General features: G+C 30.8%; 52 protein-coding genes and 1 pseudogene (2 of these 53 only partly in view). 26 read left to right on the top strand and 27 right to left on the bottom strand.

Annotated elements, in window-relative coordinates:
- From BEE63_RS12065 to BEE63_RS12055, 3 genes are all read left to right on the top strand, one after another.
- Positions 1-960, top strand: partial view of a glutamate-5-semialdehyde dehydrogenase gene (locus tag BEE63_RS12065; RefSeq protein ID WP_066021629.1) — the 3' portion only. The gene continues 297 nt to the left of window position 1, outside the view; only the last 960 of its 1,257 coding nucleotides appear in the window; the start codon falls outside the window, past its left edge; its stop codon occupies positions 958-960.
- A 64-nt stretch (positions 961-1,024) separates the two neighbouring features.
- Positions 1,025-1,276: a hypothetical protein gene (locus BEE63_RS12060; RefSeq protein WP_066021628.1), complete on the top strand. Its 252-nt coding sequence runs from the start codon at positions 1,025-1,027 to the stop codon at positions 1,274-1,276.
- A gap of 115 nt (positions 1,277-1,391) precedes the next feature.
- Entirely contained in the window at positions 1,392-1,817 is a 426-nt protein-coding gene (locus BEE63_RS12055; protein WP_066021627.1) for a GNAT family N-acetyltransferase, read from the top strand.
- Between the two features lie 260 nt (positions 1,818-2,077).
- Here the strand turns inward: BEE63_RS12055 and BEE63_RS22570 are convergent, their stop codons facing one another.
- The 3 genes from BEE63_RS22570 to BEE63_RS12040 form a co-directional block, all read right to left on the bottom strand.
- The gene (locus BEE63_RS22570) at positions 2,078-2,461 is read right to left on the bottom strand and encodes a hypothetical protein (protein ID WP_066021626.1); all 384 of its coding nucleotides are present in this window, start codon (positions 2,459-2,461) and stop codon (positions 2,078-2,080) included.
- Positions 2,462-2,688: 227 nt separating this feature from the next.
- On the bottom strand, positions 2,689-4,080 hold the full coding sequence (gene asnS / locus BEE63_RS12045) for an asparagine--tRNA ligase (RefSeq protein ID WP_066021625.1): 1,392 nt from the start codon (positions 4,078-4,080) through the stop codon (positions 2,689-2,691).
- Between the two features lie 576 nt (positions 4,081-4,656).
- A complete protein-coding gene (locus tag BEE63_RS12040; protein ID WP_066021624.1) occupies positions 4,657-5,118 on the bottom strand; it encodes a methylated-DNA--[protein]-cysteine S-methyltransferase in 462 nt (153 codons plus the stop codon).
- A 262-nt stretch (positions 5,119-5,380) separates the two neighbouring features.
- Here BEE63_RS12040 and BEE63_RS12035 point away from each other — a divergent pair, with 262 nt between their 5' ends.
- The gene (locus BEE63_RS12035) at positions 5,381-6,670 is read left to right on the top strand and encodes an ATP-binding protein (RefSeq protein WP_066021623.1); all 1,290 of its coding nucleotides are present in this window, start codon (positions 5,381-5,383) and stop codon (positions 6,668-6,670) included.
- A gap of 124 nt (positions 6,671-6,794) precedes the next feature.
- Positions 6,795-7,214 carry a hypothetical protein gene (locus BEE63_RS12030; RefSeq protein WP_066021622.1) on the top strand — a complete coding sequence of 140 codons (420 nt, stop codon included), beginning with the start codon at positions 6,795-6,797 and terminating at the stop codon, positions 7,212-7,214.
- A gap of 52 nt (positions 7,215-7,266) precedes the next feature.
- Here BEE63_RS12030 and BEE63_RS12025 read toward each other — a convergent pair whose 3' ends face one another.
- From BEE63_RS12025 to BEE63_RS11990, 8 genes are all read right to left on the bottom strand, one after another.
- Positions 7,267-7,665, bottom strand: a complete 399-nt coding sequence (locus BEE63_RS12025; protein WP_066021621.1) for a GerW family sporulation protein — start codon at positions 7,663-7,665, stop codon at positions 7,267-7,269.
- Positions 7,666-7,742: 77 nt separating this feature from the next.
- A complete protein-coding gene (locus BEE63_RS12020) occupies positions 7,743-8,354 on the bottom strand; it encodes a DUF2953 domain-containing protein (RefSeq protein ID WP_066021620.1) in 612 nt (203 codons plus the stop codon).
- 2 nt (positions 8,355-8,356) lie between these two features.
- On the bottom strand, positions 8,357-8,815 hold the full coding sequence (locus tag BEE63_RS12015; protein ID WP_066021619.1) for an anti-sigma factor family protein: 459 nt from the start codon (positions 8,813-8,815) through the stop codon (positions 8,357-8,359).
- Positions 8,812-9,390, bottom strand: coding sequence for an RNA polymerase sigma factor (locus tag BEE63_RS12010; RefSeq protein WP_242874795.1), 579 nt, complete (start codon positions 9,388-9,390; stop codon positions 8,812-8,814). Before BEE63_RS12010 ends, BEE63_RS12015 begins: the two co-directional genes overlap by 4 nt.
- Before the next feature lie 84 nt (positions 9,391-9,474).
- A complete protein-coding gene (locus BEE63_RS12005; RefSeq protein ID WP_066021617.1) occupies positions 9,475-10,611 on the bottom strand; it encodes an ABC transporter permease in 1,137 nt (378 codons plus the stop codon).
- A gap of 1 nt (position 10,612) precedes the next feature.
- Positions 10,613-11,395: an ABC transporter ATP-binding protein gene (locus BEE63_RS12000; protein WP_066021616.1), complete on the bottom strand. Its 783-nt coding sequence runs from the start codon at positions 11,393-11,395 to the stop codon at positions 10,613-10,615.
- An 11-nt stretch (positions 11,396-11,406) separates the two neighbouring features.
- The gene (locus BEE63_RS11995; protein ID WP_066021615.1) at positions 11,407-12,150 is read right to left on the bottom strand and encodes an HlyD family secretion protein; all 744 of its coding nucleotides are present in this window, start codon (positions 12,148-12,150) and stop codon (positions 11,407-11,409) included.
- A 793-nt stretch (positions 12,151-12,943) separates the two neighbouring features.
- Positions 12,944-13,558, bottom strand: a complete 615-nt coding sequence (locus tag BEE63_RS11990) for a TetR/AcrR family transcriptional regulator (protein WP_066021614.1) — start codon at positions 13,556-13,558, stop codon at positions 12,944-12,946.
- Positions 13,559-13,810: 252 nt separating this feature from the next.
- On the opposite strand from BEE63_RS11990, the gene BEE63_RS11985 reads away from it, so the two are divergent.
- Positions 13,811-16,336: a leucine-rich repeat domain-containing protein gene (locus BEE63_RS11985; RefSeq protein ID WP_066021613.1), complete on the top strand. Its 2,526-nt coding sequence runs from the start codon at positions 13,811-13,813 to the stop codon at positions 16,334-16,336.
- A 344-nt stretch (positions 16,337-16,680) separates the two neighbouring features.
- Positions 16,681-19,191: a leucine-rich repeat domain-containing protein gene (locus BEE63_RS11980; RefSeq protein WP_066021612.1), complete on the top strand. Its 2,511-nt coding sequence runs from the start codon at positions 16,681-16,683 to the stop codon at positions 19,189-19,191.
- A 91-nt stretch (positions 19,192-19,282) separates the two neighbouring features.
- Here BEE63_RS11980 and BEE63_RS11975 read toward each other — a convergent pair whose 3' ends face one another.
- The 4 genes from BEE63_RS11975 to BEE63_RS11960 all read right to left on the bottom strand — a co-directional run bounded on the left by BEE63_RS11975 (position 19,283) and on the right by BEE63_RS11960 (position 24,812).
- The gene (locus BEE63_RS11975) at positions 19,283-21,379 is read right to left on the bottom strand and encodes an ABC transporter ATP-binding protein (RefSeq protein ID WP_066021611.1); all 2,097 of its coding nucleotides are present in this window, start codon (positions 21,377-21,379) and stop codon (positions 19,283-19,285) included.
- Entirely contained in the window at positions 21,376-23,130 is a 1,755-nt protein-coding gene (locus BEE63_RS11970; RefSeq protein WP_066021610.1) for an ABC transporter ATP-binding protein, read from the bottom strand. The genes BEE63_RS11975 and BEE63_RS11970 overlap by 4 nt, the downstream gene beginning before the upstream one ends.
- A 106-nt stretch (positions 23,131-23,236) precedes the next feature.
- Positions 23,237-23,695 carry a MarR family winged helix-turn-helix transcriptional regulator gene (locus tag BEE63_RS11965; RefSeq protein ID WP_066021609.1) on the bottom strand — a complete coding sequence of 153 codons (459 nt, stop codon included), beginning with the start codon at positions 23,693-23,695 and terminating at the stop codon, positions 23,237-23,239.
- A gap of 259 nt (positions 23,696-23,954) precedes the next feature.
- Positions 23,955-24,812, bottom strand: coding sequence for a DegV family protein (locus tag BEE63_RS11960; RefSeq protein WP_066021608.1), 858 nt, complete (start codon positions 24,810-24,812; stop codon positions 23,955-23,957).
- A gap of 224 nt (positions 24,813-25,036) precedes the next feature.
- Here BEE63_RS11960 and BEE63_RS11955 point away from each other — a divergent pair, with 224 nt between their 5' ends.
- Complete coding sequence (locus BEE63_RS11955) at positions 25,037-25,411, top strand: hypothetical protein (protein ID WP_066021607.1); 375 nt, start codon at positions 25,037-25,039, stop codon at positions 25,409-25,411.
- A gap of 85 nt (positions 25,412-25,496) precedes the next feature.
- A complete protein-coding gene (locus BEE63_RS11950; protein ID WP_066021606.1) occupies positions 25,497-26,324 on the top strand; it encodes an MBL fold metallo-hydrolase in 828 nt (275 codons plus the stop codon).
- Between the two features lie 190 nt (positions 26,325-26,514).
- Here BEE63_RS11950 and BEE63_RS22565 read toward each other — a convergent pair.
- Positions 26,515-26,610: pseudogene (locus tag BEE63_RS22565) on the bottom strand (putative holin-like toxin); the annotation flags it as partial.
- Between the two features lie 189 nt (positions 26,611-26,799).
- Between BEE63_RS22565 and BEE63_RS11945 the strand changes: the two are divergent.
- The gene (locus BEE63_RS11945) at positions 26,800-27,243 is read left to right on the top strand and encodes a GNAT family N-acetyltransferase (RefSeq protein ID WP_066021605.1); all 444 of its coding nucleotides are present in this window, start codon (positions 26,800-26,802) and stop codon (positions 27,241-27,243) included.
- 542 nt (positions 27,244-27,785) lie between these two features.
- Here BEE63_RS11945 and BEE63_RS11940 read toward each other — a convergent pair.
- Both BEE63_RS11940 and BEE63_RS11935 read right to left on the bottom strand, forming a co-directional pair.
- Positions 27,786-29,183 (bottom strand): APC family permease, encoded by a 1,398-nt coding sequence (locus BEE63_RS11940; RefSeq protein ID WP_066021604.1) that lies wholly within the window; start codon positions 29,181-29,183, stop codon positions 27,786-27,788.
- A 192-nt stretch (positions 29,184-29,375) separates the two neighbouring features.
- Positions 29,376-30,779 (bottom strand): APC family permease, encoded by a 1,404-nt coding sequence (locus BEE63_RS11935; RefSeq protein ID WP_066021603.1) that lies wholly within the window; start codon positions 30,777-30,779, stop codon positions 29,376-29,378.
- A 529-nt stretch (positions 30,780-31,308) separates the two neighbouring features.
- Here BEE63_RS11935 and BEE63_RS11930 point away from each other — a divergent pair.
- Both BEE63_RS11930 and BEE63_RS11925 read left to right on the top strand, forming a co-directional pair.
- Positions 31,309-32,436, top strand: a complete 1,128-nt coding sequence (locus BEE63_RS11930) for a sensor histidine kinase (RefSeq protein ID WP_207646933.1) — start codon at positions 31,309-31,311, stop codon at positions 32,434-32,436.
- A gap of 6 nt (positions 32,437-32,442) precedes the next feature.
- The gene (locus BEE63_RS11925) at positions 32,443-33,360 is read left to right on the top strand and encodes a response regulator (RefSeq protein ID WP_066021602.1); all 918 of its coding nucleotides are present in this window, start codon (positions 32,443-32,445) and stop codon (positions 33,358-33,360) included.
- A gap of 422 nt (positions 33,361-33,782) precedes the next feature.
- On the opposite strand, the gene BEE63_RS11920 is transcribed toward BEE63_RS11925, so the two are convergent.
- Complete coding sequence (locus BEE63_RS11920) at positions 33,783-34,580, bottom strand: YhfC family intramembrane metalloprotease (protein WP_066021601.1); 798 nt, start codon at positions 34,578-34,580, stop codon at positions 33,783-33,785.
- Between the two features lie 12 nt (positions 34,581-34,592).
- Positions 34,593-36,656 carry a putative ABC transporter permease subunit gene (locus BEE63_RS11915; RefSeq protein ID WP_066021600.1) on the bottom strand — a complete coding sequence of 688 codons (2,064 nt, stop codon included), beginning with the start codon at positions 36,654-36,656 and terminating at the stop codon, positions 34,593-34,595.
- 158 nt (positions 36,657-36,814) lie between these two features.
- Between BEE63_RS11915 and BEE63_RS11910 the strand changes: the two genes are divergently transcribed.
- A complete protein-coding gene (locus BEE63_RS11910; protein ID WP_081312534.1) occupies positions 36,815-37,153 on the top strand; it encodes an SdpI family protein in 339 nt (112 codons plus the stop codon).
- A 238-nt stretch (positions 37,154-37,391) separates the two neighbouring features.
- On the opposite strand, the gene BEE63_RS11905 is transcribed toward BEE63_RS11910, so the two are convergent.
- The 3 genes from BEE63_RS11905 to BEE63_RS11895 all read right to left on the bottom strand — a co-directional run bounded on the left by BEE63_RS11905 (position 37,392) and on the right by BEE63_RS11895 (position 40,524).
- Positions 37,392-38,693, bottom strand: coding sequence for a helix-turn-helix domain-containing protein (locus BEE63_RS11905; protein ID WP_066021599.1), 1,302 nt, complete (start codon positions 38,691-38,693; stop codon positions 37,392-37,394).
- A gap of 155 nt (positions 38,694-38,848) precedes the next feature.
- A complete protein-coding gene (locus tag BEE63_RS11900) occupies positions 38,849-39,151 on the bottom strand; it encodes a hypothetical protein (protein ID WP_066021598.1) in 303 nt (100 codons plus the stop codon).
- 122 nt (positions 39,152-39,273) lie between these two features.
- A complete protein-coding gene (locus BEE63_RS11895) occupies positions 39,274-40,524 on the bottom strand; it encodes a glycosyltransferase family 39 protein (RefSeq protein WP_066023222.1) in 1,251 nt (416 codons plus the stop codon).
- A 1,029-nt stretch (positions 40,525-41,553) separates the two neighbouring features.
- Here BEE63_RS11895 and sufC point away from each other — a divergent pair.
- From sufC to BEE63_RS11855, 8 genes are all read left to right on the top strand, one after another.
- Entirely contained in the window at positions 41,554-42,300 is a 747-nt protein-coding gene (gene sufC, locus BEE63_RS11890) for a Fe-S cluster assembly ATPase SufC (protein ID WP_066021597.1), read from the top strand.
- Positions 42,301-42,312: 12 nt separating this feature from the next.
- Positions 42,313-43,716: a Fe-S cluster assembly protein SufB gene (gene sufB, locus BEE63_RS11885; RefSeq protein WP_066021596.1), complete on the top strand. Its 1,404-nt coding sequence runs from the start codon at positions 42,313-42,315 to the stop codon at positions 43,714-43,716.
- A gap of 13 nt (positions 43,717-43,729) precedes the next feature.
- Positions 43,730-44,827 carry a Fe-S cluster assembly protein SufD gene (gene sufD, locus BEE63_RS11880; protein WP_066021595.1) on the top strand — a complete coding sequence of 366 codons (1,098 nt, stop codon included), beginning with the start codon at positions 43,730-43,732 and terminating at the stop codon, positions 44,825-44,827.
- Complete coding sequence (locus BEE63_RS11875; protein ID WP_066021594.1) at positions 44,820-46,046, top strand: cysteine desulfurase; 1,227 nt, start codon at positions 44,820-44,822, stop codon at positions 46,044-46,046. Before sufD ends, BEE63_RS11875 begins: the two co-directional genes overlap by 8 nt.
- The gene (gene sufU, locus BEE63_RS11870) at positions 46,036-46,473 is read left to right on the top strand and encodes a Fe-S cluster assembly sulfur transfer protein SufU (protein ID WP_066021593.1); all 438 of its coding nucleotides are present in this window, start codon (positions 46,036-46,038) and stop codon (positions 46,471-46,473) included. Before BEE63_RS11875 ends, sufU begins: the two co-directional genes overlap by 11 nt.
- A gap of 255 nt (positions 46,474-46,728) precedes the next feature.
- On the top strand, positions 46,729-47,661 hold the full coding sequence (locus tag BEE63_RS11865; RefSeq protein WP_066021592.1) for a DUF1861 family protein: 933 nt from the start codon (positions 46,729-46,731) through the stop codon (positions 47,659-47,661).
- A 143-nt stretch (positions 47,662-47,804) separates the two neighbouring features.
- Positions 47,805-48,182 (top strand): BlaI/MecI/CopY family transcriptional regulator, encoded by a 378-nt coding sequence (locus BEE63_RS11860; RefSeq protein ID WP_081312532.1) that lies wholly within the window; start codon positions 47,805-47,807, stop codon positions 48,180-48,182.
- A gap of 15 nt (positions 48,183-48,197) precedes the next feature.
- Entirely contained in the window at positions 48,198-49,808 is a 1,611-nt protein-coding gene (locus BEE63_RS11855; RefSeq protein ID WP_066021591.1) for a M56 family metallopeptidase, read from the top strand.
- 143 nt (positions 49,809-49,951) lie between these two features.
- On the opposite strand, the gene BEE63_RS11850 is transcribed toward BEE63_RS11855, so the two are convergent.
- From BEE63_RS11850 to BEE63_RS11835, 4 genes are all read right to left on the bottom strand, one after another.
- Complete coding sequence (locus BEE63_RS11850) at positions 49,952-50,155, bottom strand: hypothetical protein (RefSeq protein ID WP_066021590.1); 204 nt, start codon at positions 50,153-50,155, stop codon at positions 49,952-49,954.
- Between the two features lie 268 nt (positions 50,156-50,423).
- A complete protein-coding gene (locus BEE63_RS11845) occupies positions 50,424-51,059 on the bottom strand; it encodes an ABC-2 transporter permease (protein WP_066021589.1) in 636 nt (211 codons plus the stop codon).
- Positions 51,052-51,918, bottom strand: coding sequence for an ABC transporter ATP-binding protein (locus BEE63_RS11840; RefSeq protein WP_066021588.1), 867 nt, complete (start codon positions 51,916-51,918; stop codon positions 51,052-51,054). The genes BEE63_RS11845 and BEE63_RS11840 overlap by 8 nt, the downstream gene beginning before the upstream one ends.
- Positions 51,919-51,930: 12 nt before the next feature.
- A complete protein-coding gene (locus BEE63_RS11835; RefSeq protein WP_066021587.1) occupies positions 51,931-52,305 on the bottom strand; it encodes a GntR family transcriptional regulator in 375 nt (124 codons plus the stop codon).
- Between the two features lie 144 nt (positions 52,306-52,449).
- Here BEE63_RS11835 and BEE63_RS11830 point away from each other — a divergent pair, with 144 nt between their 5' ends.
- From BEE63_RS11830 to BEE63_RS11810, 5 genes are all read left to right on the top strand, one after another.
- Positions 52,450-53,667 (top strand): sensor histidine kinase, encoded by a 1,218-nt coding sequence (locus BEE63_RS11830; protein WP_066021586.1) that lies wholly within the window; start codon positions 52,450-52,452, stop codon positions 53,665-53,667.
- Positions 53,660-54,310 carry a response regulator gene (locus BEE63_RS11825; RefSeq protein ID WP_066021585.1) on the top strand — a complete coding sequence of 217 codons (651 nt, stop codon included), beginning with the start codon at positions 53,660-53,662 and terminating at the stop codon, positions 54,308-54,310. Before BEE63_RS11830 ends, BEE63_RS11825 begins: the two co-directional genes overlap by 8 nt.
- Positions 54,311-54,415: 105 nt before the next feature.
- Positions 54,416-55,351 carry an ABC transporter ATP-binding protein gene (locus BEE63_RS11820; RefSeq protein WP_066021584.1) on the top strand — a complete coding sequence of 312 codons (936 nt, stop codon included), beginning with the start codon at positions 54,416-54,418 and terminating at the stop codon, positions 55,349-55,351.
- A gap of 18 nt (positions 55,352-55,369) precedes the next feature.
- Positions 55,370-56,554: an ABC transporter permease gene (locus tag BEE63_RS11815; RefSeq protein WP_066021583.1), complete on the top strand. Its 1,185-nt coding sequence runs from the start codon at positions 55,370-55,372 to the stop codon at positions 56,552-56,554.
- Between the two features lie 13 nt (positions 56,555-56,567).
- Positions 56,568-57,671 carry the 5' portion of an ABC transporter permease gene (locus BEE63_RS11810; protein WP_066021582.1) on the top strand. The gene runs 99 nt beyond the window's last position, so only the first 1,104 of its 1,203 coding nucleotides appear in the window; the start codon lies at positions 56,568-56,570; its stop codon lies beyond the right edge, outside the window.

Raw genomic sequence — 57,671 nt, 5'->3', positions numbered from 1 at the left:
AAAATGTGGAAAACACCAGATGAACTTGAAATAGGTCAAATGCGTGTACCTCTAGGAGTAATTGGAATAATATATGAAGCAAGACCTAATGTTACAGTTGATGCTGCTGCACTATGCATTAAATCAGGAAATTCTGTTATTTTGCGAGGCGGCAAAGAGGCTATAAATTCAAATATAGCTATTTCAAATATAATAAAAGAAGCTGTTTCAAAAAGCGGTCTTCCTGAAGGGACAATAGAATTTATTGATATAACTGATAGAGAAACGGTTAATGTTATGATGAAACTTAATGGAATAATTGATGTACTTATCCCAAGAGGGGGAGCTGGACTCATCCGAAACGTAGTCCAAAATTCTATAGTACCAGTAATAGAAACTGGAACCGGAAACTGTCACGTTTATGTTGATAAATACGCTGATTTTGACAAAGCTGAAAAGATTATAATAAATGCTAAACTTCAGCGTCCAGCTGTATGTAATGCCATGGAAAGTCTTCTAGTACATGCTGATGCAGCGCAGACATTTTTACCACGTCTATGCAAGAAACTAAAAGCTTTAAAAGTTCAAATAAGAGGCTGTGCAGTTACACAAAGCATTGTAAAAGATATAATTCCTGCTACAGAAGAGGATTATGGTAAAGAATTTTTAGACTTAATATTATCAGTAAAGGTTGTAAATTCACTTGATGAAGCTATTGACCATATATATAAATACGGTACAAAACATTCTGAAGCTATAATAACAGAAAATTACACTAATGCTCAAAGATTTCTAAAAGAAGTTGATGCTGCTGCCGTATATGTAAATGCCTCAACAAGATTTACAGATGGAGAGCAATTTGGCTTTGGAGGGGAAATAGGAATAAGCACTCAAAAGCTTCATGCAAGAGGTCCTATGGGACTTGAACAACTTACTACAACAAAATATATTATTTATGGCAACGGACAGGTAAGAAAATAGAAAAACATCCGAAAATATAATTATAGAATTTACATAATGAAATAAATGATGGGGAGGATTTTCTATGAAGGTTTCTATAGGTCAGGTAATTGAATTCAAAACAGATCATTATATAAATTTAGATTTAGGCGGTAAAATTCTTGTTAAAAAAGGCGATAAAGCAAGGGTTACTAAAAAGGTTAACAATATAACAGGGGAAATAGTATACATTACAGGTTCAGCCGCAGGGAAATGTCAGCAGCTTATGCTTGAAGTAGATGACAATATTGATGCTGATGCTATAGCAAAAAAAATTCTTAGGGAACTTCATGAATAATAATTCCATAATATATTAATGGTTGGTATAGGAAACTTTTAAACGACAAGTGATAAGTAGTTCTACCACTTGCCTATTTTTTATTATCTTTGTTTATAATTGGGGCGTGATGTAAATGTTTAAAGTAGAAAAGAATAGCTTAACACCTGAAATATTTGATATTCTTGCAAGCGCTGTTGGTTGGGGACATCCTTCTGTAGATGAAGTAACAGAAGCATTAAAAAATTCACTTTATACCGTATGCATAGTAGATAATGGCAAGTATATTGCAATGGGGAGAATTGCATACGGTTCTAATAAATGCTTTTTTATAAAAGATGTTGCTGTCCTTCCTGAATATCAAGGAATAGGTGTTGGTAAGCTTTTAATAGAAGATATATTAAAATTTATAAAAAGTAAAATACCTTATGGCTGGAAAACCTGTGTTGAACTCATGAGTGCTCATGGTAAAGAAGGCTTTTATGAGCAGTTTGGGTTTGAAAGAAAAATAACACAAAAAGACTGGTGTGCTATGAGACTGCGCCTAAGAAACGTAGTTTAAAAATAAAATTTCGGAACATTAAATAAAGGTCATAAATCTAAAGTTCTAATTTTGAAAACACTAAGTAATTTCAATAACTCGCTTACAGCTCAGACAAATTGAAATTTCTAAGTTTTTTTAAAATTAAAACTAAGATTTATTGACCTTTATTTAAATCGTTCCAAAATTTTATTTTTAAACTAGAGATAAATGCAATGTAATTTTTTCTCCGTTACACTACGAAAAAATCTTAAACTTAAAAAACACCGGCATCTATCATATTATTCTGTATAATCATCTACTTCAAAAGATGATATTTCATCAAAAAAAACATAGTCAGGTTTTACAATATTAGGATTTGAGCTTTCAACTACATCAAACTTATAAAATTGATTTCCCTTCCCTGCCGATCTTAATTTATACCAAGATATAAAATTATTTACTATATTCATAGTTACATTATACTGCTTAACTTGTCCGTTAGTTTTAGTTATTATCAATACAGCCTTATCCGAGTTATCGATTTGATTGTTCTGGACATTGGCACTTATATTAGTAGTTCCACTTACTGCTCCATCATTAATAGTATCTGCAAAAACACTTGTAAAACACCCTAAAATAACAATTAAAAATACTAAGAAAGATACTTTAAATTTGCTTTTCATTCATATCACTCCTAAATTATTATATTTTTAAATACCATATTATTATCGTTATACTATATTTTTTTATTAATTATATTTTTTGTAACTTATATATAAATCCAAATATAAAAAACCGCTTTTATTTGCTCCATATGATAAAAATGAGCAAATAAAAGCGATTTTGTTATTCTTAGTAATTATAAAGTTTACACGTTCTATAAAATCATTAATACTTCAACTTTATATCTTTAAAACTCGGCACTACCTGTAGTTCTAGGGAATGGTATTACGTCTCTTATATTTGACATGCCTGTTAAATACATAATCATTCTTTCAAAACCAAGTCCGTAACCTGAGTGTTTAGTTTCACCGTATTTTCTGAGTTCAAGGTACCACCAGTAGCTTTCTTTATCTAAGTTGAGTTCATTCATTCTAGCTTCAAGAACTTTAAGTCTCTCTTCTCTCTGGCTTCCTCCTATTATTTCTCCTATGCCTGGAACAAGTAAATCTGCTGCTGCTACGGTTTTTTTATCATCATTAAGTCTCATATAAAATGCTTTTATATCTTTTGGATAATCAGTTACAAAAACTGGTTTTTCGAATACTTTTTCAGTTAAATATCTTTCATGCTCTGTTTGAAGGTCTATTCCCCATTTAACTGGATATTCAAATTTTGCTCCTGACTTCTCAAGTATATCAACAGCTTCAGTATAAGTTATTCTTGCAAAATCACTATTTACAACATTATTTAATCTATCAAATAAGCCTTTGTCTATTCTTTTATTAAAGAATTCCATTTCTTCTGGTGCATTTTCCATTACATAACTTATTATATATTTTACCATTTCTTCTGCAGTATCAAGGTAATCACTTAGTTCTGCAAAAGCCATTTCAGGTTCTATCATCCAGAATTCAGCTGCATGTCTTGCTGTATTTGAATCCTCTGCTCTAAAAGTTGGTCCAAAAGTATAAACATTTCTAAAAGCAAGAGCAAAAGTCTCTGCTGATAACTGTCCACTAACTGTAAGATTTGTCTTTTTACCAAAGAAGTCCTTTGAATAATCTACGTTTCCTTCATCATTTTTAGGAGCATTTTTTAAATCAAGAGTTGTTACCTGGAACATTTCTCCTGCTCCCTCAGCATCACTTGTTGTTATTAAAGGCGTATTTACATATACAAAATCTCTTTCTTGAAAAAATTTGTGTACAGCATAGGCTGCTAATGAACGTACTCTAAATACTGCTGAAAAGGTATTACTTCTAGGTCTTAAATGAGCAATACTTCTTAAATACTCAAAAGTATGTCTTTTCTTTTGAAGTGGATAATCATTGTCTGAATTACCATCTAATTTAATGCTTTCAGCATGTATTTCAAATGGCTGCTTTGCATTAGGAGTTATTACAAACTCTCCTTCAACGGTTACTGTAGAACTTATTATAAACTTAGAAACTTCTTTAAAATTATCAAGTTTATCATCAAATACGACCTGAATATTTTTAAAGAAACTTCCATCATTGATTTCCATAAATCCAAAAGCTTTAGATGCTCTTATAGTTCTTACCCAACCTGATAATCTTACTTTTTTTCCACCAAATTCGCCGGATAATCTGTAAAGTTGTTTTACAAGTATGTTTTCCATAGTTTATTCCTCCTGATTTCATTTGTATAGAAAATAGTTATAATTTTTCACATAAATTTACTCTACTATATCGTATACACATCCAATTTATTATAATATCATAATAATATTGTATGTCAAACAAATACTTCTTTTACTACGGAATTTCAGACATAAATTACAGAGATTAAATTAGTAAATCTCTATTTAGACAAGTAAACTTTCAATAATTCTACGAAGCTTGTGAAATTTAAATAACTGATTTAGTTTAATGGCTATATTATTTTTCGTAGAGAAGCGGAGAAAAATTCACCTTGCCCTTCCCTGTGAGAAGTAACAATATTTTAGAAACGATTTAAATAAAATTGTATAAATCTTAGTGTCAAATTGTTAAAAAATTTAGATATTCTAATTGTCTGAGCTTACTTGCGAGTTATTAGGATATCTTAAGTTTTTATGATTTTGAATTAACAAATCAAAGTTGTTAGCCGTAAACATTAAGATAGCCTATATTTTATACAGAAGGATAATGGGTCTATGACCCAAACCCCAGTTATGATAAGATTTGTTAATTCTATTTAACGTTTTAAAATATTGTTACTTCTCATGATCTATAAGCCACTGCTTCCTCCAAATTCCACCTGCGTATCCCACTAACTTTCCACTTTTTCCTATAACTCTATGACACGGTATTATTATCGGAATTTTATTTTTATTATTAGCATTTCCTACGGCTCTTGAAGCATTTTTATTTCCTATAGCTTCTGCAATTTCTCCATAACTTACAGTACTGCCATAAGGAATTTTCATAAGTTCTCCCCAAACTTTCTTTTGAAATTCACTTCCGGACATTAAAAGTTCTAAATCAAATTCTTTCCTTTTTCCCTTAAAATATTCATCTAACTCTTTTAATGCTAACTGCAATAAAGCATTATTACTACTTATTTTAACTTCATCCTCAATAAAATTCATTTCACAGAGTTTCCCCTTAAATGCTTTTAATTCTAAATTACCTATAGGTGACTCATAATATGCAATTTCAATATTTTCATCTGCCATAAATTATACTCCCATTTATAAGATTCACAATACGAAATCTAAATTATACATGCTTTAATGCTAGCATCAAAGCGTGTATAACTTAATATTTGAGTTGTGAACCATTTATTTTAATTTATTGCCTTATATTATATACTAGGAAGCTATAATAATCTATAATAACTATATATACTTCAATTTGCAATATAAAAATAAGTTGTTTCGCAATGTTCTTAATATTATAAATTGAATGCATAGATATAAAATACTAGGGGGCATATAAATGGAAAATTTATCTTCAGGGGAATCTTTAAACGAGATGTATAAAAACATAAATAAGCTAATTGTATTTAGAAACCTCTTAAAAGATCCCATAATACATGATTTAAAAAAGCTGCTACTTCAGACTAAATCTAAAAAATACGACAATGCTGAAATTGATAATCTCTACTATACAATTGTTCATAATCTTATAAAGGCTTCTGAAACAAATGGACTAAGTGGTGATTTATTAAAATCTTACATAGTGTATTCTGTAATAAAATCAAAGAATTTCTTCACTGAAGCAGCTGAAAAATATGGGGCAAAAATTCAAAGAAGTCTATATACTGCGTCATTAAATGACATGAAAATTTTATACAATATAATGAACATGGAGCTTGGTTTAATTACTGACAAAGACAATGAGCTATTAAAAAATTATTCTCCAACTTTAAATAGACATAAAATAAATATGTTTGATGAAGAGAAATTAAAAATAGCACAGTCTGAATCTCCCGAGAACATGCTAAATAACCTAATAGATTACTGTTTTAAAATAGGCTCTGGCGAGATGTCAGACAACATAGCCTTCAGATGGGAAAATGGGCTTGTGGGCGTCTCTGATTATGATTATATTAAACTTTCTGACATAATCGGGTATGATCGTCAAAAAACAGCCCTTGTAAAGAACACTGAGGCTTTCATAAATGGTCTTCCTGCAAATAATGTACTACTTATAGGCTCAAGGGGTACAGGAAAATCATCTTCTGTAAAGGCAATGATTACCGAATACTACTCAAAAGGTCTAAGACTTGTTGAAATAACTAAAAGACAGCTTTTATGCTTTCCTGATATCCTTACTGAGCTCAAAAACAGAGGCAAATATTTTATTGTTTTTATAGATGACTTATCATTTGAGGAAGGCGAAATTGAATATAAGCAAATGAAATCCTTCTTGGATGGGGGTATAGAAAAAGTTCCTTCAAATGTGCTTGTATATGCAACTTCTAATAGAAGACATTTAATTAAAGAAACCTGGAGTGACAAGATTCAAAATGGAGAAGAACTTCATAATTCAGATACAGTAAATGAAAAGTTATCTCTATCTGATAGATTTGGATTAAAACTCACTTATATATCTCCTGACCAAAAAGAATATTTTAAAATAGTAGAAGGTCTTGCTAAAAAATCCAACTTAAATATACCAGAAGAAACCCTAAAAAAAGAAGCTGCTAAATGGGCTTTAAATCAAAATGGACGTTCTGGAAGGACAGCTAAACAATTCATAAATTATATAAGCAGTGAAAAATAATTATAGTATTACTCTAGACATGTAAAAGAAAATTATACTACTTTTATAAATGCTGCACTAAAGTTAATCATTTTATTAAACGACTTTATAAATAGTACAAATATTAATTATTGGAGGTGTTGTAATGAGTAGCACAATATTAAGTTCAACTCAAAATTTAATTCATAGTAGTCTAAATAAAGATGCTCTCACAAATTATTTATCTGATAGCGGCAAATCTACCGCAGCTGATTTCTTTTCAGAAGAAGCAGATGATATACAAACATTGTCACAAAATAAATATGCTGAGAATAAATTAAACAATAGCAGCTTAGGTAAATCACTAGATTCTTTAGTATCTAATGGAGTATTAACTAGTGAACAAGAAAGTTCCATAAAAGATGTTTTTACACAGCAGTATATAGCAGCACAAAGTTATTCTGGTTATAACTATAGTAATCCTGCCACAGCTAATCCTTTATCCGCTTTAGTTCAAAATGGTACTATTACAGAGGATCAGGAAGCTGCCATAATAACTTCTTTGAAATCAAATTCTAATGATTAATTGTTGATATAATAAAGGTACATGAGCTAAAGCCAATGTACCTTTTATTATTTTATTCCTCTTCTTTTGATTCCTCTTTATCTTTCTCTTCTGTTTTTTCTTTCTTATCCTTATCACATTTTACTTTAGATACTATCTCTGGAACCATTTCTAATAGTTTATCTAAATTTCCTCTATTCTTTACTGGAAGCATTGTAACTTCATCATTTTTTATAACTAGAATAGCATTAGGAGTAACTCTAGCACCAGCACCAAGTCCGCCGCCTTCTCCCTTTATTCCTTTGTTATCACCTGTTCCTGAACCTGTTCCACAACCAAACATAACGCTTATTATTGGAATTAATGTAGTTTCTCCAACTTTTATAGGTTCTCCAACCACTGTTTCTGTCCTTAAAAATTTCTCCAATTTAGTGAATAAAACATCCAAATTTTCTTTTATATTATTTTCCATAAGTAAATTCCTCCTAAAATATTTTTTATTCGAAGTACTTCTATATTATTAAATACACATACTGCTCAAAAAAAGTTTCATGCTTTTGAAAATATTATTTTTCTTACATCTTTACTAAATACAAGTTTTAATGTTTTTACTAATACAACTACAGGAATTGCATCTCCTAAAATCCTTATCTTTACATCAAAATCTTCTTCCTCAAATACAGGATTTAGCTCAATATCCGCTGAAGGTACTATTTCCTTAACAATAGGTATGATGGCGCACATTATACCTGTAACAGAAGGATCAAAGAATCCATATATACCTTTAATCTCAAAAATTTTAGGTTTCATTATATCCAGTATTTCCTTAAAGTATTTTATTAGCTTTCCTAAAATTGTATTCCACTTAATCTTCTTTTTTCTTTTTTTCTTCTGACTTTTCTTTTTTTTACTACCATTTTTTTTATAAGGTTTCATCTTTAATTTTTTGCCAAATAGACATATATTAAAATTAAACTTGCCATTTTCTCTTAAAACCTGTATTCTAAAAATTCCAAGTAAAACTGTAAAGGACGCATTAATATTTATATCATCATTATCTATTGTGGAATATAAGCTGTATTTTACCTTAATAAATAAACTAAAAAACATGAGCACGATAATTGTAAGTAAAATTATAAGCAGTACTTTTAAAATAATCATAATCATCCCACCTTTAAGAGTTTTTTAATTTTACCTATTAAAGGTACTTTTTTATCTATATAACTTTTTAAAGCTTTTTGTGTCTCTTTTACTGGAAACATCACAGCCTTATTTAACGCTTCATTATAAGGATTCTTATACATAACGCTGTAACATTCTAAAAGTGATTTTCGAGCTGCATTCATATCTTTAAAATAGTTTTGCACACTTAAATTCAAATCCTCATCAACTTCATTCATACAATTATCTAGGATTAAATCAACAAAATCGTCTAAGTTTTTAGGTTCATGTGTTTCACTGAAGCCTTCCTTAATTTTGGCATCCATTAGTTTTATAAATTCTACTTCTTCTCTACATTTTTCACAATATTTAAGGTGCTCCTCTACAAATATTTTTTCAAGAGGCTCAATTGTTTTATCCACATATGCATATAATAGTTTTTCATCAAATTTGCAGCTCATTTTTTCACCTCCAAATTCGCCTGAAGATTTTTCTTTAAAATGCCTTTAGCCCTATAAAGCTTGGTTTTTACTGTCCCCATTGGCATTTGTAAAAGTTTTGCTATTTCATCATAACTTAAATCCTCATAATATCTTAACATAATTATCATTCTATAGTCATATGTAAGTTTCTTTATACTCTCACGAACTACCTCGTTATTTATTTTATTAACTATGTCTTCTTCCATGTCATAATCGAGCGATACTCTACTCTCTTCTTCAAATTCATCATTATAGTACCTTGAATTCAGCGATATGACATTACTATTCTTGTCCCTTTTAAAATTAAGGCAAGTATTCACAGAAATTCTTCTTATCCAAGGATGAAATGGAAAGTCCAAATCAAATTTTTTTATGTTCTTAAAAACTTTTATATAAATTTCCTGAACTAAATCCATAGCATCGCTCGAATTTTGAGTATATCCATAGCATAACTTATATAAATATTTTTCATATAAATGAAACAAGTATGAGAAGGCTGCTTTATCGTATTTTTTACATCTTGATACTATTTCTTTATCAACTTCCAAAACCATCCCCCCATACATAATTTTATTTAACTATATAATTAATAGTACACTATATAGTATTAAAATGTTTCACTACCTATTAAATATTTTTTAGCTATTATAAGGTTTTACTGCAAATCTAATTATACTGAGAACTAAAAGTACTCCACCTAAAATGCACATCATGGTTACATCTGGCACTAAATACTGAAATCCCACACCCTTTGTTATGATTCCTCTTAATATATTTAAAAAATAGGTAAGTGGCAAAACATTTCCTATAAGTTGTATTGCTTTAGGCATTGCCTCTCTCGGAAAAACAAAGCCTGAAAGAAGTATGCTTGGCAAAAGCACAAGTATGGTAAGCTGCATAGCTTGAAGCTGCGTCCGTGAAATTGTAGATATGAGTATTCCTATTGCAAGTGCGCATATGACAAAGGCAAATCCCAGTAGCAAAAGCAGCAGCAAACTACCATTTATAGGGACATGGAACCATGTTATACCCAGCACCAATGAGAATAAAAAATCCAAATATCCTATAAAAATATATGGTATGAGCTTTCCAAGGATTATTTCACCTGCTTTTAAAGGCGATACTGTAAGCTGCTCTATAGTTCCTCTTTCTCTTTCCCTTACAAGTGCAAAAGCAGTTAAAAGTATCGTTATATTCTGCATTATAAGGCCTATGAGCCCTGGTATAGTGAAATTTTGATTTCTTAAATCTGGATTATACATAACTTTCGTATTAACATTAACACTACCACTTTGAGTTTTAGAAGTTACTTTCTCAGTTAATTGTTGAAGTTTTTTTACACCATACTGCTGCCCTGAAATTACTCCACTACTAAAGGCTGTTCTTGCAGTAGTGGGATCCGAACCATCAATCAATAACTGTACATTTGTTTCTTCCTTATTCTGAAGTTTCGTTGAAAAATCGGGAGGAATAATAACTGCCGCATGAACCTCTCCCTTATCTATTTTTTTCTTTACTTCATCTATACTGTTCTCTCTTGAACTTATCTTAAAATATCCAGTGTTTTGAAAACCTTGAATGAGTTCTCTACTTTCTATGGAATGACTTTGATCAAGCACCGTCATAGATATATTACTAAGTTCTGTGTTAACCGCATAACCAAATAACAGTATCATTATTATAGGCATCATTATGGCAATTGCAAAACTAGCTTTATCACGTTTAAGTTGTATGATTTCCTTTTTTACTATGGCTTTAAACCTCTGAAAATTCATGTTATTCCTCCTTCCCTATCATTTGTTTAAGTTCATTGAAAGAATTTTCAACCTTTTGATGGGTAGTTTCTTCCACATATTTTATAAACACATCTTCTAGGTTATTTACTTTTTCCCTTTCTATAAGCTCCCTAGGAGAACCTGTAGTCATGAGCTTGCTATCAAATATAAAAGCTAGCATATCACAGCTTTCTGCTTCATCCATATAGTGAGTTGTTACAAGAACCGTAATACCTTCACGTGAAAGTGTATATATCATTTGCCAGAAAATTCTTCTAGACACAGGATCAACAGCAGAAGTTGGCTCATCAAGGACTAGAATTTCAGGTTTATGAATCAAAGCACACCCAAGAGCTAATCTCTGCTTCCAGCCACCAGACAAATTCCCCGTAATTACATGTTCCCTTCCATTGAGTCCAGCCATACTCACTATATATTTTTTCATTTCTTCTCTTTTAGCTTTTTTAAGTCCATAAATTCCAGAATAAAAATTTAAATTTTCATCTACAGTTAAATCTTCATATAAGCTAAATTTTTGAGACATATATCCTATTTTAGCCTTTATCTTATCTCTGTCTTTCCTTACATCATATCCAAGAACATATGCTGTTCCTGCTGTTGGCGTTAAAACACCGCAGAGCATTTTAATGGTAGTAGATTTTCCAGAGCCATTAGGTCCAATAAAGCCATATATCTTACCTTTAGGCACATTAAAACTTATATTGTCTACAGCTGTATAATTTCCGAATTTTTTCGTAAGTCCCTTTATTTCAATAGCATCCATTTTTACCCCTCCTACTTTATCTCCACATCCATTAGTGTCCCTGGAGAATAGTCTAGGTTATTATCTACTTTAACTTTCACTTCAAACACTGTTTCCTCTTTATCACTCTTGGTTTCAGTATTTTTAGGTGTGAATTCCGCTTGTGGTGATATGTAAGAGACTGTACCTTTTCCCACATTTTTATCATTGTAATAAATATTCAATTTATCATTTAACTTAACCTTATCCCTCTTAGACTGTTCAACATATACCTTTATATACCTATTATCAATATCTAAAACCTTAGCAAGATTGCCACCTTGATTTATCACTTCTCCACTATTTACAAGAACTTCAGATACTACACCATCCCCTGGACTCTTAACATCACATTTCCCTATATTTAAATTAGCTAAATCTAGAGCCGCATTAGCTTCCTTAAGTTTCGCATCAGCCTGCTTTTTAGTATTATCCGGCGCATTATCAGGTAAACTATCCTTAGTTGCCTCTGCTGCCTCCACTTCTGCATCTGCTTGATTCTTTTGTATATTATAAGCCTCAGAATTTATATTAAAAGTCACATCATCCTTTTTTACTTTATCCCCTTCTGATACATTTACCTTATCAATTTTCCCTGCAACCTCTGAAGTTATATAGTAACTGTTACATTCAATTGTTCCCGTGTACTTATTACTATCTGCTTTATCGGTAGTGCAAGCTGTTAAACTTAAACTTAAAATTCCAATGATTATAACCGCAGCACTTTTATACTTCATAATATACATCTCCTTTTTATTCAACATTTTAATTAATGAGTGAGCACTCACTTATTAATATATCACTTTATATTATTTTGTCAATCATGTATGATTCTATTACTAAAAAATTAAAGATGACTAATACGTTAACTTATTTAAAAATCAAATAATATATATCAAAGTAAATCATCTATTTACTAATTTAATCTATACAATTGATACCTAAAATTCCGTAGGCACGGATGAATTTTTTCCTTGTTTTACTCGAAAAATGAATTAACATTGATGAAGTAACAATTTAAAAAAACTCAATAATATTTTGTATCCCTATTTTATATGAGCTTTTAATTTGGATCTTCTGCAGTGGAGCGGAAGAAAATCTTCCTTGCTTTTACCTCTATGCGAAGTAACAGTATTTTGGAAACTGTTTAAATAAAACTCAATAAGACTTTGCTTGAAATTATAAAAAGACTTAGATGTTTCAATCTGTCTGAGCTTCTTTTCAGCGAGTTATTGAAACTTCTTAGGATTTTTATTATTTTGTAGCCCTATTTTATATGAGCTTTTAATTCGGATTTTCGGTAGTGGAGCGGAAGAAAATCTTCCTTGCATCTACCTTCTATGCGAGTAACAGTATTTTGGAAACTGTTTAAATAAAGCTCAATAAGACTTTGCCCCAAATAATGAAAATACTTAGTAATTTTAATTTGTCTGAGTAATCTTCCCAGCGAGTTATTAAAATTTCTTAGTATTTTCATTATTTGGGGCTTAGTCTTATGAGCTTTATTTAATGTTTCAAAATACTGTTACTTCACCTCAGCAGTCCATGAAGAAACATTTCAACCATTTGCTCTACCTGCACTTCTCTGTCTACTTTAATTAGATTTGGGAAAAATTCTTCCTGCATAACAAGCATTATTACAGAACCAATTAAAGTCCTTCCTACTACCATCAGATCCAAATCTTTAAGTTTTTCTTTTATCTCCGCATTATGTTCAATATAACCATAAGCCATATCCTTAACTGCAAAAATTATATTGTTCACAAATGCTTCTTTCAAATCCTCTTGATATTGAATTTCCGTAACCACAATTTTAAATATTTTCTTATTTTTTTCTAACAAGTCAATCCTATCGAGTATAATCAATTTTAATATTTCTTTTATGTCTTTATCTTTGTTTTTTTCTATAATTTTATTTAATCTATCTGTTATTATACTTTTTCCTATAACTTTAGATGAAAACATTATTATTTTAGCAAGAAGTGCCTTTTTATTTTTAAAATACCTAAATAAAGTTCCTTCGGCTATTCCTGCTTCTTTTGATATTTCACTTGTGGTAGCCGCATTATATCCCTTTTCAGAAAAAATCTTAATTGCCGCTTCCATTATATCCTTTTCCCTATCTTCCGCTGCTTTTCTTGCCATAACAAGCGAGAATCTTTATATGGTTTATAGTTTAACAACTGTATCTAGAAACCTTATAATTAAGATTCTCTCCTCCCTTCTTATATAAATGAGTATTTACTCATTTTAGGATATCACTTTTATGTTTATTGTCAAATCAGCAATCAATATTCTCTATATCTTTCTTTAAAATATTTTTACCAGTATTTAGGTAATCTTGTGACTATTTTTATGATATAATTACATAGTATGCAATTTTTAGGGGGGATACAATTGAAAAAATTTAAACTTAAGTACTTATTTGCTGTTTTTATGGCTTTTTCACTACTTTTTATATTTAATTCTTCATATACATATAAAGCAGCTGCTACTGATACTAGCACTATTGGAGTAACTTATAGTGCCCATGTTCAAAATATTGGCTGGCAGAATTGGGTTAATGATGGCGCTGAGGCTGGTACTGATGGTAAAGGTTTTAGAGTTGAGGCTCTTAAAATTAAACTTGTTAACGCACCAGCAGATGCCGGTATAACTTACTGTGCTCATGTGCAAAATATTGGCTGGCAAACCTTGTCCAGTGATGGAGCTGAAGCTGGGACTGATGGTAAAGGTCTTAGAGTTGAAGCTTTGAAAATCAAGCTTAAAAATCTTGATGAATATTCAGTTCAATATCGTGCTCATGTTCAAAACATTGGCTGGCAAGATTGGGTTAGTGATGGAGCTGAAGCTGGGACTGATGGTAAGGGTCTTAGAGTTGAAGCTATTGAAATTAAAATAGTTAAAAAAACGCATCCAACTTCTATTGCCATAAGCAAAGGTGACCAGACTTTAAAAGTAGGACAAACAGATAACCTAACTGCAAACTTTACTCCAGCAGATACTACTGATCAGAATGTAACTTGGGCTTCTTCTGATCCAAACGTAGCTTCTATTGATTCTAATGGTAAAGTTACTGCAAATGGCGTAGGAACTTCTCAAATTACAGCTACTTCTCATGATGGCTGCAAAACCGCTACTTGTATCATTACTGTAACTCCTGCCGATCCTGAAGTGCAATACTCAGCTCATGTACAAAATATCGGATGGCAAAATCCAGCTAGTGACGGCGCTGAAGTTGGAACTGACGGTAAAGGTCTCAGAGTTGAAGCTTTTAAAATCAAACTTTCAAATGCTCCAGCAAATGCTAAAATAAGTTACAGAGCTCATGTTCAAAACGTTGGCTGGCAAGATTGGGTTAGTAATGGCGCAGAAGCTGGTACTGATGGTAAAGGTCTTAGAGTTGAAGCTTTACAGATAAAACTAGATAATATGCCTGACTACTCAATACAATATCAAGCACATGTACAAAATATAGGCTGGCAGGATTGGGTTAGCGATGGCGCAGAAGCTGGTACTGATGGTAAAGGTCTTAGAGTTGAAGCCCTCAGAATTAAACTTGTTAAGAAAGTACCTGCAGTACATGTAGATTCAATTGCATTAAATAAAACTTCAGATACTTTAAATGTTGGTGATACGGATAATTTATCAGCAACTATAAAACCAGATAATGCAAGTAATAAAAATGTAACATGGGCTTCTTCTGATAGCAGCATAGCTTCCGTTGATAATACAGGTAAAGTAACTGGCAATAAGGAGGGTACTGTTACTATTGCTGCGACTTCAGAAGATGGTAACAAAACTGCAACTTGTAATATTACTGTAAATCCTACTAATAATTCAGATGTAGTAACTTTTAAAGATCCAGAATTAGAAAGACTAGTAAGAAGTGCAATAAATAAACCAACTGGCACTTTATATAAAAAAGATGTTGCAAATATTACTGATCTTGAAGTTGAAGAAAGAGAAAAAAAGATTACAGATTTAAGTGGTATTGAAAACTTAACAAAGTTAGATACTTTTAAGCTTATTAATCATGATAACACTGAATTGAATGATATTAGTCCTCTAAAAGGGCTTAAAAACTTGAAGCATCTTATTCTTGTAAACAATACTATAAGTGACATTAGCGCTTTAAAGGAACTAACTAATTTACAGGAACTAGATTTAGGTGACAACAGCATAAGTGATATAAGTCCAATAAGTGGATTAACTAACTTGCAAGACCTTAACTTAGGCGTTAATAAGCTTAGTGATATAAGTGCCTTGAAAAGCCTAACAAATTTAAAATCACTATATTTAGATGCCAATAGGGGCATAAGTGACATAAGTGTAATTCAAAATCTAACTCAACTAAATAAATTTAGCGCTGTAACGTGTTCTTTAAGTTCTTTAAATGCTTTAAAGCACTTAACAAATTTACAGGATCTTGATTTGCGAAATAATGAAATAACTGATATAAGTCCATTAAGTGGGTTAACTAATTTAAATACGCTTTTGCTAGATAGTAATGACATAATTGACATAAGTCCAGTAAGTAAATTAACAAACCTAAAAGAATTCGTCGCAGGTGGTCCCAACCTTACTGATATAAGTCCACTAAAAGACTTAACTAATTTGCAAGATCTTGATCTAGAGGGTAATGAAATAACTGATATAAGTCCACTAAAAAACTTAACAAACTTAAAATCTCTTCGTATGGCTTCCAATAAAATAGACAATATCGCTCCAATACAAAACTTAACAAACTTACAAGAATTGGACTTAAGGGATAACAAGCTTACTAATGTAGCTTTATTAAGTAGACTAATTAATCTACAGTGGCTTAATTTAATTCAAAACCAGATAAATTCAGAAGATAAAACTACATTAGCAAATGCTTTACCTAATTGTCATATTTACTACACAAGTTCTGCACAATAGTAATGCTTGTATTTGTACACAACTTATGTAACTACTAAAAATAGGGTGCCGCATTAGCGTATTTATTATGCCAATGCGACACCCTATTTATTTAGCCTACCTCTTCATTACTTCCGCCTGTAAACTAGCTGTTATAAAGATCAGCGTAAAATCTATTTTTAGCTAAAAGCTCCTTGTGATTTCCCTGCTCTATTATAGAACCGTGATTCATAACAAGTATCAAATCCGCATCACGTATTAACATTTCAGAATTTATAGTAACCTATCTTACAATATTTATATAATCTCAAAATTACCTTTGTGCTATAATTATACTATACATGAATTTAATGGGAGGGATACAATTGAAAAGATTTAAATTTAAGTACTTATTTACTGCTTTTATGGCTTTTTCACTGCCTTTTGTATTTAATTCTTCATATACATACAAAGCAGCCACTACTGATACTACCACTATTGGAATAACTTATAGTGCTCATGTTCAAAATATTGGCTGGCAGAATTGGGTTAGTGATGGAACTGAAGCTGGAACTGATGGTAAAGGTCTTAGAGTTGAAGCTCTTAAGATTAAACTTGTTAACGCACCAGCAGATGCCGGTATAACTTACTGTGCTCATGTTCAAAATATTGGGTGGCAAACCTTGTCCAGTGATGGCGCTGAAGCCGGAACTGATGGTAAAGGTCTTAGAGTTGAGGCTTTGAAAATAAAACTTAAAAATCTTGATGAATATTCAGTTCAATATCGTGCTCATGTTCAAAACATTGGCTGGCAGGATTGGGTTAGTGATGGTGCTGAAGCTGGTACTGATGGTAAGGGTCTTAGAGTTGAAGCTCTTGAAATTAAAATAGTTAAAAAAACACATCCAACTTCTATTGCCATAAGCAAAGGTGACCAAACTTTAAAAGTAGGACAAACAGATAATCTAACTGCAAACTTTACTCCATCAGATACTACTGATCAGAATGTAACCTGGGCTTCTTCTGATTCGAATGTAGCTTCTATTGATTCTAATGGTAAAGTTACTGCAAATGGCGTAGGAACTTCTCAAATCACAGCTACTTCTCATGATGGCTGCAAAACTGCTACTTGTATCATTACTGTAACTCCTGCTGATCCTGAAGTGCAATACTCAGCTCATGTACAAAATATCGGATGGCAAAATCCAGTTAGTGATGGTGCCGAAGTTGGAACTGACGGTAAAGGTCTAAGGGTTGAAGCTTTTAAAATCAAACTTTCAAATGCTCCAGCAAATGCTAAAATAAGTTACAGAGCTCATGTTCAAAACGTTGGTTGGCAAGATTGGGTTAGTAATGGCGCTGAAGCCGGGACTGATGGTAAAGGTCTTAGAGTTGAAGCTTTACAAATAAAACTAGATAATATGCCTGACTACTCAATACAATATCAAGCACACGTACAGAATATCGGATGGCAGGATTGGGTCAGTGATGGCGCTGAAGCTGGAACTGATGGTAAAGGTCTTAGAGTTGAAGCCCTCAGAATCAAGCTTGTTAAGAAAGTACCTGTAGATTCAATTGCATTAAATAAAACTTCGGATACTTTAAATGTTGGTGATACAGATAGCTTATCAGCAACTATAAAACCAGATAATGCAACTAATAAAAATGTAAATTGGACATCTTCTGACAGCAGCATAGCTTCCGTTGATAATACAGGTAAAGTAACTGGCAATAAACAGGGTAACGCTACTATTACTGCAACTTCAGAAGATGGAAGTAAAACTGCAACTTGTAATATTACTGTAAATCCTACTAATAGTTCAGATGTAGTAACTTTTAAAGATAAAAATTTAGAAAGCTTAGTAAGAAGTGCAATAAATAAACCAACTGGCACTTTATATAAAGGCGATGTTGTAAATATTACTGATCTTGAAGAAACAGCAAAACCTGTTACAGATTTAAGCGGTATTGAAAACTTAATAAACTTAAATACCTTTAAGCTTTATAATACTAATAAAACTGAATTGAGTAATATTAGTCCTCTAAAAGAGCTTAAAAACTTAAAGCATCTTACTCTTGTAAACAATACTCTAAGTGACATTAGTCCTTTAAAAGAACTAACTAATTTACAAGAACTAGATTTAAGTGCAAATAAAATAAGTGATATAAGTTCCTTAGGCGAATTGACTAACTTACAAACTCTTAACTTGGCTGCTAATAATCTTAGTGATATAAGTTCCTTGAAAAACCTAACAAATTTAAAATCACTATATATAGATTCCAATAGTGACATAAGTGATATAAGTGTAGTTCAAAATCTAACTCAACTAAGTGAATTTAGCGCTGAATCGGATTCTTTAAGTTCTTTAAATGGTTTAAAAAGCTTAACAAACTTAAAATATATTGATTTACAGAATAATAAAATAACTGATATAAGTCCAGTAAGTCAATTAACTAACTTAAATACGCTTTTGTTATATAGTAATAGCATAACCGACTTAAGTCCAATAAGTCAATTAACAAACCTAAAAGAATTAAGTGTAGGTGGTACCACCATTACTGATATAAGTTCACTAAAAAACTTGACAAATTTACAAGATCTCGACTTAGGTTATAATCAAATAACTGATATAAGTCCACTAAAAAACTTAACAAACTTAAAATATCTTAGCATGGCTTCTAACAAAATAGACAATATTACTCCAATACAAAACCTAACAAACTTACAAGAATTGAACTTAATGGATAACAAACTTACTAATGTATCTTTATTAAGTAACCTAATTAATCTAAAGTGGCTTAATTTAGCTCAAAATCAGATAAGTTCAGAAGATAAAACTACATTAGCAAATGCTTTACTTAATTGTAATATTAACTACACAAGTCCTGCACAATAGTAATGCTTGTATTTGTATAAAGCTTATGTAACTACTAAAAATAGGGTGCCGCATTAGTATATTTATTATGCTAATGCGACACCCTATTTATTTAGCCTACCTCTTCATTACTTCCGCCTGTAAACTGGCTGTTATAAAGATCAGCGTAAAATCCATTTTTAGCTAAAAGCTCCTTGTGATTTCCCTGCTCTATTATAGAACCGTGATTCATAACAAGTATCAAATCCGCATCACGTATAGTTGATAATCTATGTGCAATTACAAAACTTGTTCTGCCCTTCATAACGTTTGACATGGCCTTCTGTATTGCAACTTCTGTTCTAGTATCAACACTACTTGTTGCTTCATCAAGTATTAATATTTCAGGATTTGCAAGTATAACACGTGCAATAGTCAAAAGCTGCTTCTGACCCTGAGATATATTTGAAGCCTCTTCATTGATAACAGTGTCATATCCATCTGCAAGAGTTCTAATAAAGTGGTCTGCATGCGCTGCTTTTGCCGCTCTTACTATTTCCTCATCAGTTGCACCATCTTTTGAATAAGCTATATTCTCTTTTATAGTTCCATTAAATAACCAGGTATCCTGAAGAACCATTCCAAACATATTGCGTAGATAATTTCTTCTCATTTCCTTTGTATCCACACCATCAACGGTTATTTTTCCTTCATTTATCTCATAGAAACGCATCAAGAGATTTACTATAGTAGTTTTTCCTGCACCAGTAGGACCAACAATTGCTACTGTCTCACCAGGTTTTACATCTATATTCATATCTTCTATTAAAGTAGCTCCTTCTTTGTAGCCAAACTTAACATCTTCAAATTTAACTGCACCCTTAGGAAGTTCAATGATTTTAGAATCCTCAGCATCTGGAATTTCCTCTTCTTCCTCAAGAAGATTGAAAACACGTTCTGCTGCAGCTACTGTAGATTGAATTATATTTGCTATATTAGCTGTCTGTATTATAGGCATTGTGAATAGTTTATTGTATTGGAAAAATGCCTGAACATCTCCTATAGTAACCATTCCCTTTGTTACAAATATTCCACCTGCAACACAAACTGCAACATATCCAAGGTTATTGATGAAGTTCATTAGTGGGAATATAATTCCTGACATAAACTGAGCTTTCCAACCTGATTTATATAGTCTATCATTTATCTCATTAAATTTATCTATTGAATCCTTCTCTTTACCAAAAGCCTTGACAATAACATGTCCTGTAAACATTTCTTCTACATGACCGTTCATCATTCCAAGCTCTTTCTGTTGACCAGCAAAGAACTTTTGAGACTTTTTAGCAATTAACATTGTTACACCTGCTGCAACAGGTAAAGTCAATACACAGATAAGTGTAAGCCATCCACTTATTGTTAGCATCATTACAATTGCACCAATAATTTGAACTATGGATGTTATAAGCTGCGTTAAGCTCTGCTGAAGAGTTGTTGCAACTGTATCAAGGTCATTTGTAACACGGCTTAATATTTCTCCATGAGTATTTGCATCGAAAAACTTAAGTGGTAATCTATTTAGCTTTTCATCTACATCTTTTCTCATGTTATAAACTGTTTTTTGTGCAACTGCCGCCATAACAAATGATTGTAAAAAGTTGAATATAGAACTAATTGCATAAAGAGCTATTAATTCTAAAACTATTGCCCATATATAGTCAAAGTCAATTTTAGTACCATACTTATTTGCTACTTGAGTAAGAGCACTATCCATTTTACTTTGTGCTGCCTTTAGCTGCTGCACTCCCTTTGTCATTTGTGCTTCTGCTGCTGCAACCTTTGGCGCTTTGGCCATCATAGGGTTTTGTTTTATTGAAGCATCTAATTTAGCTTTTTGAGCTTCTAGATCCTTAAGCTTTTTATCTATTGGACTTTTTTTAGATTTAATTTTTGCTGTTGCTACCTTACCAATAAGACCATCTGCAAGCTTAGTTGTAGCTCTACCCATAATCTTAGGAGAAGCAACACTAAAAACTACACTTAATATCGCCATAATTATAACCGCAGTAAACCTGAATTTATATGGTGCAAGGTACTTCATTAACTTTCTTATAGTACCCTTAAAATCCTTTGCCTTCTCAGCAGGTCTTCCCATTGCTGGACCACCATGACCGCTTGGACCGTGTCCCATTGCCTGACGTTTTGGGCTTTTTAATTTATTCTCACTCATGCCATTTCCTCCTCACTTAGCTGTGAAGCTACGATTTCATGGTATACATCACAGTTATTAAGTAGCTCCTTGTGTGTTCCAATTCCAACTACTTTTCCTTCATCTAAAACTATTATTCTATCTGCATTCATTATTGTGCTTACTCTCTGCGCTACTATTATAACTGTGGATTTGGAGGTTTCCTTACTTAAAGCAGCCCTAAGTTTTGCATCTGTTTTAAAATCAAGAGCTGAAAAACTATCGTCAAATATATATATTTCTGGTCTTCTAACTAAAGCTCTTGCAATTGAAAGACGCTGTTTTTGTCCACCGGAAACATTGCTTCCTCCCTCTGATATCTCAGAATCAAAGCCCTCTTTCATGGTGGATATAAATTCTGTTGCCTGGGCAATATCTGCTGCCTTTTTAATATCATCTAAGGAAGCATCATCATTACCAACCTGTATATTTGATGACACGGAACCACTGAAAAGCACTGCCTTTTGTGGAACAAATCCAATTTTTGATCTCAATTCCTGCTGCGTCATTTTAGTAATATCTTTTCCATCTACTATTATTTCTCCACTGTCTACATCATAAAATCTAGGAATAAGATTTATAAGTGTCGATTTTCCAGAACCAGTTCCGCCTATTATTGCTGTTGTCTCACCTGGTTTTGCCTTAAATGAGATATTTGATATTACTGGCTCTTCTGCACCTGGATAGCTAAAAGTTACATCTTTAAATTCAACATAACCTTTTTTATCTGAATCTGATTTCTCAGCGTTCTCAGGATCATTTATCTCAGATTTTATATCAAGAACCTCATTTATTCTAACTGCAGATGCTTGTGCACGTGGGATAAGTACAAACATTACTGCAACCATAAGAACAGAAATCATTATTTGCATAGCATATTGAGTAAATGCCATCATGTCTCCAACCTTCATGTCTCCTGCATCTATCCTCTTAGACCCAAACCATATAATTGATATAGTAGTTAAGTTCATTACAAGCATCATTAACGGCATCATTCCTGCCATTATTTTATTAGCCTTAATTGCGATGTTTGTGTAATCAGCATTGGCATTATCAAAACGCTTCTTTTCAACTTCCTGTCTATCAAAGGCTCTTATAACTCTCATACCTGTAAGACCTTCACGCAAAACTAGATTTATTCTATCTACCTTTTTCTGCATTAACTTAAATAGTGGCACAACAGATTTACCTATTACACCTATTACAATTACTAAAACAGGTATTGCAACTGCTAGAATCAAGGTTAAACCTTTATCTTTGCGTGCTGCTAAGATAACTCCACCTATACACATCATAGGTGCTGTAACTAACATTCTAAGCATCATTATAACAACATTTTGTACTTGAGTTATATCGTTAGTAGTACGGGTTATTAGGGATGCTGTACCAACCTTGTTAAATTCATTCATAGAATAACTTTCTACTCGTGTAAATAACTCTTTTCTCAAATTTCTTGTAAGTCCTAAAGTAGTTCTTGATGCAAACAAACTACCTATTACAGCACAAGTTACACTTCCTGCTGATATCAGAAGCATTAATCCCCCTGTCCTCCATATATATGGTATATCAGTTTGGGATGTACCATTAGAACTTACTTTCATGATACCGTTGTTTACAATGTCAGACATTAATGTGGGTAAATATAAGTCCGCCATAGATTGAAAAAATGCTAATATCAATATGATTATTACTGATAATGCAAATGGCTTTAGTTTTTTTAGTAGTTTAATCAATTAATTCATCTCCTTATCCGTTGAACTGACTTTCAACTAAATCATTGTGAAACTTAATCATTATGAAACTTAATTTATATTGTTAGGGTGTTAAATGCATATTGTTTTAATCTTCTTCATTCTTTATTTTCTTCATATACTTAGCTAAATCAGATAAAAGTTCTGCAAACTCTTCACTCTTCTCATTTCCTAAGTAATCTACTAGTCCCTCTATAAACTTCCAAAAACCTTTATTGGCTTTTTTAATTGTTACCTCACCTTTTTCTGTAAGGTTAACTCTGACAACTCTTCTATCTGTAAGATCCATAGTTCTTTTTACAAAACCACTTTTCTCCATACTGTTTATTTGTTGAGTAACCGTAGGCGAAGCAACTTTTAATATTTTACTTAACTGAGATACCTTAACTCCTTCTTCATTGACTTCAAGAGATTTTTTTATGCAAAAAAGAAGTACCACTTCAGAATGAGTTAATCCATCTATACCCCTTGGTTGAAATTTAACCTTTTTAAGTTGAGTAATAGCTAAAAACAATTTATCCGCTATCTCTTTTTTATTATTATCCATTTTTTCCTCCTTACACAAAATATTCTATAATCAACGTGCAATCTATATTTTGTAATATAATTAGTTTTATAAATAATTAATAATATAAATTATTAGGTAACCTAATTATATTTTGAAATTATATTCTTGTCAATACTATTTTAAAATAAATATATTTTTCTATGACAAACCACTTGAGCAAAGTAAACATAAAAAAAATTGGGCACATAATATATGTGGCCCAATTTTTATTCAAATACACCTCTAAAAATTCTAAAATCTAACGCATTCTATTCTCTGTATAATATGCAATGCCAATAGCTCCAGGCCCAACATGAAGCCCTATAACAGGGCCTATATCACATATTATAGCCTTAATATTGAATCTATCTTTTATAATATCTGCAAGCTTTTGAGCCTCATCATAACAATTTATATGGTGAATTGCTATACCTCCAAGTCCAAACTTTTCTACATCTTCATGAACTTTTTGTATCATAGTTTCTACAGCTCTTTTTTTAGTCCTAACCTTTGCATAAACTGTTGTTACTCCATTCTCTACTGTAAGTATTGGTATTATCTTTAATAGGTTTCCTATAAGTGCACTTGCTCCCCCTATTCTTCCACCTTTTCTTAAATAAACAAGGTTTTCAGGTATAAAAAGGAATCTGCTTTTCTTTAAATTTTCCTCAGCAGCTTTTTTTACCTCTCCAAGGCTTTTTCCATCCCTTGCAGCTTTAGCAGCACTTATAGCACAAAAACCAAGCTGCATACAGTTAGCTTTAGAATCCAGTATTTCTATTTTAGCAGACTTATATTCTTCAAGTACCATATCTCTTGCAATGTGCGCTGTTGAATATGTACCACTCATATCAGAAGATATAAATATGCATAAAAGGTCATCCCCAGCACTTACAACTTTTTTCATAGCGCTGCAAAAGTCTTCTATTGAAGGCTGAGATGATACTGGTATGCCCTTTTCATCCATCTTCTTATAAAATACCTCATTACTTATATCCATTTCCTTAAAAGTTTCATCATCAAACGTTACACTAAGCGATACTAAATTTATGTCATATTCATTTATTAAATCACTACTCATACAACTTGTACTATCGGTTAGAATCTTTACTGCCATAAAAATGCATCTCCAATCAATAAAATTATCTATATTCTATATTAAAGCATACTTTTTGTTTTTAAAACATCATATAATATTAAAATTTCATACTAATAAATAATTTCTGTATAGCTATATGGTAATGTGTTATAATATAAGCAAATTTTGGTTGTAGATTGTCTAAATACATTCCACTGGAATTGAGTAATTCTAGCTATTAATAAAACTCTGGAGGGGTAAAAATGCCTAAATGTATAAACTGTGGAAGTGAAGATGCTTCAAAACTAATAAAAGCAGGCAAAGATAGTATTTTAGATAAATATTACGTTTGTAGTGATGAATGTAAAGCTGAAGCCAATAGATATTTTAAAATGAGCAAATTAAAGTTTGGCATTCAAATTGTATCTGCGTTAATACTATGTGTACCTTTAACCCTAAGAAATGATAACTTTACTCCCTTATACATAGCTCTAATTGGTTTAGTAATATTAATTCTTCCATATGCTAAACACGGAGTCAGAGGAAATATAAGACACACAAAAAAAGTCATAAGAACTATTGGCGTTTTCGTATTGATTGTCAGTTTATTTATCTTTGTAATAAATTATAATTCATAAATAATCATGCCTTGATAATACATACTAAGAATGATAGTATCATGATTATATAGGATAATAAGTTAACAAAGGATGGTTAAAATAAATGAATTTAGATTTAATTATGCTAGGAACTGGACATGCAATGGTAACAAAATGCTATAATACGTGCTTCGCCATAAAAAATGATGACAAATATTTTATGGTAGACGCAGGTGGTGGTAATGGCATCTTTAATCAATTAGAAAAAGCAAAAATCCCATACACAGGCATTCACAACATGATAGTTACACACGGACATACTGATCATGTTCTAGGTGTAATATGGATTATAAGAAAAATTGCTTCGTTAATGTCCAGCAAAAAATACGCCGGAGAGTTTACCATATACTGCCATGACGAGCTAAAAAAAATGATTACTACATTCTGCGATCTTACTCTTCCACGTAAATTACTACAATTTATAGGGAATGGCATCTACCTTCGTGAAGTTGCTAATGGTGAACAAATTAATATTATAGATATGCAAATTCAATTTTTTGATATAGCCTCTACAAAGCAAAAACAATTTGGATTTCATGCAGTTCTTCCAAATGGAAAGACTTTAGCCTGCCTTGGAGATGAACCATATAATGAAACCAATAGAACTTATGTGGAAAATTGTGATTGGATGCTTTCTGAAGCCTACTGCTTATATGCTGATAAAGATGTTTTTAAACCATATGAAAAACATCACAGCACATCACTTGATGCCGGCAAATTGGCAGAACAATTAAATATAAAAAATTTGGTTTTATACCACACTGAAGATACAAATCTTGCAGAAAGAAAGACACGCTACACTAATGAGGCTAAAACGGTCTTCAGTGGAAATGTTTTTGTGCCAGATGATTTAGAAAAAATTGAACTCAATAAGGCTTGCTCTAAATTATAAAAAAGCTTAGAAGTATGTGTTTATTTTTTATAAAAATTTGATATAATATAAATAAGAAATGCAGATAATAAAAAGCAGAGTGCGTCAACACTCTGCTGATATACAATTCTAGTTGCTTAGGCAACTGATATCACTATATTCTATATGAATAAAAAATAGTAGCATCCAATTGCGAGTCGGGGCTACTATTTTTTGATATCTTATCTATAAGTAACACTACAAATGTTAATAGTGCTACTAAAAATAAACCACCAGTAAATAGTAACATTAAAACATCATTACTCATTAAGTATCACCTCCCTTCATGGAAGAGATAAGTGATACCAGTAGCCCGCGATTAACTATTAAAATTGTACTTTAGAATTATACCATAAGTATGTAGATTATATACACAAGAATAAAATGGAAAGACCTCACTTACAACCAATACTATAGATAATAATTTATTTCAAATTTTAAATTATGGAGTTTCAAAATGAAAATAAAAATAATAAAAGAAAATAAAAAAGATTTTTTAGACTTACTACTATTAGCAGATGAACAGGAAAATATGATAGATAAATATTTAGAAAGAGGTACTCTGTTTGCATTATATGATAATGATTTAAAAGGAATCTGTGTAGTAACTAAAGAGTCAGATAGAATCTATGAATTAAAAAATATCGCTACTTATAAAGAAATTCATGGTCAAGGCTACGGAAGGAAATTAGTTGACTATATTTTTGAATACTTTAAAAATGATTGTGACACTATGTATGTAGGAACAGGTGACAGTCCTTTAACAATACCTTTTTACAAAAAATGTGGATTCATAGAGTCTCATAGAGTTAAGAATTTTTTTACTGATAATTATGACCACCCAATTTATGAGTGCGGAAAACAACTAATCGACATGGTATATTTTAAAAAAGAATTTTAAATAAAGATATCAAATAATATTTTTTTAATAATCCACTATATTTCTCTAAAGCTCCCCACCCAAAATTCCGTAAGCACGGAGGAATTTTTTTCCTTGCATTTCCTTAAAATCGAAATAATAATGCTGAAAGAACGATTAAAGGCATCTTCAAAAAAATAATAAGTCTTGGCAAAAAAATCGTAAAATGCTTAGATATTTTAATTTGTTTGAGCTTCTTCTCAACGAGTTATTAAAATATCTTAGTATTCTCACTATTGATGGCTTAGTCTTATACAAGTCCTTAATCCATATTTCCCATATGATCCATTATCACTCTAAAACTCACCACCTAAAATTCCGTAGGCACGGAGGAATTTTTTCCTTGTACTTCCTCAAAAGAGAAGTAATAATGCTGAAAGAGCAATTTAAAAAAATCCTAATAAGTCTTGGCAAAAAAATCGTAAAATGCTTAGATATTTTAATTTGTTTGAGCTTCTTCTCAGCGAGTTATTAAAATATCTTAGTATTTTACGATTTTTTTACCTTAGACTTATAGGATTTTTTTAACGCGATGAAGCATTATTACTTCTCTTTCTTTCCTTACTGTGTTTAAAGCCATAGAATATATAAATTACTAGCCCAATCAATAGCCATATTGCAAACCTAAACCATGAAACACTTGGAAGATTAGCTATTAAATACAAGCAAAATACTATAGTCAAAATCGGTGTAAATGGCACACCTGGACATCTAAACTTTCTCTCCACATCTGGCATTGTATGTCTTAAAACTATTACCCCTAGTGACACAAGTACAAATGCAAATAAAGTTCCTATATTGCATAATTCAATTATAACATTAAGTGGTAAAAAGCCTGCAAATAAAGCTGTAACTATACCGGTAATTATAGTACATAATCCAGGCGTACTATGATTTTTGTTTATTTTTGAAAAAGCATTTGGTAAAAGTCCATCTCTAGACATAACCATAAAAATTCTTATTTGTCCATAAAGTGTTACCAAAAGACTAGATATCATTCCAATAACTGCTCCTACACCTACAATGGCTGACCCCCATGTTATTCCTATATGCGATAGTGCTCCCGGAAGCGCATTATTTACATCTATTTGCTTAAATGAAACTATTCCTGTTAATACAAATGCTACTGCAAGATAAAGTACAACAACTACAGATAAACATATCATAAGTCCCATAGGAACATCTTTTTTAGGATTTTTAGTTTCCTCCGAAGCCGTTGAAATCGCATCAAACCCTATAAATGTGAAAAATATGATAGCTGCTCCTGACATTATACCCTTTGTCCCATATGGACTGAATGGATGATAATTAGCTACATTTATATGAGATACACCTAAAAATATAAACAAAAGTATTATGCAAATTTTCAGCCCAACTATAATATTATTTACCTTAGCACTTTCAGAAACTCCTACATATAAAAGCCATGTAACCACGGCAGTTATTATAACCGCAGGCAAGTCCACAATTCCACCTGTAAGAGGTGAATTTGTAAGTACAAAAGGAAGATTTATATTATAATCTTTGAGTATCCCAATAAGTGTTCCAGACCATGCAGATGATACTGAAGCCGCTGCAACAAGGTATTCAAGTATTAAGTCCCAACCTATTATCCATGCTACCACCTCTCCAAAGGCAATGTATGAATATGAATATGTACTTCCTGATACCGGGAACATAGACGAAAGTTCCGAATATGTTAAAGCACATAAACCACTTGTTATTGCTGCCACTATAAATGAAATTATTACAGCTGGTCCTGCAAGTTTTGCTCCCTGACCTGTAGATACAAATATTCCTGTACCAACTACAGATCCTATTCCAAGTGCAGCAAGATCAAAACTGGTAAGTTTTCTTTTAAGACCGCTATTTGAAGCATCCTTTTCGACATCCGCTTCAGTTTTCTTTCTAAACATTTCCATTGATTTTTCCTCTTTCCCAACAAAAAGCATTAAAGGGTTCATAATTAAACATTTATAGATAAAACAGTTTAACTATCGAACCCCTATATAGGAAATCCATATTAACTATTAATTATACATACATCAAAATGCCTTGAAGCTTGGCACTTTGACGCATGAATAAATTAAGTTTTACATTGGTTTTTCTATAAATCATACTACTTTTTCTTTTTCTTTATCTCTATTTATAATAATACTATGCTTTGAACCATACAAGAAGTAAATTACAATTCCAATTAGAAGCCAAGCACCAAATCTTATCCATGTAAAAACAGGTAAATTAAGCATCATATAAAAACAGAAGAATGCTGTTATTAATGGAGTAAATGGTACTCCTGGACATCTAAATTTTCTTTCAGCATTAGGCATTTTATATCTTAACACTATTACCCCAAATGACACAAGTATAAATGCAAATAAAGTTCCTATATTACAAAGTTCCATTATCATCTTAAGTGGTAAAAGTCCAGCTATTAAAGCAACTATACAGCCTGTTATTAATGTACATAATCCAGGTGTCTGATGCTCCTTATTTACATGTGAAAATACTTTTGGTAAAAGTCCATCTCTTGACATAACCATGAAAATTCTTATTTGAGCATACATAACAACTAGTATTGTTGAAATCATTCCAACTACAGCACCAGCTCCAACAAGAGCGGAACCCCAATTTATACCTATACTAGCTAAGGCTCCTGGCAAAGCATTATTTATATCTATTTTAGTGAATGGAACTATTCCTGTAAGAACTACTGCCACAGACATATACAAAATTACAACTGCTCCAAAACACATGAGAAGTCCTCTTGGTATATCCCTTTTAGGGTTTATAGTCTCTTCTGCAGAAGTTGCTATAGCATCAAAACCGATAAATGAATAAAATATAATTGCCGCTGATGCCATTATTCCTTTAAATCCATATGGTGCAAATGGATGATAATTTACTACTTTGATGTGAGTCACACCTAAAATTACAAATAAAACTATTATACAAATTTTAAAAGCAACTATAATATCATTTACCTTAGCACTTTGAGAAACTCCTATATATAATAGAGCTGTAACCACAATTGTTAGTAAAACTGCTGGTAAATCTACAATACCCCCTGAAATAACCGAACTTGTTAATGATGCAGGTAGATGTATATTATAATTTGCAAGTATTCCCATAAGTGTTCCCGACCATGCAGATGCTACTGAAGCCGCTGCCACAATATATTCGAGCATCAAATCCCAACCTATTATCCATGCTACAATTTCTCCAAAAGCAATATACGAATAAGAATATGTACTTCCTGATACAGAAAACATAGATGAAAGTTCACAGAATGTAAGTGAACACAATCCGCAAGTTACTGCTGCTACCAAAAATGCAATAACAACCGCCGGTCCTGCAAGCTTTGCACCCTCCCCTGTAGCAACAAAAATCCCCGTACCTACAACTGCTCCTATTCCTATTGTTGCTAGGTCAAAACTTGTAAGCTTCTTTCTCAATTTACTGCCCTTGGCTTCCTCTTCAAAATCCAACACAGTTTTTTTTCTAAATATGTTACCCATGTGTTTTTCCTCCTATTAACGTTAAGTGTTATACAACTTTTACATAAAACAATACATTTTTTATCTTTTGCAGTAGCCTAAATATTTATTTAATCTATCTTAAATCAACATTTAAATAAAAATTCATTTTTCATTTTAATACGCATTTTTTAATATTATAGTATTAATAAGTTCAATGTTTAAAATTGTACAATTATATAAAAATCGCATGATTATGTGTAAATTATAGAATTGAAACTACTTAATATAACAATAAGTTACAAATAATATATTGAACTTTTTTAAAAATATTATTAAAATATAAAGTTGTATACTTAATTTTAAAATAAAAACAATTGAATAATTATTATATTTGTATTGCACTTTGAGGAGGCACATTTTGAGAAATATTTTATTGAGGAAAAAAATATATACATTTATCATAATGATAATTATAACAACTTTGGCCGGAGAGATTAAAATTTATCCCTTTCAAGATACCTTTAGAGTTAGCTTTGGAACAACCGCTTTTTTGTTTTTTCTTCTGCTAATGAAGAAATCCAGCCCAATTTTTTCAGGTATTATGGTCGGTATTTCTGTAGTATTATTTAGAATATTTTTGTATTTAACCTTTGGTGGAAATACTAGTCTACTTAATGGTTTTATACTTAACTTTCCTGCTTTTTTTTACTACATAACCTATTCTGCATTATTTTATGTATTACTTCGAAAATACTTAAGCCATTACCTTTTGGTTGGATTTTTATCCACCTTTATGGAAATAATCTCAAACTTAGTTGAACTATCTTTAAGGCACATATTTTTAGGTGATCTTTTAAACATGAATATTATCATTGAGGTAGCAATTATCGCAATTATAAGGAGCTTCTTTGTATTAGGCTTCTTCTACGTATTAGTAATTCATGAAAAAGACATTGAGGTAGAAAAGCAGCATGAGGAAAATTCTAAAATGGCTTTATTCATTTCTAATTTATATGAAGAAACGGTTCAATTAAAAAAATCTTTTAATACCTCTGAAGAAATAACGCATGACTGTTATAATTTATATAGAACCCTAAAAGACTCTAATGAAGATTTGTCTAAAAAACTGCTTGATATTGCCGGTAAAATACATGAAGTAAAAAAAGACAATCAAAGAACTTATTCCAGCTTATCAAAGCTAATAACAAATGAAAACTTAGGGGATTATATGAGTATAAACGATATTACAGCTATAATAACCAATACAAACAAAAAATATGCGAATTCTTTAGGTAAAGATATAGAAATACTTACAGAACTTGAGGACATACCAGGCTTGTTTCATCTATTTATAATTTTATCAATTTTAAACAACCTTATTTCAAATTCTGTAGAAGCTATAGAAAAGACAGGAACTATAAAGCTCTCAATAAAAAAACAAAATAACTTTCTACAATTTGTAGTTACCGATAACGGACCTGGAATACCCCAAAGAAAATTAAAACTTATATTTAAAGCTGGATATACAAATAAATATAATTCTCTAGGAAAACCATCTACAGGTATAGGCTTATCTTATGTTGAAGAAATTGTTTATAAATTAGGAGGAAACATAAATCTTAAAAGTCTACCTGAAAAACATATAACTTCTTTTACAATACTAATCCCTGCTGAAAATTTAACCAAGAGAGGATAATATATAATGAATTTTTTTATTGCAGATGATGATGAAGCTATTCAATCAATGCTAACCGATATTATTGAAGATTACGATATGGGAAAAGTTGTTGGTACTTCCACCAGTGGAGAAAATATAACCGCTGAACTTCTTTCATTAAGTAAAGTAGATATACTTATAATAGATCTTTTAATGCCAATGAGAGATGGCATTGAAACAATAAAAAGCTTACGTTCAAAGTTTAACGGAAAAATTATAATGCTTTCTCAAGTAGAGGACAAGGAAATAATAGGTGAAGCTTATTCACTTGGAATAGAATATTATATAACTAAACCTATAAATAAACTTGAAGTTATAAATATAATTGAAAAGTTACGTGAAAATATTAAGCTAGAAAAATCAATACATGACATAAAAAACACTTTAAACATTTTAGATATTGGTAGAGGAACCGCAGTTAAAGAAAATTTTTCTGAGGAAAGCAGCATTAATAATTCAGGTAAATTCCTACTCACTGAGCTCGGAATAATAGGAGAAAACGGAAGTAACGATTTATTAGAAATACTAAGCTACCTTAGCAAAAATGATAATGCTGCAATAAAAGATTTTCCACCACTTAAAGACATATTTTTAAAAGTGGTAAAAAAAAGACTTGGAGAGAATGCCTCTGAAACAGATATAAAAAAAGAAATCAAAGCATCAGAGCAGCGAATAAGAAGAGCTATATCTCAATCCATAACTCATCTTGCTTCACTAGGATTAATAGATTACTCAAACCAAAAATTTGAAGAGTACAGCTCTAAGTTTTTTGATTTTGAAGAGATAAGAAAAAGAATGTTAGAACTTGAGAATGCTGTCACCCCTTCAAAATCTCACGTTAAAATCAACATGAGAAAGTTTATAAAGGTATTCTTCATAGAATCACGAAACCTTGGGAAATAACAAGATGGGAAATAACAACATTTTAAAACATTAAATAAAACTTATAAGTCTAAGCTCCAAATTATAAAAAGACTAAGAATTTTAATAACTCGCTGAGAAAAAGCTTAAACAAATTAAAATTTCTAAGTCTTTTTATAATTTTAAGCAAGGCTTATTGAGTTTTGTTTAAATCGTTTCTAAAATGTTGTTATTTCCCATTGGCGTAAATGCAAGGTGAATTTTTCTCCGTTTCTCTACGAAAAATATTAAAAGCCAAATCAACTCACGCCTAATATTACATAAATATAGATATTTTTTTGTTTTACTCCAAAAATTAATTAACATTTCTAAATTAACTTTTGAAAATAATTGTAAAATACTTAGGGTGGGCAAAATATGACCAAAACCCAATTTATGATAGGATTCATAAAATTATTTTGATGCTATAAATCACTGTTAATTATATCTTCTTTCTTAAAAATTTTCTTTGTTTTTACTACAAATACTATTGCTAATATAAACTCCAAGGCTATAATTCCTTCTACAACATATATACTTTTTATTATTTTGGTCTGATATAGTACCGCAGGGAAATCCACCAAGGCATGTAATAGTATTGCCAAAAATAAGTATATATTTTTTCTATTTCTTATAGCATACAAAACCACCATTGTTAGTCCTAACTGTATTCCAAAGGCAAATATTCTTTCTAATATGGTAATAACTGTAGCACTGGGTGTCATTTGAATTAAGGACTGTTTTACCTGCTTAAGTTGTGCAATTTGTGAGGCTGGAATCTTTGATTTTAATAAAGCATCAAATTTTCCGCTATTTATTAAATTACTATATATTATATATTCTATACTTGTCAACGCTCCAATAAATATAGCCTCTATACCTCCATGGCCAATTCCATAAGCAAGTCCATCCTTCCATTCATGTTTATCCTTCAAAACTGTTTTAAAGGCAATAAACCTTCCTGTTTCTTCAAATACTCCTGCTGCTAGCGCTCCATATACAGAAAATAGTATTGGATTAGTAATAAGATTTCCACCTATGACGATAGAATGAAGAGTCTTTTCTAGTATCTGAGTAAATACAATAAAAACCGCCATTCCAATAAAAACAGGTTTTAAGCTTATCTTTTCCTTCTTCCTAAAATATACTATTAAAGCTATAGGAAATACTGCACATATAACTGCCGCCAGTACCATAAACGTTATAGTAGTAGATTTGACCATAAAAATTCCTCCTTAATGATACAATTTTTTTATTTTCTTATAAACTTCTTCTGTCTTATTGCTATCTTTATAATTTATAATAACAAACCCATCCTTTAATTTTATATATATAAACTTTCCGCTGTCACTTTGAACATATATGTTTCCTTTGCCCATACCATCCACATTAAACTTTCCTCTTTTTTCACTGCCCCAACCAAAGCCCATAACTTTGCTTGAATGCGGAATAGTACTTTTTATATAAACTTTAGTTATATCCTTTAAATTAAACTCCGTAGATTCCATACCTGATTTGATGTAAGCTTTATTTGGGGATATAACAATTTTGGCTTCCGTAGTCTTTTCAACAAGCATAAACACTGCAAAAATAGAAATAAATATTGTTATAATAATTACTCTTATAATTTTATAATTTTTCTTTTTATCCTTATTTTCATCACCTTCACCTTCAATATAATTTGAGCTCACAGCAAACTGCTTAATACCATTTTTTAATAACAGTACTGCAAAACTTACAAAAAGTAAAATGTTACAAGTAAGTAGAAATATAAAATTGCTGTAAGTATCTAATTTTAGCCTATACGAAACAAAAACCATAAACCCATAAATAAATATTGATACAAGCATTTGTATTCCAACATTAAAATTTTGTTTTACTGCCTTAGTTTCGTCATCCCAGTAAAGCTTAGGAAAATATATGTCTATAAATACGCCAAAAGTATTAAAAGCCGCTATTCCAAATACACTTATAAAAACCACCATAGCTACAGTAATTAATTTTAATTTCATGAATACAGCAGCTGTTAATAGACACAAAATCAATGAAAAATAACTCATTAGCGTTCCTACAATCACCTTTGCCATAATTTGAGTTTTATAACTTACCGGAATATACCTTCCAATAAAAAAGCTTTTGCCTTCCCTTGAAATTGATGTAGGTGCTGCCAGATTAAAAATACATAGATTTATAGCAATTGCAGAGACCACCGAAATGTAGAGTGGGTTATCCGAAAATCCACTTGGAACACTTCCCATTTGCCAATATGAAAAAGCAAAAATTCCAGTCATAAACGGTGTAAAGATGACTGCAACTATAACACAATTAAGTAAATATGCCGGAGTTCTATAAAGGTTTCTCCATTCATTTAAGATGGAAGCTTTTAACTTTGATTTTCTATTTGATTGTCTGTAAACCTCGCCTAAAGAAAGCTTCTTTCCACTTGAAGAACTTTCTGTAAGCCCCACTACTCCCTTTAGATACAATCCTTCTGCCATCAATAGAAATATACCTACTGCAATCGCACTTATAAAAATAAATACAAGAATACCTAATAAACCTTTGCCACTATTAATGTTCTTTATAGCATCCGAAGCAAAATTACTAATAAAGAAAGCGTTAGATACTTTGCCTACCACTTTACCATTCTTAAGAATATTAGTACTGTTACCTGAGTATCCGCTGAAATATTGTATTACAATACTCAAGCTTATGGAAAATACTATAGCCAGTATCCCCGCTATTATCTTGAGCCTATCTTTATTTCGGAAAAATTTGCTGAAGGCCATTATAACAATACTAATTAGCGAGCAAATAACTGTAGGTATTACCGGCAATACAATATATATAACTAATGAATATACCCAGTATAGAGGTGTACCCATTTTCATACCAAATCCAATAATACACGGCATAAGCAAAATAAGTTCTATAAAATACTGGTATATCATTGCCGTAACAAATTTTGCGCCTAATACTTTGTAGGGCTCTATTGGCATAGTAATAAAGAAAGCAACATCATCTGCAAAATAATATGTACTAACCACATAAAATATTCCCAAAATAATCATAGCAATACTTGAAGCTCCAAATAGCTGTGAGAACATTAAATCCTGCAAATTATATTTAAGAATAATATCATAGGATTTCATAAAAACAGCTGTAAGCCCTACTACAATTGGAATAAATATTATCGCTAATATAAGAAAGCTTAAGCTCCTCTTTTTAGTATTCATCCCTGAAAGCGTACTCCCGCTGTTTTTTAATAGAACTTTTATCAGTGCTAAAAATTTTTTCATCTTACACATCTCCATAAAACTATTGAATTTTTTGTTATGTGTTATATAATAAGTATAACATATATAATAAAAATATTGAATATATAGGCTTTCTAATTTAGCAATTAATTTGTAAATTAAGTTTTGCTATAGAAATCCTATAAACGGAGGCGAAAACTATGAACAGCACAACTACAATGTTATTAATCGGTTTTGTATGGCTTATAATATCTTTAGCTCTAGCATTAGTTCATCAAGAACACATAACAGGTATTGGATACAAAACTCCATTTGCAATGAAGAATTTGGATACCTGGAATGAAGGCAATAGATTTTTGGGCATACTTGGAATTATATTAGGGATTACTCAGATTATATTAGGTTTTATAGCTTATTTTCATTTATACAATACAAGCGTAATCTTTCCTGTATATACTTTAATTTTTGTTTTAGCAACCATTTTTGTGACAGAAATTCACTTAAGAAAAGTATTTGATAAGGATGGGAAAAGGAAATAAGCTTATTAATAAGTATAGAATTTAGCCAGGTAATATTAAGTTAATTGATTACCTGGCACTCTTATGTAAAAATTAAAACCTTAATGGATTATAAAGGTAACGTTATCATATGTTACCAAGGCATAACAGGGCAAGCAGATATTGTAGGTACACTACAATATAATATTGAAAATGCTATACATAAGCAAATTACTGAGAATAAAATTTTGTGCTTTTTTAAAAGCATATTATCACATCCTTATATAAAATTTTTGCTGAAATTTACTATTTCACTAACGGATTGAAAGTCATTTGATTTTATATATAAATCCATTAGTTTAAATGCAAGCTTAGTATTTAAATTATTTTCTTTAGATGTTAAAATAAACAATTCATTCTTAATGTCGGAAAGCTTCTCCATGTTTTTAGAACTCTTGTATATGTTAGCAAGCTCTAAAATTAAATCTTCCATCAAGTAATAGTGTGTTTGTTTTTTAGTCAAAGATAATGATTTTAGAAAATATTTTTCAGAGTTAAATGAATCATTTAAGCTTTTGTATATTTTACCTAATTCAAAATAAATGTTTGGAGCTGCACTACAGTTATCATTAAGTTTATTAATACTGTCTAGTGCCTTATTTAATTGATTTTTTGCTTTTGTGTAATCTTCAAGTTCCATATATATTTCTATAGTATTGATTAATATTAATGTATTTAATTCATGTTTATTCTTGTCCATATGCCCCAATAATTTATTATATATACTTAAGCTTTCATTATATTTTTTTAATTCTTGGTAACATACAGCTTCTTGTGCAAGAACATCATAATATTTATCCATATTTAAATTTTTTGTTATTAGTTCAAGCTCTGTAAGATTTTTAATAGCTTTGTAATATTTTTTTAATTCTAAGTAGCATAATGCACTATTAAATAAAAATATACATCGATATTCTTCTGTTAAATCGTCATTAAACCAATCTAAAGCAAATTGACAGCATTTTATGTTCTGTCCGTATTCACCCATATAAAAGTATACCATAGATAATTTTCTTAGAATACTTATTGAATCTTTACTATATATGTCAAGTAATGCTTTAGCTTTTTCGTAATATAAGGAACTCTTATAGTAATCATTAATATTACAATAATAATCTCCTGCTAATTCAAAAATAGCTATTTTCTTATCAGTAATATTCCATTTTACTAAAAATTCTTCAACTTCAGTTAATTTAGTGACAAAACTGTTGTCTTTATATACCATTAAATCTTTAAGCTCTTTTATGTACTTACTGAGTATCTTATTAGCCTGTGATTTTTCATCTTCCATTAAAAATTCTATGTTCTCATCAATTGTAATATGCCTTTTATCACAAATATTTTTTAAATTCTTCAATATAATTCCAGCAGCATTTTGGGTCAGATTTGCTTTATCATGTTCTATTTGACTTATAAGATTTCTAGTTATCTCCTTACCTGATATGTCTTCCTGCTTTACATTATATTTTTCTCTTAAGTTTTTAAGTTTTGTACCAATAGACAGTATCTCATAACTTCCCATACTTAAAACCCCTAACTTATAAGTAATTTTTATTGTTTACATTATACCACCAATTGGATAATATGTTAATAAGCTAGTAATTTTTTATCAACTTATTGTAATAACAACAAAAATAGGAATTATGTGTTTATAGATATCATGTGTAATATTTTCCTTCACTCCTTTTCATAGTAAATACCATTTTCAAACTTCCTTACAAACCCACTTGCAGAAAAATCAGGGTACTCAAATTCCCATAAGCATCCGCATTTAAGACATTTATACCATTTTGTAGCATACCATCCCACTTCTTCTACATCACCTTTCCAAGTGTAAAACGGCTTTGTGACTTCTTCCTCTTTAAAAATTTCATTTTCAGCTTGTTCATTGAAAAATTCTTTTAATTCCTCAAATAGTTTCATAGAATCAACTTTTACTCCAACCCGTTCATTGCAATCACAATCTAATTTCCAAACCATTTTGGATTCACCCCCTTCTAATATTTATCTATCAATACTGTATATAAATCATCAATCATATTAATAACTAAAAAAACTGCCCATTAATCTAAAAAAATTAATAGACAGTTTCTTTTTAATATTTAATAAAAAATTGTTTTCTCCCTATCAAATAACTTATCAACCTTTACTATGCTTAGGAAGAAATAAATAAGTAATAATATTGATGGAAAAGCGTATCTCCCCTGTCCTTCTGTTATAAAGTACACACCTGTAAACATGTAAAAAGTTATTAATGCATACAAGGAGAATTTATCGAGTTCGTCGCTTTTGCCCTTTATTATCTTACCTATAACTATGACGCTATAGGCAATAATTCCAACCGTTGCCGGTATAAATACGAGATTTCTTATTAAATTTGTGATTACAAGAATCATATACTCCGCTGTTTTACCAAGACCTGCCCCATTAAAAGTATAAATAATGTCATCACCAACATAATAAGTATTTAAAAGTCTCTTAAATCCAAGTTCTGCAAATCCAAGTGGGTGGGATTTTATCCATTTCTTAGCCGCAGCCGAAAGCATGTGGTTTTTCTGTGTCATATTTGCTTTTTTATATTCCTTCGTAAGAGCAATGGAATCTTTGACCTTTGCTACATCCATCCATCTTCCCCAGGTATTCTGAGAATTATTATTTATGTATAAAACTATTCCTCCGTTATTCGATATACCAGTGTATTGACCCATCATCTTTGTATTTCTATAAACAAACGGCGAAACTACAATGCAACATATAACCAGCACTGTTATTGAATGTATAAGAGGTTTTATAATTTTTCTATCTTTTATAAGTTCCACCAAAAATATAGCAAAGAAAATTGCAATAAAGAATGGCTTCGTCATAGTTTCAATTCCCGTTAAAATTCCTATTATTATATACTTAAATCGGTTGTTAGAAAAATAAACATTCGCGGTTATAAGGAAAAATGTTGTAAAAAATATCTCAACTGCAAGAATACTATTATAAAAAATATTACATGGGAAAAATATAAACATTAAGAATATTATTTTTCTCTTTGCTTCACTAATGTCCAATTTCTTCAAAAGGCAAAAAAGTGTAACATAGCTAATAAGCGTAAGAAATAAATTAAAAACTTTTCCAACTACAATGCTTACTCCGAAAATTTTATATACGTATCCAAGCACTATTGCATATCCAACTGAGGTATAAGTATTTCCCCATGCTCCACCATGTGCAATGCTTTCTGCAAGTGTGTGATAATAATTAAAGTCCGAATAAGGAACTGACTTTACAAACACAACCCATAAAACACACAGTGCAAAGGCTATAATTCCTGAAAACAAATAAAACTTATTGCTTTCTCTATTCATTAATTTAATCAAAAAATTTCCCTCCCAATAATATTCATAGAATACTATAATCTACTCCTTTAATATCTTAACAGAAATAGCCACAAAATAGTATTAAAATTTAATGAAAAATTACGTTATGTGAAGTAACAGTATTTTGAAATATTAAATAAAGCTTATAAGACTAAGCCTCAAATTATAAAAATGCTAAGAAATTTTAATAACTCGGCTTTCGCCTCAAACAAATTAAAATTTCTAAGCCTTTTCATAATTTGAGGCAAAGTCTTATTAAGCTTTATTTAAACAGTTTCGAAATACTGTTACTTCACATTAAGAATAAAAGCAAGGATATCTTTCCTCCGCTTCTCTACGGAAAGCTTTTAATTTTAGGCAGTGTTCAGCAGCTTTTCTTCACCTGCTGACGAGCATAGCAATGTCAGTGCCTAAAATATCATGCAATTTAAATAGTCCTTTACTAAATGAATATTATCATACACGAGGTTTGGCAATTTAGAAAATGCCTATTGGTAATTAAGAAGGATAATGGGTCTTTGACCCAAACCCCGTATAGGATCGTTATCCTTCTTAACTTCAAACAGCCAATCTCTATATTGTAAAAGTTTTATATAAGTCTTTTAATTAAAAACTTAAAATTATTAGTCATAAACATTAAGATAGCCTGTATTTTATAAATAAGGATAAGATTTATAAAATTCCGTAGGCACGGAGGAATTTTTTCCTTGCTTCACCCCTAAAGTAAATTAACATTGATTTGTAACGATTTAAAAAAATTCTAATAAATCTTGGTAAAAAAAGCGTAAACTACTTAGATATTTCAATTTGTCTGAGCTTCTTTTCAGCGAGTTATTGAAATATCTTAGTAGTTTACGCTTTTTTTGCCTTAGATTTATAGAATTTTTTTAATGTTACAAATCAATGTTAATTTACAATATTTATTGACAATGCCATACCTTCGTTATAGAATATAAATATGAATTCCGACTTAAATGGTCAAGATTAAATTTAATATAGTTCAGGAGTGAATTTTTAATGGGAGAAAAACTTTTACAAATTAATAATATACATGCGGAAGCTGACGGAAAAGAAATACTAAAAGGATTAAACTTAACAGTTGGTAAAGGCGAGATTCACGTAGTAATGGGTCCTAATGGAGCCGGAAAATCTACACTTATGAATGTAATCATGGGTCATCCAAGATATAAGATAACTGATGGTAATATAAATTTTGAAGGCGAAGATATTACAGACCTTAAGACTGATGAAAGAGCAAGAAAAGGTATATTCTTATCATTTCAAAGCCCTGAAGAAGTTGCAGGAATAACTGTAGGCGATCTTTTAAGAAGTGCTAGAACTCAAGCAACTGGAAAGCCAATAAAATTCATGGCCTTCAGAAAAGAATTAAAAGAAAAGATGTCTCTTTTAGAGATGAATGAAAAATATTCCGAAAGAGATTTAAACGTAGGTTTTTCAGGTGGAGAAAAAAAGAAAAACGAAATTCTTCAAATGTTAATGTTAAATCCTAAACTTGCAATATTAGATGAAACTGATTCTGGTCTTGATGTAGATGCAGTAAAAATCGTTTCAAAGGGAATAAGCAAATTTAAGAATGAGAACAATTCTTTACTTATAATAACTCACAACAGTAAAATACTTGAATCTTTAAAACCTGATTTTGTTCACGTACTCTTAGATGGAAAAATAGTTAAAAATGGAGATATATCTTTAATGAACGAAATAAACGAAAAAGGTTTTGCTGAATTTAAGAAAATGCTATAAGGAGGTGCCTTTATGGAAGCAAACAAAGACTTGTTTAAGAATCTAGAACGTGGAGTTTATGATATAAAAAATAAAGATAGATACAGCTATAAAGTTAATAAGGGTTTAACACGTGAAATTATCGAAAAAATATCGAAAGAAAAACATGATCCTAAGTGGATGCTTGATTTCAGACTTAAATGCCTTGATGTTTATAACAACATGGAAATGCCTACCTGGGGACCTTCTTTAGACGAACTTGATATGGATAACATAGTAACTTATGTTAGACCTGATACGGAAATGAAGGGAAACTGGAATGACGTACCTGAAGACATTAAAGATACTTTTGAAAAGCTAGGAATACCAAAGGCAGAAAGAGAATCCCTTGCAGGTGTTGGAGCTCAGTATGACTCAGAAGTTGTTTACCACAGCATAAAAGAAGATCTTGTTAAACAGGGAGTTATATATACTGACATGGAAACTGCTATTAATAAGTACGGAGACATAGTAAAAGAGTACTTTATGAAACTTGTTCCTCCTAGTGACCACAAATTTGTTGCTCTTCACGGAGCTGTTTGGTCTGGTGGTTCCTTTGTTTATGTACCAGAGGGCGTTAATGTGGATATTCCACTGCAATCATATTTCAGATTAAATTCACCTGGTGCTGGACAATTTGAACATACTCTTATAATAGTTGAAAAAGGTGCAAAGCTTCATTTTATAGAAGGCTGTTCTGCTCCTAAGTATAATGTTACAAATCTTCATGCAGGATGTGTTGAACTTTATGTAAAGGAAGATGCCACTTTAAGATATTCAACCATTGAAAACTGGTCAAAAAATATGCTTAATTTAAATACAAAACGTGCAATAGTTGAAAAGAATGGAACTATTGAATGGGTATCAGGCTCTTTCGGTTCAAAAATTTCAATGCTGTACCCTATGAGTATTTTACACGGTGAAGGTGCAAAATCAGAATATACTGGTGTAACATTTGCAGGAAAAGGTCAGCACCTTGACACTGGTACAAAAGTTGTTCACGCAGCTCCTTACACATCTTCAACTGTAAGTGCAAAATCAATTTCAAAGAGCGGCGGAACATGTATATATAGAGGTTCTGTGAAGGTAACAGAAAATGCTCATCACTGTAAATCATCTGTATCCTGTGATTCTTTGATGCTTGATGACATTTCACGTTCTGATACAATTCCTTCTTTGGATTTGAATAACGATAGAATCGATGTAGGCCATGAAGCAAAAATCGGAAGAATAAGTGACGATGCTATATTTTATCTAATGTCAAGGGGTATAAGCGAAGAAGAAGCTAGAGCAATGATAGTAAGAGGATTCGTAAATCCTGTATCAAAAGCACTCCCTCTTGAATACGCTGTTGAAATGAACAATTTAATTAAGCTAGAACTTAAAGGAAGTAGGTAGGTGATTTTAAACTATGGAAAAGACTCTTAGTAAAATAAATAATATTCCCGTAAGAACCTGGAAATGGCTCGGGGTTAATAATATAAGCATAGAGAAATCACTACCCGAAGTGGTTCCTTATAATGCTGAGTATGTATCTGAAGTTGAAGAGGCAGGAATTAGAGTAAGTAACCTTTCAAAAAATTTATCAAGTGAATTCAACATGAGTGATTATGCTGGAATAGACGAATCCTCAATTGATGAAGCAAAAAATAATTATAACGCAGGAGTTTTCGTTCATGCATCAGAATATAAAAAATATGATAAGCCTATATTTATAAACTATGCCTTGAATGAAAAAAATAATACTTTAATTGATAACAATATAATAATTGCAGAAGAAGGCAGTGAAGTTACTGTAGTTATAAATTATTCTTCAGACAATGGCATTTCTGCAGCTCATAATGGATTAACTCAGGTTTATGCAAAGAAAAATGCAGTTGTAAATTTGATAAAACTACAGACTCTTTCAGAAAATGTGCTTCACCTTGATGCACACGGCGTTAAAACTGAAGAAAATGCAGTTGTAAATTACACTGCTGTAGATTTAGGCGCAAGCCATGCTGTAATAAATTACACAGATGATTTATTAGGCTTTAAAAGTTCTTCTAATATATATTCAATATATTTAGGGGATAAAAATAGGGTCATCGATATAAATTATCTTATAAACCATCATGGAAAAAACACAACAAGTACTGTAGAAACAAGAGGAGCTTTAATGGATAACAGTAAAAAGACTTTTAGAGGTACTCTTGATTTCAAAAAAGGATGTAAGAAGGCTAAAGGACAGGAAGAAGAATATACCATACTTTTAAGCCCTCATGTAGTAAATAAAACCGTTCCAATACTACTTGCTACAGAAGAAGATGTTGATGGACAACATGCAGCAAGTGCTGGAAGAATAGATGAAAATAAATTGTTTTATATAATGAGCAGAGGCTTTAGCGAAACTGAAGCAAAAAAACTTGTAATAGAAGCTGCTTTCAATCCAATTATAAAAAATATACCTTCAGAAGAAATAAGGGATAAAATTTCTAGCAGTATTAGGAGGAAACTCGAAAATGAATAATGAATATATAAAAGACTTTCCTGCTTTAGATCAGGAATTTAACGGTCATAAATTTGTATATCTTGACAATGCTGCTACTACTCAAAAGCCTGTTTCAGTAATAGAAGCAGTAAATGATTATTATAGGAAATCAAATGCTAATCCACATAGAGGTGCTTATACTTTAAGTGTGAAAGCAACTGATTTATATGAAGGTGCAAGAGAAGTAGTAAAAGACTTTATAGGTGCAGAAAAAAGCAAAGAAATAGTTTTCGTTAGAAATGCAACTGAAGCTCTTAATTTAATTGCTTATTCTTACGGAATGAATTTTATAAATCCCGGTGATGAAATTGTAATTTCAATATCTGAACATCACTCAAACCTTGTTCCATGGCAGCAGGTAGCAAAAGCAAAAGGTGCTGTACTTAAGTACATGTATCTTGATAAAGACGGAATAGTTTCAATGGAAGATGTAGAAAATAAAATAACTGAAAAAACAAAAATAGTGTCCATAACACATGTTTCTAACGTTCTTGGAACTATAAATCCAGTTAAGAAAGTAGTTGAAAAAGCTCACAGCGTTGGTGCCATAGCAATTGTAGATGGAGCTCAAAGCGTACCTCACATGAAAGTTGACGTTAAAGCTTTAGATGCCGACTTTCTAGTATTCTCAGGTCACAAAATGCTTGCACCAATGGGAATAGGCGTTTTATACGGAAAAGAAGAATTACTTGAAAAAATGCCTCCTTTCATGTTTGGCGGCGATATGATAGAATACGTTTGGGAACAGAAAACAACCTTTGCAGAAGTTCCTCACAAATTTGAAGGCGGTACACAAAACGTAGGTGGCGCTGTTGGTTTAACAGCTGCTATAAATTATATAAATAAAGTAGGACTTGATAAAATAGATGCAGTAGAAAAAAATCTTACATCCTATGCTCTTGAACGTATGTCAGAAATACCATACCTTGATATTTACGGCACAAAGGATGTAGCTAAAAAAGCTGGCGTCATATCCTTTAATGTAAAAGATGTTCATCCGCATGACGTAGCTACAATACTTGATTCATACGGTGTTGCAATAAGAACAGGTCATCACTGTGCAAATCCACTTATGAGATACATGGGAGTAAATTCAACCTGCAGAGCCAGCTTCTATTTTTATAATACAAGAGAAGACGTGGATGCCTTAATATTTGGATTAAAAAATACAAGGAAGTGGTTAGGCTATGGATCTTAATTCTATATACACTGAAATAATAACAGAACATAATGCATCAAAACACAATAAACATGAGCTTGAAGGCGCTACTGTAGTTGAAAATGGTCACAATCCAAGCTGCGGTGATGATATAACACTTCAATTAAAGATTAAAGATAATGTCATTGAAGATGCTGCTTTTACAGGAGTTGGATGTGCTATTTCTCAGGCATCTACATCAATAATGATTGATCTAATAAAAGGCAAAACTGTAGATGAAGCAAAAAAATTAGTAAAAACTTTTATAGGCATGATAAAAAGAGAAATAACAGATGATAATGAGCTTGAGATACTTGAAGATGCTTTAGCTTTTAAAAATGTTTCAAATATGCCTGCCCGTGTAAAATGTGCTGTTCTTGCATGGCATACTTTTGAAGAATGTATGAATGATAATAAAAAACAATAATTAGAAAGGGAAGAGATATTAAAAATCTCTTCCTTTTTTAATTATAAGTAGTAATTTTTTGAAATAAATTAACGATAACATGAATGATAAATTTTAAGTTATAAAACAAAAATTTATTATTAACTACATAAACCAATATCTAACTTACTAAGAAGAAATTTTGCTTTAAATGTACGTTTAATTTCATTTGAATATATATATAATAAATACTATAGGAAGTTAGAAAATATAAATTTTTATGCGGAGGATTTATATATGATCACTTTAAAACCAAAGAATATAGACAATCTTTTATATGAATTTAAACAGAGAAATCTTCAGCCTAAAGATTCTCAAAAATTAAATTTTGAAGTTGACGACTTTAAGGATGTATATAATATAACTGCACCATTTAAATACGGAAATGAAATTCTAATAGCTGGAAGAGTTGAAAAAAGAGACAGTGAACTATCTGAAGTTATCTTTTTTAAAAACAAAGAAGGCATCTGGATAAAAAAAACAGACTTGCCAATTTTCAAACTTCAAGATCCTTTTATATCCTGGATTGATGAATATATAACTTTTGGCGGCGTTGAGGTATTATCTGATCCAGTATCGAAAAGCATTTCATCATACAAGACTGTTTTTTATAAAGGTAAAACTTTAAAAGATTTAAAACCATTTGCTGAAGGTCCTGAGCTCATGAAGGATATAAGATTACTACAGTTAAAAAATAGTAAAATTTTAGTTCTTACAAGACCCAAAATAAATAACAATAGTCATATAGGTTATACCTTAATAAATTCACTAAAAGAACTTAATCCACAGGTTATATCAAATGCAACCGTAATTGAGGGTCAATTTGCAGAAAATGAGTGGGGCGGCGCTAACTCAATTTATGAATTACCAAATGGATTAGTTGCAGTATTAGGACACATTGCTAAATTTGATGATTTACACAATAGGCATTATTATTCAATGAGTTTCTCTTTTAACCCGGATACAGGACAATCATCTCCACTAAAAATAATAGCAACAAGAAATAATTTTGGAAAAGCTTCATATAAAAGACCTGATTTAATAGATGTTATATTTAGTGGCGGACTTATAAGAAATAATAATGGATATGCCGAGCTTTACTGCGGTATAAGCGATGCAGAAGCTCATAAATTGACTATAGCTGATCCTTTCAAAGAATATGAACATTAAAAATAAAGCAAACACACTATTGTATTAATCACTATAATTTTCATTTATTATAGTGATTTTTTTAATTTTAATTATTGACAAAATTGTCCTACAGGTGTAGTCTGTAAATATGGATTACATTCGTAGGTAAGGAGGAATTACTTTTGGCAAATACACCTAAAATATCAGATGCCGAATGGCATGTTATGCAAGTTTTATGGAAACAACATCCTGCTACTTTTTCAGAAATTACAGAAGAACTTAATAAAAAGAATTGTACTTGGAGCCCTAAAACAATTCATACACTTATAAGCAGATTAGTAAAAAAAGGAGCTATTGACGTAATAAAAGAGACAAAACATTATCAATATTCACCAGCTGTTACGGAGGATGAAATGACAAATTTAGAAACTGAGTCATTTATAAATAAAATATATCAAGGATCTGTTAATTTATTTGTGTCAAACTTTTTAAAAAAGCAAAAACTAAGTAAAGACGAAATATTAGAACTTAAAAAAATACTTGATGAGAATATGAAGTAAAGGAATTGATAAGATATGTATGTAGTTTTTTCTTTATTTCTTCAGACAATTAAGCTGTCAATTATGGCATCAGTAGCAGCTATCATTATATGGCTCATAAAATTATTATTTAAAAATAAACTTAGTTCTGCTTGGCATTATTATATATGGTTTATTATTATAATTAGATTATTGCTACCTTATTCATTAAGCAGCCCAGTTAGCATATATAATACTGTAAATATTGATAAAAATATGTCAAAGGCCACTATAAATTCAAGTACTACGCAAATCATAAATAATCCAACTACAGTTAATACAAAAGCTAATCATCATAATAATGACTTTAATCAAAATAGTTGTCAAAACATCTTGCACATATTAAGCATAGTCTGGGTTATCGTTCTAGGTATTGCCTGTATATATTTATTATCTATATACACTATATTTTGTTTTAAAATTAAATCAGAAAATGACTTTAGAGATGTTAAAATTTGTGACACTTTGGAACAGTGCAAGAAAGCAATGAATATAAGACGCAATATAAAAATAAAAAATTCTAAGAGTGTACAAACACCATGCATAACTGGTTTAATTACGCCTGTAATATTAATACCTGAAGGCTTAGTTCACAAATTAACAAATGATGATGTAAAATACATAATCATTCACGAACTTGCTCATTTTAAGCGCAAAGATATTCTTATAAATTGGATAGTTATAATATTAAATCTTATACATTGGTTTAATCCAATATTATACTTTTCGTTTAAAAGGCTAAAGCAGGATGCTGAAATATCCTGTGATGCCAAAGCATTAAGTTATATAAAAACTAAAGATCATAAAAATTATGGTAATACAATTATTAATTTAGTATCACTCATTTCACTTCCCACTACAAATCCCTGGGAAGTTACAATGGTGGGTAAATCTCAAATAAAAAGGAGAATTATAATGATTTCTAAATTTAAAAAAGGAACACTAATTAAAACATCACTTGGTATAGCTGCTGCCTGTATAGCATGCGTGGTTATTTTAACTAACGCAAAAAACACAAATCTTTTAGCTACTACTAAAAGTCCAAATGTAAAACATAATAAAGTTGTACAACCTAAAGTTAGTATGGATAGTTCTTCAAAATCTAATAACGTACAAGAAAACAATACTGCTGTGCCAACAAATAATAGTAGTTCTTCTACTAAAAGTAAACCTACTGATAAAAGTAAACCTACTGAAAAAGTTAAAACTACCACAAATACAGTACCTAATAGCCAGAAACAAAATGTAAAATCACCAGCACAAAACAATTCTAAAACTCAACCATCTACAACAAATAATGAGAGTAAAGTTAACAATTCTAACCAAGAAGACGATTATACTCCTGAACAAGCAGCAATTTCAGCTATAAATTATGAGGTAGGACAGAGCAATAAAATCTCTTCCGTCTCAAAAGGTCCAAGTGGTGATGGATATTCTAATTTTACACATGGTGACGTAGGTGCTACCGTCTTTTACTCTACTACTGAAAATGGTAAAAAGTATTATAGTGTCCGTCTCTGTCTTCTATCAGCAAGAAGGAACGGCGGAACAGGAACTATAGACAATTTGCTTATTGCAAAAGATGGAACTTTATACCAAAACAAATAAAGAAATCTTAAAACTTTTTCTTATATTTGCTGTATATTTTTCATTATAATAAACAATAATATAAGGTGAGTGGATTGTAAATTTACAATTGACTTATTATTAATTATATGGAATGATTTAATTTGCAAGTAGTTCTGATAAAGCTACTTGCTATTTTCTTTTTTGTTAGTTTTCTTACTGCTATCTATATCTATCATTAGTTGAGATGAAATTCCTCTTCTATCAGCCTTTATTTTATTTCTAAAGGCAATGCTTTTCTCCTGCCTATAGCAAAAAGCAAGAAGCATAGCAACAATAGACAAAGCAGTTACGCACAAAACTATTAACGCAAAAAAGGTGTAATTCATTCTACCACCTCTTTTCCTATCAATCCTGTCTTTACAATCCACTCATATTCTGGTACATGGAAAAGAGGCATATTACATATAATTAATTTGTACCACTATTAATTAATTTACCCATTTGTTTAATGTTTAAACATTTCAGTATTATAATTAAAGTTAAGTTTACAATATAAAAGGTGTGATTACTAATAGAACCTGTAAAAAAAATTAAGAATGATTGATGAAAATCCTCTATCATTCTTAATTCTTAATTTTTTTTAAAATTTTATGATTACACTAACTCTTTATTACTGTAAATTCCAATTGAAATAATTAGAGATATTATTACTAATAAAATTGAACAAAATACACTAATAGTACATATGCCAGAATAAGAAATTCCCTTAAAGACATCTAATATTTTAGTATATTTAATTTTTTCATCAACGTACGACCAACCAAACCATATGGAAAAAAGCATTATCATAATAATATATTTTAACTTAGCATATCCAAATTTAAAATAAAGAGGTATACATATTCCATTCATTATACTAATGATAATGACATCAATTATTATATATTCAATTTTAAAGGTAGTAGGTCCCTTCATTAATACTGAAAGTATAAAATCAAAACTTATTTCAACTATAAAAAATATATAAGAGGATAAATATCTTGAAATAACCATACTTTTTCTTCCTACTGGCAAACTATTTAATATAATATAAGATTTATTTTTCTCATCAAAAAGAAAAGTATTTGACACAAATAGGTACTGAATCATAGAAGGAAGCCCCACAGCTATCAATATTCCCCAATAATCCTTTGAAAATACTGCCAGAATATTATAGAGAATTATGAATAAAAAACATGCAGCTAAACTTTTCTTTTGAATTGCTAAATCTTTGTAAACCAAACTAAACATTTTTCTCACCTCTTACTGTATATACCATGATATCATCCAAACTAGCCTTTTCAATCAAAACATTATCTTTAAATAGCCTTTTAACACTTCCTATATTATTTGTTAAAGCCTCGAAACCAAAAGCATTTTCATTTATTGAAACGAACTCCTTTTTAGTGTCCATATTCAAAAATTCCTTTTTACCTTTTACAATGGCATAATTCTCTAAAATATCATCTTTGGGCTCTGAAAATATTATTTCACCTTTATTTATGAAAGTTATATAATCCGCAACCTTCTCTAGGTCAGAAGTAATATGTGTAGAAAAAAATATAGATTTACGTTCATCCTGCAAAACAGAGCATAAAATTTCAAGCATTTCACTTCTAAAAACAGGATCTAATCCAGAAGTAGGCTCATCCATTATAATAAGCTCAGCACCATGTGATAAAGCAAGTGCAAGAGAATACTTCATTTTCATTCCCTTTGATAATTCCTTTATCTTTTTCTTTTTAGGTAAATCAAAGTCTGCAAAATATTTTTTAAAAACTTTTTCATCCCAGTATTTATAGAATGGCGCTATTATATTCTTCATCTCCACTAAGGTTAAATCCTCATAGAAATAATTTTCGTCATAAACAAATCCGATTTTCTGTTTTATCTCTTTCTCATTTTGTATATTATCAAGTCCAAAAACTTTTATATTACCTGAATTCCTTCTAATAAGATTCATTATGAGCCTTATAGTCGTACTTTTACCAGCACCATTTGGTCCTATAAATCCCATTATGTAACCTCTCTCTAAATCAAAACTTACATCTTTAAGCGAAAAATCATTATAGCTTTTATTTAACCCGTTAACCTCTAAAATATGCTCCATTTCCTGCCTCCCTCATTCATCTTTATATAAAACCTCTAAGATTTCTTTTAATTCATCAAGAGATAAATCTATCATCTTGCTTGCTTCAACTGCCTCTGTCAATTTTTCTTCAATTACCTTTATTCTGTTTTCTCTCAAAATTTCTTTATTTTGTCCTGCAACATATGAACCTTTTCCAGGCACAGTATCTATAAAACCATCTTCTTCAAGTTTTTCATATGCCTTTTTAGTAGTAATTACACTTATCTTTAATTCCTTAGCTAAACTTCTTATAGATGGAAGCGGTTCTCCCTCTGAAAGTTCGCCATTAAAAATAAGATTTTTTATCTGTTTTTCGATCTGTTCATATATTGGATCATTTGAAGAATTAGAAATAATTATATCCACGTTTTTTACCCCTTTGCAAATGAGTGTGTAATAATTTTGTATATGTACAGTATATACAGTATATACGCAATTGTCAATTAAAAAATTGTTAATCAAACTAAAATATTATATTATATATTAGTAAACTTAATTAAGGAGGGAAACATGGAAAAGTTCTTAGATTTTAAAAATTTTACATACATATTAATATCAAGATATTTAACTTACATATTAACATATATAGGCTCTATCGTTATGATTGGAAATAACCTCAAATCTATTGTTATTTTCACACTACTTTTTTCAATTGTACTTATAACCTCATCCCTAAGGGTATCGAAGACTTGTAGGCTTATGAATAAAGCTTACCTAAATAGATCTTACCTGTTTATACCCTCTATCATAACTGAACTTGTAACAATTACATTTGCGAATTACTATTTTTGTCACCTCACATTTGTGCTTATATTTATATCAGTAGTTGATATATTTCTATTTTTAAGTTTAAAAAAAGCTATTTTAGTTTCAATACTACCATACTTTACTTTAAGCTTAGTCACATGTTTCGGAGATAAAAATTTATCCTTTCAGGCTACTTTTTCAGATATTTTAGCTTACTTACTTGCGCTAACTTTCTTTGCTTGTGCGTCATACCTTTTAAAAACAACAATTTTAATGAAAGATAAGATGCAACTTTTATATTCTGAACTAAAAGAATCAAAAGAAGACCTTGAAACTGCAAATAAAAAACTTAAAGATTATTCAAAAAAGGTAGAAGAAGTTTCAGTTCTAAACGAGCGAAATAGACTCGCCGGAGAAATACACGATACAATAGGACACAGCCTTACAGCTCTAATTATGGAAGTAGACATATGCAATAAACTTATAGATAAAGACATTAATAAAACAAAGGTGGAATTAAAAAAGGCACAAGAGCTTGCCCGCTATTCACTTAGTGAAGTTAGAAAATCTGTTAGATCAATAAAATCAACTGATAAGCTTACTGGAATTAATGCAATTAAAAGTTTAATAAGTGACTACGAAAAAAGTACTGGCATTGCAGTCCATTTTAACATTTCAAGAAGACAATACAAGTTATCACCTGCAATTGAAGTTACAATTTTTAGGGCTGTGCAGGAAGCTCTAACAAACTGTGCTAAGTATGGACATGCAAGTAACGCCTATATTGACATATCATTTAAAGAAACTGGAGTAGACTTTTGTATTTCAAATGATGGACTAAGTTGCAATAATATAAATAAAGGAATTGGCCTAACTACAATGCAAGAAAGAGTAGAAGTTCTTGGAGGAAATCTAAATGTATCTGGCGAAAATAACTTTATTATAAATGGGTTCATTCCAGTGGAGGTAGAAAATGAATAAAATAAAAGTATTAATTGCTGATGATCAATCTATAATAAGAGATGGGCTAAAACTTATACTAGACATGGAAGATGACATAGAAGTCATTGGACTTGCAGCAAATGGTGATGAGGCCCTTAGCCTAACAGAAAAGCTGAAACCTGACGTTATTCTCATGGATATAAGAATGCCAAGGTGCGACGGAGTAATGGGAACGAAGAAAATAAGTGGGGCTTACCCTGATGTTAAGATAATAATACTGACAACCTTTCTTGAAGATGACTACATATTTGAAGCATTAAAATATGGTGCAAAAGGTTATCTGCTAAAAGATGTAGAATCTGATAAACTTGCTGATTCAATAAGAACAATTGTAAATGGAGGCGTCCTTATTGATCCTGCAGTGGCTGCTAAAATTGTAACTGGACTTGGAAACGGCAGCCAATCCAAAAAAGTTGAGTCTAAAATTACTGAGGAACTTACAGGAAGAGAAACTGAAATTGCGAAACTCATTGCAAATGGTAACACAAACAAAGAAATAGCAAAAGTTTTGTTCATTTCCGAGGGAACCGTAAAAAATCACGTAACAAATATACTTAGCAAACTTTACTTAAGAGATAGAACTCAAATAGCACTTTATGTAAAAAACCATGACCTAATATGAAAAAGGTCATGGTTTTTTTGTGACCTTAAAATAGGTATTTTAGCACATTTAAAAATTCCTAGCTGAATGTATACTTTAATCATAGTAAAGAAAGGATTGATATAAATGTGCCTTATTAAAATAGAAAATCTAGTTAAAAAATACGATAAAAACACTGCCGTTAATGGAATAAGCTTTGAAATAAATAAAGGAGAAGTATTTGGACTCCTTGGACCAAATGGTGCTGGAAAATCAACAACCATATCTATGTTGTCTGGCCTTTTAAAACCAACCGATGGTAAGATCCTAATTGATGGTAAAGACACTTCTAAATATCCAATGCTCGCAAAAAAAGCTATAGGACTTGTTCCTCAGGACATCGCTCTTTATCCAACTCTTACTGCCAAAGAAAATCTTTATTTCTGGGGAAGAATGTATAACCTATCTGGTAAATTATTAAAAGAAAGAGTTTCAGAAGTTCTTGAAATAGCTGGCCTTGAAGATAGAAAAAATGAAACTATTAAAAGCTATTCTGGCGGTATGAAAAGAAGGATTAATATAGCTGCAGCTCTTCTGCATCATCCGCAAATACTAATAATGGATGAACCAACAGTTGGAATTGATCCCCAATCTAGAAACCATATACTTGAAAGCGTTAAAAGACTTAATTCAGAGGGAATGACAATAATATATACAAGTCACTACATGGAAGAAATTGAATATCTCTGCACAAGAATAGGAATAGTAGATCATGGAAAGCTCATTGCAATGGGCAGCAAAGAAGAACTAAAAAAATCAGTTATTAAGCAGGACAAAATAGAAATTGAACTGTCACAGGTGAGTTCTTCAGTTTTAGAAAAGGCGAGAAAAATTCCTGGTATAAAAAGTTTAGATGTAAATGACACTAAAATGATAATAAATTCATCTAGCAGTAAAAACATTTTGTCAATTGTGCTTGAACTCTTTTCAAAAATGGATGTCAAAATACTTTCCATTAAAATAGATGAACCTAATCTTGAAAGCGTGTTCTTAAATCTTACCGGAAGAGCATTAAGAGACTAATTGAAAGGAGCTTATAAAATGAAAATCTTATATATAAGTTTTAAAGATCTATTCATCACTTTAAAAGATAAAAAATCTATGACACTTATTGTACTAATGCCCATTGTTTTAATATTTGTTCTTGGTCTTGGACTTAGCAATGAATTTAAAAGCACAAATGTAACAATTAATAAATTTGATGTTGCTGTGGCTGATAATGACAACGGGACATATTCAAAAGAATTAAAAAACATTTTAAAATCAAAAGAAGTTAGTAAAATGATAAACTATAAGAAAATGGACGAAGCTTCTGCAAAAGATAAAATTAAAAATGGACAATTGCCTGTACTTATAGTTATTCCTAAAGAATACTCTAAAAATATTACATCTGGCAAAAAAACCAGCATAAAAATTTACTCTGACCCTGGAGACACTGTTGATTCTAAAATCGTAGAAAGCTTTGTAAAAAGTTATACAGCTGACGTTTCTTCTGTTGAAGCAGCCGTTAAAGCCTCAAATGGACAGCTTAAAAATTATAAATTAGATGGTCACATGATAATAAATAAACTTATAACTCAGACTAAAAATAACAGTCCCACCCTCACCGAAAGTTCTTTAAAAGCCAAGAATAAACTTTCTGCTATGCAGTATTATTCTGCTGCAATGCTCGCAATGTACATTCTATTTGTAGCAAGTCTCGGCACAACCTCAATGCTTGAAGAAAGAGAAGATGGCACTTTGAAAAAATTATTTACCACTACTGCATCAAAGCTTCAAATATTCTGTGGCAAAGTTCTCGGCGTATTTTTTCTAGGAATTTTTGATGTTATTATACTTATCTCTTTCACTAAAATAGCCTTTAACGTTGACTGGGGGAATTCACTATCTGGACTTATAATACTATCGCTTGCAATGATATTTGCATCCTGTGGATTCTCAATATTCTTATCTTTAATATTTAAAACTGCAAAGTCTGTTTCTCTAACCAGTTCCGTTATAATTATGGTTATGTCTTTTATAGGCGGAAGTATGTATCCCCTATCACAAATGCCTGAGATTATGCAAACTGCATCAAAATTTGTATTAAATAACTGGGCCCTTAGAGGTTATCTGAGTTTAATGATGGGAAGCAGCATTAGTTCCATTATTACCCCATCTATAGTTTTAGTAGTTATCGGAAGTTTACTTTTACTTTGCGGTACATTTAAATTTAAATTTGATTAAGGATGTGATCTGCATGAGAAAATTTATTTATATAGGATTATTAAAGCTAAAGCTACTTACCAAAGATAAGATATCGCTTGCATCAATAATCTTAACACCAATAATTTTTGTTACAATTTTGGCTATAGGTTTTGGAAATTACAGCAGCAATAAAGACATAAAGTATCCTGTAGGAATCGTAAATAGAGATACTGGTAAATATTCAAAGCTGCTTATAAATATGATGAAAAATGATAGATACTTTGATGTAACGGAAGGCAGCTATTCAAAATCACGTGAAGACGTTGAAAATGGGAAACTATCAATGAGCTTTATAATTCCAAAGGACTTCTCATCATCTATAAAAAGTGGTAAAACTACAGATATTGATGTAATAAAACTTCAAGATAATGAAAACACCTCATCCTTTGGTATAATAGTTAAAAACTATGTTCAGCAGCTTTCCACTGGAATAAATGCTGAAAAAGCTTCATCTAGCTTATTAACATCGATGAAACTAATTAATGAATCTAAAAAAACTGAAATTGAAAATAGCATTGAAAAGGACTATTTAAAAAATATAAAAATACCCAAAAATACTTACAGTATAAATACGCTTCAAAAAAATGAATCTCATGCAAAAGACCAACTGTCCACCACTGCAATAGGAATAATAATAATGTTCATTACATTCTTTGTAAGCCTTGGTGCAGGATCAATACTTGAAGAAAAAGATTTCGGAACCTGGGCACGAACTGAATCCACTCCTACAAGAAATAGTACTATTATGCTTGGATATATCTTTGGCAATTTTATAATTGGATGGCTTCAAGTTGGCATACTAATTTTATTTAGTAAATATGTATTTAACTTAAATTGGGGAAATTCGCCTCTTGGTATAGTTATCTTGTTTTCATCATTTTTACTTGCAGCAATTGGGCTTGGAACTGCACTTTCAGCTTTCGTAAAATCAAAGAAACAGCTTTCAACTCTTATGCCTATAATTGTAATCCCAACTAGTTTAATTGCTGGCTGCATGTGGCCAAGGGATATAATGTCTGACACTATGCTGAAGGTTTCAAATTTTGTTCCACAAACATGGATTATTAAGGGAACTACAGATTTAATCACAAGAAGC

Source organism: Clostridium pasteurianum (genome assembly GCF_001705235.1).
GTDB classification, from domain to species: domain Bacteria; phylum Bacillota; class Clostridia; order Clostridiales; family Clostridiaceae; genus Clostridium_S; species Clostridium_S pasteurianum_A.
Note: the sequence above shows the minus strand (reverse complement) of the source record. Positions and strands in the feature narration are given on the sequence as shown.

Coding starts and splice junctions, on each gene's coding strand:
- BEE63_RS12060 (WP_066021628.1), top strand. CDS start 1,025: ATGAAGGTTTCTATAGGTCAGGTAATTGAATTCAAAACAGATCATTAT.
- BEE63_RS12055 (WP_066021627.1), top strand. CDS start 1,392: ATGTTTAAAGTAGAAAAGAATAGCTTAACACCTGAAATATTTGATATT.
- BEE63_RS22570 (WP_066021626.1), bottom strand. CDS start 2,461: ATGAAAAGCAAATTTAAAGTATCTTTCTTAGTATTTTTAATTGTTATT.
- asnS (WP_066021625.1), bottom strand. CDS start 4,080: ATGGAAAACATACTTGTAAAACAACTTTACAGATTATCCGGCGAATTT.
- BEE63_RS12040 (WP_066021624.1), bottom strand. CDS start 5,118: ATGGCAGATGAAAATATTGAAATTGCATATTATGAGTCACCTATAGGT.
- BEE63_RS12035 (WP_066021623.1), top strand. CDS start 5,381: ATGGAAAATTTATCTTCAGGGGAATCTTTAAACGAGATGTATAAAAAC.
- BEE63_RS12030 (WP_066021622.1), top strand. CDS start 6,795: ATGAGTAGCACAATATTAAGTTCAACTCAAAATTTAATTCATAGTAGT.
- BEE63_RS12025 (WP_066021621.1), bottom strand. CDS start 7,665: ATGGAAAATAATATAAAAGAAAATTTGGATGTTTTATTCACTAAATTG.
- BEE63_RS12020 (WP_066021620.1), bottom strand. CDS start 8,354: ATGATTATTTTAAAAGTACTGCTTATAATTTTACTTACAATTATCGTG.
- BEE63_RS12015 (WP_066021619.1), bottom strand. CDS start 8,815: ATGAGCTGCAAATTTGATGAAAAACTATTATATGCATATGTGGATAAA.
- BEE63_RS12010 (WP_242874795.1), bottom strand. CDS start 9,390: ATGGTTTTGGAAGTTGATAAAGAAATAGTATCAAGATGTAAAAAATAC.
- BEE63_RS12005 (WP_066021617.1), bottom strand. CDS start 10,611: ATGAATTTTCAGAGGTTTAAAGCCATAGTAAAAAAGGAAATCATACAA.
- BEE63_RS12000 (WP_066021616.1), bottom strand. CDS start 11,395: ATGGATGCTATTGAAATAAAGGGACTTACGAAAAAATTCGGAAATTAT.
- BEE63_RS11995 (WP_066021615.1), bottom strand. CDS start 12,150: ATGAAGTATAAAAGTGCTGCGGTTATAATCATTGGAATTTTAAGTTTA.
- BEE63_RS11990 (WP_066021614.1), bottom strand. CDS start 13,558: ATGGCAAGAAAAGCAGCGGAAGATAGGGAAAAGGATATAATGGAAGCG.
- BEE63_RS11975 (WP_066021611.1), bottom strand. CDS start 21,379: ATGAGTGAGAATAAATTAAAAAGCCCAAAACGTCAGGCAATGGGACAC.
- BEE63_RS11965 (WP_066021609.1), bottom strand. CDS start 23,695: ATGGATAATAATAAAAAAGAGATAGCGGATAAATTGTTTTTAGCTATT.
- BEE63_RS11960 (WP_066021608.1), bottom strand. CDS start 24,812: ATGGCAGTAAAGATTCTAACCGATAGTACAAGTTGTATGAGTAGTGAT.
- BEE63_RS11955 (WP_066021607.1), top strand. CDS start 25,037: ATGCCTAAATGTATAAACTGTGGAAGTGAAGATGCTTCAAAACTAATA.
- BEE63_RS11950 (WP_066021606.1), top strand. CDS start 25,497: ATGAATTTAGATTTAATTATGCTAGGAACTGGACATGCAATGGTAACA.
- BEE63_RS11945 (WP_066021605.1), top strand. CDS start 26,800: ATGAAAATAAAAATAATAAAAGAAAATAAAAAAGATTTTTTAGACTTA.
- BEE63_RS11940 (WP_066021604.1), bottom strand. CDS start 29,183: ATGGAAATGTTTAGAAAGAAAACTGAAGCGGATGTCGAAAAGGATGCT.
- BEE63_RS11935 (WP_066021603.1), bottom strand. CDS start 30,779: ATGGGTAACATATTTAGAAAAAAAACTGTGTTGGATTTTGAAGAGGAA.
- BEE63_RS11930 (WP_207646933.1), top strand. CDS start 31,309: ATGAAGAAATCCAGCCCAATTTTTTCAGGTATTATGGTCGGTATTTCT.
- BEE63_RS11925 (WP_066021602.1), top strand. CDS start 32,443: ATGAATTTTTTTATTGCAGATGATGATGAAGCTATTCAATCAATGCTA.
- BEE63_RS11920 (WP_066021601.1), bottom strand. CDS start 34,580: ATGGTCAAATCTACTACTATAACGTTTATGGTACTGGCGGCAGTTATA.
- BEE63_RS11915 (WP_066021600.1), bottom strand. CDS start 36,656: ATGAAAAAATTTTTAGCACTGATAAAAGTTCTATTAAAAAACAGCGGG.
- BEE63_RS11910 (WP_081312534.1), top strand. CDS start 36,815: ATGAACAGCACAACTACAATGTTATTAATCGGTTTTGTATGGCTTATA.
- BEE63_RS11905 (WP_066021599.1), bottom strand. CDS start 38,693: ATGGGAAGTTATGAGATACTGTCTATTGGTACAAAACTTAAAAACTTA.
- BEE63_RS11900 (WP_066021598.1), bottom strand. CDS start 39,151: ATGGTTTGGAAATTAGATTGTGATTGCAATGAACGGGTTGGAGTAAAA.
- BEE63_RS11895 (WP_066023222.1), bottom strand. CDS start 40,524: ATGAATAGAGAAAGCAATAAGTTTTATTTGTTTTCAGGAATTATAGCC.
- sufC (WP_066021597.1), top strand. CDS start 41,554: ATGGGAGAAAAACTTTTACAAATTAATAATATACATGCGGAAGCTGAC.
- sufB (WP_066021596.1), top strand. CDS start 42,313: ATGGAAGCAAACAAAGACTTGTTTAAGAATCTAGAACGTGGAGTTTAT.
- sufD (WP_066021595.1), top strand. CDS start 43,730: ATGGAAAAGACTCTTAGTAAAATAAATAATATTCCCGTAAGAACCTGG.
- BEE63_RS11875 (WP_066021594.1), top strand. CDS start 44,820: ATGAATAATGAATATATAAAAGACTTTCCTGCTTTAGATCAGGAATTT.
- sufU (WP_066021593.1), top strand. CDS start 46,036: ATGGATCTTAATTCTATATACACTGAAATAATAACAGAACATAATGCA.
- BEE63_RS11865 (WP_066021592.1), top strand. CDS start 46,729: ATGATCACTTTAAAACCAAAGAATATAGACAATCTTTTATATGAATTT.
- BEE63_RS11855 (WP_066021591.1), top strand. CDS start 48,198: ATGTATGTAGTTTTTTCTTTATTTCTTCAGACAATTAAGCTGTCAATT.
- BEE63_RS11850 (WP_066021590.1), bottom strand. CDS start 50,155: ATGAATTACACCTTTTTTGCGTTAATAGTTTTGTGCGTAACTGCTTTG.
- BEE63_RS11845 (WP_066021589.1), bottom strand. CDS start 51,059: ATGTTTAGTTTGGTTTACAAAGATTTAGCAATTCAAAAGAAAAGTTTA.
- BEE63_RS11840 (WP_066021588.1), bottom strand. CDS start 51,918: ATGGAGCATATTTTAGAGGTTAACGGGTTAAATAAAAGCTATAATGAT.
- BEE63_RS11830 (WP_066021586.1), top strand. CDS start 52,450: ATGGAAAAGTTCTTAGATTTTAAAAATTTTACATACATATTAATATCA.
- BEE63_RS11825 (WP_066021585.1), top strand. CDS start 53,660: ATGAATAAAATAAAAGTATTAATTGCTGATGATCAATCTATAATAAGA.
- BEE63_RS11820 (WP_066021584.1), top strand. CDS start 54,416: ATGTGCCTTATTAAAATAGAAAATCTAGTTAAAAAATACGATAAAAAC.
- BEE63_RS11815 (WP_066021583.1), top strand. CDS start 55,370: ATGAAAATCTTATATATAAGTTTTAAAGATCTATTCATCACTTTAAAA.